Origin of the sequence: Burkholderia sp. A2 (assembly GCF_001729305.1) — a bacterium.
GTDB lineage: Bacteria > Pseudomonadota > Gammaproteobacteria > Burkholderiales > Burkholderiaceae > Burkholderia > Burkholderia sola.
In genome coordinates, this window is the sequence record NZ_LZXX01000100.1 from 1 (window position 1) to 57,671 (window position 57,671).

36 protein-coding genes are annotated in these 57,671 nt (G+C 68.8%); 27 read left to right on the forward strand and 9 right to left on the reverse strand.

Annotated features, from left to right (window positions below):
* Positions 1–96: 96 nt before the first annotated feature.
* Positions 97–897 carry a hypothetical protein gene (locus tag A9Z05_RS19380; protein ID WP_069619564.1) on the forward strand — a complete coding sequence of 267 codons (801 nt, stop codon included), beginning with the start codon at positions 97–99 and terminating at the stop codon, positions 895–897.
* A 155-nt stretch (positions 898–1,052) separates the two neighbouring features.
* On the opposite strand, the gene A9Z05_RS19385 is transcribed toward A9Z05_RS19380, so the two are convergent.
* Positions 1,053–1,997, reverse strand: coding sequence for a LysR family transcriptional regulator (locus A9Z05_RS19385; RefSeq protein WP_069619510.1), 945 nt, complete (start codon positions 1,995–1,997; stop codon positions 1,053–1,055).
* A gap of 180 nt (positions 1,998–2,177) precedes the next feature.
* Here A9Z05_RS19385 and A9Z05_RS19390 point away from each other — a divergent pair, with 180 nt between their 5' ends.
* From A9Z05_RS19390 to A9Z05_RS19405, 4 genes are all read left to right on the forward strand, one after another.
* Entirely contained in the window at positions 2,178–3,101 is a 924-nt protein-coding gene (locus A9Z05_RS19390; RefSeq protein ID WP_069619511.1) for a dihydrodipicolinate synthase family protein, read from the forward strand.
* A gap of 233 nt (positions 3,102–3,334) precedes the next feature.
* A complete protein-coding gene (locus tag A9Z05_RS19395) occupies positions 3,335–4,777 on the forward strand; it encodes an MFS transporter (protein ID WP_069619512.1) in 1,443 nt (480 codons plus the stop codon).
* A gap of 189 nt (positions 4,778–4,966) precedes the next feature.
* The gene (locus A9Z05_RS19400) at positions 4,967–6,040 is read left to right on the forward strand and encodes a porin (RefSeq protein ID WP_069619513.1); all 1,074 of its coding nucleotides are present in this window, start codon (positions 4,967–4,969) and stop codon (positions 6,038–6,040) included.
* 237 nt (positions 6,041–6,277) lie between these two features.
* A complete protein-coding gene (locus A9Z05_RS19405; RefSeq protein WP_069619514.1) occupies positions 6,278–8,359 on the forward strand; it encodes a bifunctional diguanylate cyclase/phosphodiesterase in 2,082 nt (693 codons plus the stop codon).
* Positions 8,360–8,453: 94 nt separating this feature from the next.
* Here A9Z05_RS19405 and A9Z05_RS19410 read toward each other — a convergent pair whose 3' ends face one another.
* On the reverse strand, positions 8,454–9,245 hold the full coding sequence (locus A9Z05_RS19410) for a thioesterase II family protein (protein WP_069619515.1): 792 nt from the start codon (positions 9,243–9,245) through the stop codon (positions 8,454–8,456).
* A 329-nt stretch (positions 9,246–9,574) separates the two neighbouring features.
* Here A9Z05_RS19410 and A9Z05_RS19415 point away from each other — a divergent pair, with 329 nt between their 5' ends.
* The 13 genes from A9Z05_RS19415 to A9Z05_RS19475 all read left to right on the forward strand — a co-directional run bounded on the left by A9Z05_RS19415 (position 9,575) and on the right by A9Z05_RS19475 (position 39,437).
* Entirely contained in the window at positions 9,575–9,784 is a 210-nt protein-coding gene (locus tag A9Z05_RS19415) for an MbtH family NRPS accessory protein (RefSeq protein ID WP_069619516.1), read from the forward strand.
* 226 nt (positions 9,785–10,010) lie between these two features.
* Positions 10,011–11,339, forward strand: a complete 1,329-nt coding sequence (locus tag A9Z05_RS19420) for an MBL fold metallo-hydrolase (protein ID WP_249190631.1) — start codon at positions 10,011–10,013, stop codon at positions 11,337–11,339.
* A gap of 25 nt (positions 11,340–11,364) precedes the next feature.
* A complete protein-coding gene (locus A9Z05_RS19425) occupies positions 11,365–12,255 on the forward strand; it encodes a cupin-like domain-containing protein (protein ID WP_069619518.1) in 891 nt (296 codons plus the stop codon).
* A 70-nt stretch (positions 12,256–12,325) separates the two neighbouring features.
* The gene (locus A9Z05_RS19430) at positions 12,326–13,735 is read left to right on the forward strand and encodes a hypothetical protein (protein ID WP_069619565.1); all 1,410 of its coding nucleotides are present in this window, start codon (positions 12,326–12,328) and stop codon (positions 13,733–13,735) included.
* Positions 13,736–13,805: 70 nt separating this feature from the next.
* Complete coding sequence (locus tag A9Z05_RS19435; protein ID WP_069619519.1) at positions 13,806–17,054, forward strand: non-ribosomal peptide synthetase; 3,249 nt, start codon at positions 13,806–13,808, stop codon at positions 17,052–17,054.
* Positions 17,054–31,081 carry a hybrid non-ribosomal peptide synthetase/type I polyketide synthase gene (locus A9Z05_RS19440; protein ID WP_069619520.1) on the forward strand — a complete coding sequence of 4,676 codons (14,028 nt, stop codon included), beginning with the start codon at positions 17,054–17,056 and terminating at the stop codon, positions 31,079–31,081. Before A9Z05_RS19435 ends, A9Z05_RS19440 begins: the two co-directional genes overlap by 1 nt.
* 1 nt (position 31,082) lies before the next feature.
* Positions 31,083–32,678: an MBL fold metallo-hydrolase gene (locus A9Z05_RS19445; RefSeq protein WP_256122029.1), complete on the forward strand. Its 1,596-nt coding sequence runs from the start codon at positions 31,083–31,085 to the stop codon at positions 32,676–32,678.
* Positions 32,679–32,743: 65 nt separating this feature from the next.
* A complete protein-coding gene (locus A9Z05_RS19450) occupies positions 32,744–34,207 on the forward strand; it encodes a serine hydrolase (protein WP_069619522.1) in 1,464 nt (487 codons plus the stop codon).
* Entirely contained in the window at positions 34,188–34,631 is a 444-nt protein-coding gene (locus tag A9Z05_RS19455; protein WP_069619523.1) for a GNAT family N-acetyltransferase, read from the forward strand. The genes A9Z05_RS19450 and A9Z05_RS19455 overlap by 20 nt, the downstream gene beginning before the upstream one ends.
* Positions 34,628–35,875 (forward strand): MFS transporter, encoded by a 1,248-nt coding sequence (locus A9Z05_RS19460; RefSeq protein ID WP_069619524.1) that lies wholly within the window; start codon positions 34,628–34,630, stop codon positions 35,873–35,875. Before A9Z05_RS19455 ends, A9Z05_RS19460 begins: the two co-directional genes overlap by 4 nt.
* Before the next feature lie 95 nt (positions 35,876–35,970).
* Complete coding sequence (locus A9Z05_RS19465) at positions 35,971–36,789, forward strand: aspartyl/asparaginyl beta-hydroxylase domain-containing protein (RefSeq protein WP_084044335.1); 819 nt, start codon at positions 35,971–35,973, stop codon at positions 36,787–36,789.
* A 405-nt stretch (positions 36,790–37,194) separates the two neighbouring features.
* Entirely contained in the window at positions 37,195–37,914 is a 720-nt protein-coding gene (locus A9Z05_RS19470; protein WP_050016036.1) for a response regulator transcription factor, read from the forward strand.
* Positions 37,914–39,437, forward strand: a complete 1,524-nt coding sequence (locus A9Z05_RS19475) for a HAMP domain-containing sensor histidine kinase (protein ID WP_069619526.1) — start codon at positions 37,914–37,916, stop codon at positions 39,435–39,437. Before A9Z05_RS19470 ends, A9Z05_RS19475 begins: the two co-directional genes overlap by 1 nt.
* A gap of 16 nt (positions 39,438–39,453) precedes the next feature.
* On the opposite strand, the gene A9Z05_RS19480 is transcribed toward A9Z05_RS19475, so the two are convergent.
* Positions 39,454–40,554, reverse strand: coding sequence for an AraC family transcriptional regulator (locus A9Z05_RS19480; protein ID WP_069619527.1), 1,101 nt, complete (start codon positions 40,552–40,554; stop codon positions 39,454–39,456).
* Positions 40,555–40,863: 309 nt separating this feature from the next.
* Between A9Z05_RS19480 and A9Z05_RS19485 the strand changes: the two genes are divergently transcribed.
* The 6 genes from A9Z05_RS19485 (at position 40,864) to A9Z05_RS19510 (ending at position 49,707) form a co-directional block, all read left to right on the forward strand.
* Positions 40,864–42,498 carry an AMP-binding protein gene (locus tag A9Z05_RS19485; protein WP_069619528.1) on the forward strand — a complete coding sequence of 545 codons (1,635 nt, stop codon included), beginning with the start codon at positions 40,864–40,866 and terminating at the stop codon, positions 42,496–42,498.
* Entirely contained in the window at positions 42,498–43,658 is a 1,161-nt protein-coding gene (locus A9Z05_RS19490; protein WP_069619529.1) for an AraC family transcriptional regulator, read from the forward strand. Before A9Z05_RS19485 ends, A9Z05_RS19490 begins: the two co-directional genes overlap by 1 nt.
* A 414-nt stretch (positions 43,659–44,072) precedes the next feature.
* On the forward strand, positions 44,073–45,863 hold the full coding sequence (locus A9Z05_RS19495) for an acyl-CoA dehydrogenase (protein WP_069619530.1): 1,791 nt from the start codon (positions 44,073–44,075) through the stop codon (positions 45,861–45,863).
* Positions 45,864–45,943: 80 nt separating this feature from the next.
* Positions 45,944–47,572, forward strand: coding sequence for an electron transfer flavoprotein-ubiquinone oxidoreductase (locus A9Z05_RS19500; RefSeq protein WP_371090904.1), 1,629 nt, complete (start codon positions 45,944–45,946; stop codon positions 47,570–47,572).
* A 48-nt stretch (positions 47,573–47,620) separates the two neighbouring features.
* Complete coding sequence (gene bktB / locus A9Z05_RS19505; protein WP_069619532.1) at positions 47,621–48,814, forward strand: beta-ketothiolase BktB; 1,194 nt, start codon at positions 47,621–47,623, stop codon at positions 48,812–48,814.
* Positions 48,815–48,852: 38 nt separating this feature from the next.
* Entirely contained in the window at positions 48,853–49,707 is an 855-nt protein-coding gene (locus tag A9Z05_RS19510) for a 3-hydroxybutyryl-CoA dehydrogenase (RefSeq protein WP_069619533.1), read from the forward strand.
* A gap of 102 nt (positions 49,708–49,809) precedes the next feature.
* Here the strand turns inward: A9Z05_RS19510 and A9Z05_RS19515 are convergent, their stop codons facing one another.
* Both A9Z05_RS19515 and deoC read right to left on the reverse strand, forming a co-directional pair.
* The gene (locus tag A9Z05_RS19515) at positions 49,810–50,673 is read right to left on the reverse strand and encodes a DUF2071 domain-containing protein (RefSeq protein WP_069619566.1); all 864 of its coding nucleotides are present in this window, start codon (positions 50,671–50,673) and stop codon (positions 49,810–49,812) included.
* Between the two features lie 162 nt (positions 50,674–50,835).
* Entirely contained in the window at positions 50,836–51,516 is a 681-nt protein-coding gene (gene deoC, locus A9Z05_RS19520) for a deoxyribose-phosphate aldolase (RefSeq protein ID WP_069619534.1), read from the reverse strand.
* Between the two features lie 146 nt (positions 51,517–51,662).
* On the opposite strand from deoC, the gene deoR reads away from it, so the two are divergent.
* Positions 51,663–52,433: a DNA-binding transcriptional repressor DeoR gene (deoR, locus tag A9Z05_RS19525; protein WP_012337409.1), complete on the forward strand. Its 771-nt coding sequence runs from the start codon at positions 51,663–51,665 to the stop codon at positions 52,431–52,433.
* Between the two features lie 19 nt (positions 52,434–52,452).
* On the opposite strand, the gene A9Z05_RS19530 is transcribed toward deoR, so the two are convergent.
* From A9Z05_RS19530 to rbsK, 3 genes are read right to left on the reverse strand one after another with little or no spacing between them, the layout of a single operon-like run.
* Positions 52,453–53,505: an aldose 1-epimerase family protein gene (locus A9Z05_RS19530; protein ID WP_069619535.1), complete on the reverse strand. Its 1,053-nt coding sequence runs from the start codon at positions 53,503–53,505 to the stop codon at positions 52,453–52,455.
* 2 nt (positions 53,506–53,507) lie between these two features.
* On the reverse strand, positions 53,508–54,881 hold the full coding sequence (gene fucP, locus A9Z05_RS19535) for an L-fucose:H+ symporter permease (RefSeq protein WP_069619536.1): 1,374 nt from the start codon (positions 54,879–54,881) through the stop codon (positions 53,508–53,510).
* A 40-nt stretch (positions 54,882–54,921) separates the two neighbouring features.
* Positions 54,922–55,848 carry a ribokinase gene (gene rbsK / locus A9Z05_RS19540; protein ID WP_069619537.1) on the reverse strand — a complete coding sequence of 309 codons (927 nt, stop codon included), beginning with the start codon at positions 55,846–55,848 and terminating at the stop codon, positions 54,922–54,924.
* 255 nt (positions 55,849–56,103) lie between these two features.
* Here rbsK and A9Z05_RS19545 point away from each other — a divergent pair, with 255 nt between their 5' ends.
* Both A9Z05_RS19545 and A9Z05_RS19550 read left to right on the forward strand, forming a co-directional pair.
* Positions 56,104–56,358, forward strand: coding sequence for a type II toxin-antitoxin system Phd/YefM family antitoxin (locus A9Z05_RS19545; RefSeq protein WP_069619538.1), 255 nt, complete (start codon positions 56,104–56,106; stop codon positions 56,356–56,358).
* Positions 56,349–56,771, forward strand: coding sequence for a type II toxin-antitoxin system VapC family toxin (locus A9Z05_RS19550; protein WP_069619539.1), 423 nt, complete (start codon positions 56,349–56,351; stop codon positions 56,769–56,771). Before A9Z05_RS19545 ends, A9Z05_RS19550 begins: the two co-directional genes overlap by 10 nt.
* Positions 56,772–56,946: 175 nt before the next feature.
* Here A9Z05_RS19550 and A9Z05_RS19555 read toward each other — a convergent pair whose 3' ends face one another.
* Positions 56,947–57,549, reverse strand: coding sequence for a LysE family translocator (locus A9Z05_RS19555; RefSeq protein WP_034175540.1), 603 nt, complete (start codon positions 57,547–57,549; stop codon positions 56,947–56,949).
* Positions 57,550–57,671 lie beyond the last annotated feature (122 nt).

Genomic DNA, 57,671 nt, shown 5'->3' on the forward strand with positions numbered 1-57,671 from the left:
GGCCGATCCTGATTCGTGATTCGTGATGGTCGGTGCGTGCGGCGTGATCCGCGCGTACGGGCTTCGTTCGTCCTGTTCGTTTGGAAGGTGATCCCGATGAAAGCCGCTGCACTGATTGCATTGACCTGCCTCGCGCTGACCGCTTGCGGCGGCGACGACAATCCCTCGCCCGCTTCGTCGGGCGGCTCGGGCACGAGCAACAACGGCGGCAGCGGCGGAAGCGGCGGAACGCCGACCACCGGCACATCCGGCGGCAATCCGGGCTCGCCGACCGCGTCGAACGTCGAGTGCGACCCGGTTTACCAGCAAGGCGATACCGTGCAGTTGCACATGTACACGCAAGCGACGTCGCAGAGCCCGTCGGTCGACAACGGCGTGTACACGCGGACTTACGCGCCGGCGACGTTCAACGGCGTGGCGCTCACGCAGCAGGCCGAAACGACGCCCGGTTCGCCGATCCAGACCCATCACTACTACCTCGTCGGAAACGGTGTGCGCACGAACTACGGCAGCGAGGTTTACAGCGGCAGCACGCTCGTGGTGCGGGACGTGAACTCGCCGCCCTATGTCGAGACGATCGGGCTCGCGGGAAGCGAGACCGTGAATTACGTGAATACGCCCGTCGTTCCGTCAGGCGGCGCGCAAACGTCCGTCTCGATCCAGCGGACGTACGTCGCGCGCGAAACGGTCAGTCTCCGGAACGGCAAGGTCTTCGCCAACGCTTGCCACTATCAGACCACGGAGACCGCCGCCAACCCGGCGGTAACGACCAAGACGAGTGCAGACGACTGGCTCGCGCCCGGTGTCGGCCTGGTCAAGTCGGTCGCCGACGTGGGCGGCACGCAGATCATCACGCGCGAACTGGAAGCGGCGACGGTAGGCGGTAGGTCGTACTAAACGTCTGTGCGGATGGGCGGCGCGGATGGACAAGTTGCGCCGCCCGCCGCCCGCCGAGCCGTTCGCCGCGCAAGCCGGCGCCCGACAACACGACGCGCATGGCCGAGATCGATATCCCGCCCGATCAGGGCTGCGAACGCACTGTGCCGAGCCGCTCAAATGGAGCGCAGGAACGCGGCGGACATACCCAACCGAAGATCCGACGAGAGCGTGCGCGACCGTGCGATTTCCTTCGTGAGCTGCATGACCGTGCGGCAAGCCAGCGTCAGTTCGCCGTGCGGCGACATGGCGAGCGCAATGAAGCGCGGCACGGACGGATCGACCACCATCGACGCTTGCAACCGGCATTCCCGTTCCAGATTGGCGATCGCGTAAGGGCCCAGCAACGCATGAATGCCGCCGTCGGCGACGATGTGCCCCTGCAGGCTGAGAGAATCGGCTTCCGCCGCGAAATTCAGTGACACCTGATGTTCGCCCGCGACTTGTTCGAGCCGCTCGCGCCAGCTATTGGGGCGGCAGAAAGAGACCAGCGGAATGCCATCGAGCCTGGAAAAAGCGATCGTGGGCTGACTGGTCAACGGATCGCCTTCCGCCCCCACCAGATAAGTCGCGGCCTCGACCAGATATTCGTCGCCGTTTCTCGGCGTCGGACTATTTCGAAACAGGATGGCGAGATCGACGCTGCCGTTCTCGAGCCAGGTTTCCAGTAACGCTCCTTGACCCTCGCGCACCTGTAACTGCACCAGCGGATAGCGCTCTCGAAGCCGATGGTAAACGGTGCTGACCAGGGGATGGGCGGTGGAGGGCAGGATCCCGAGCCTGACCACGCCGATCGGCTCACCCGCCGTGCTGCGGATGTCGTTGGCCAACTGCTCCGTGCTGGCCAACCACGTTCTCACGCGCGGCGCGATACGCGCGCCCAGCTCGGTCAAGACCACACCCCGGCCTGTCCGTTGAAACAGGCGGCCCCCGCAGTACTGCTCGAGCTCGACGATCTGCCGGCTGATGTGCGGCTGACTGGTCCCGTAAGCAACGGCCGTCTTGCTCAGGCTCCCAAGTTCCGCCGCGTCGATGAATAGCTTCCAGGCCGCATAGTCCACCGCGAAGCCTCCCGCAGATATGTCAAATCAGTATAGCTGAAATGCGAAATTTGGCCGTTCTCGCATGGGTCGTGCGTCCCTACACTGCAACGCATGCACCGTCGTTCCGGTTCGATGCGAAACGGGCGGCGGGCTCTCCTCCCGGAAAGAGGAGCGGAAAAGCTCACATTTGGAGACGTCATGAAAGCGATCGATCTGCGCGGTTTGGTCCCGGCACCCGTCACCCCTTTCACCCGCGAGGGCGCGGTGGACCATGCGGCAATTCAACGGCTGGGCGCGTGGCTTGGCGGCATCGAAGGCGTCAAAGGTCTGACGGTGCTCGGACATGCCGGCGAAGGCACGTTCCTCTCGCAGAAAGAACAGGCTCAAGTCATCGAAAGCTTCGTGAAGTCCGTCGACGGCAAGATTCCGGTAATTGCCGGTATCACGCTCGAAGGCACGGAAGTGGCGGTGGAAGAAGCGAAGCGCGCGGTCGACGCCGGCGCGTCGGCCGGCCTGGTGTATCCGTCGCACGGCTGGCTGCGCTTCGGCTATCAGAACGGTGCGCCGCAGGATCGCTACCGCGCCATCCACGAGGGCAGCGGCTTGCCGCTCATCCTGTTCCAATACCCGGACGCCACCAAGGCGACCTACAACCTCGACACGCAACTGGAGATCGCCGCGCAACCGGGCGTCTTCGCGATGAAAAACGGCGTGCGCAACATGCGTCGCTGGGACGTCGAGATTCCGATCATCCGACGCGAGCGTCCGGAACTGCAAATCCTCACCTGCCACGACGAGTATCTGCTCCACACGATGTTCGACGTCGACGGGGCGCTCGTCGGCTACGGCAGTCTGGCTCCCGAGCCGCTCATCGAGCTGATCAAGGCGGGCAAGGCGAAAGACTACGCGGCCGCCCGCGCGATTCACGATCGCCTGCTGCCGGTGACGCGTAACGTGTATCACCGCGGGTCGCACATGGAAGGCACCGTCGCGCTCAAGCACGGTCTGGTGGCCCGCGGCATCCTCGAGCACGCCACTGTGCGCTCGCCGCTGTTGCCGCTCGCGCCAGGCGCGGACGTCGAAATCGCGCACGCGCTTCGTTCGGCCGGCCTCGTCGACTGACTCGGGCGCGGCACGTCCATAGTCGGATGACGACGGCGCAGCGCCACTCGCGTGCCGTCGGCGTCGAGCGTCGGGGCGGCGCGCGACACCGCATCGCACGCACCGCCGCCGACAGGCTCGGCAAACGATAAAAAGGGCGCCGATATCGCGGAAAACCATCAAGAAACGCGACCGGTGCCGCACAACAAGAAGCAAGCCGAAGGTTCATAAAATGCAGCTTTTCAGGAGACAGCATGAACACCCCTTCGACCGCCTGCGGCGTCGACCTTGGTCGATCCGCGAGCGAAACGCGTCCCATGAGCGAGCAACTGCGGGCGGCGAACCTGCTCTTCCGCATCGAGAACGTGCCGTTTTGCAAGTGGCACACCCAGGCACGGATCGTCATGGGCAGCGCGACCCTGTTCGATGCGTTCGACGCACTGTCGCTTGCTTTCGTGCTGCCCGTACTGGTGGGGCTCTGGCATCTTTCTCCCGGCCAGATCGGCGTGCTGATCGCTGCCGGCTATCTTGGGCAGGTCGTCGGCGCGTTGGTGTTCGGCTGGCTGGCGGAGCGCCTGGGGCGCGTGCCGAGCGCCACCGTCGCGGTGGGCGTCATGTCGGCCATGAGCGTCGTATGCGCGTTCACCGGCAGCTTTCACATGCTGTTTCTGATGCGTTTCCTGCAAGGCATCGGTGTGGGCGGAGAAGTGCCCGTGGCTGCCACGTACATCAACGAGCTATCTCAAGCGCACGGCCGCGGACGCTTCTTCATCCTGTACGAGCTCATTTTCCCGTTGGGCCTGCTCGCGGCCGCGCAGCTCGGTGCGTTCGTCGTCCCGCGCTTCGGTTGGGAATATATGTTCCTGATCGGCGGGATTCCCGGCATCGTCGTCGCGATCCTGATCGCACGCCTGCCGGAATCGCCGCGCTGGCTCGTATCACGCGGGCGTTTCGATAAGGCCGAACGCATCATCGAGCGGCTGGAGGCAAGCACGATGAAGCGCAACCTCGACACGCATGCGCAACGGGCCGAAGTGGACGCGCGCGTGGCGGGCCTTCTGATCGGACGACAGTCGAAGCAGAAGGGAACGTGGAAGGAACTGTTCTCGCCGTTCTACCGGGGCCGCACCGTCGTCGTGTGGCTGCTTTGGGCGAGCGCTTATTTCGTGGCCAATGGCATCAACAACTGGCTGCCGAGCCTCTACAAGACGGTTTACCACCTGCCGCTGCAAGCGTCGCTTCAGATGGCGTCGATCTCGAACGTCCTGAGTACGTGCGGCGTGCTTGCCTGTGCGCTGCTGATCGATCGGGTCGGACGCCGCCGGTGGGCAATGGCCTGTTTCATCATCAGCGCGGCCCTGCTCGCCGCACTGGGCATTCATGGCGCAGGCAGCGCGTGGTCCGTGATGCTGCTCGGATCGTCGGCCTACGCGGTGATGGCGACGACCACGGTTCTTCTGTACCTGTACACCCCTGAAATCTACCCCACCCGGATGCGCGCGATCGGCACCGGTCTCGCGACTTCGTGGCTACGCGCGGCGTCTGCCGCCGCGCCGGCGATCGTCGGCGTCGTATTGACCGGGAGAGGCATCGCCGCGGTATTCGTCATGTTTGCCGTGGTCAGTGCGGTGGGCTTCTTCGTCGCCGCGCGAATGGTGGAGACGACCAATCGTTCGCTCGAAGAGATTTCCCCGTAGTCACGCGCGTTCCTGACGGCGCCTTTCCCTGAGAAGCCCCGAGGGGGGAGGCGTTTCGTCGCTCGTCACGCCAGTGGCTTCAGCGACATGCTCGCGACAAGCTCCTCGTCATAGAGTAATCCATCAGTACTGCTGAAAGGATTGCCGCGGAAAAGGACGCTCACAAAAATATGAATGGAGACAACCGAAATGAAAAAGACACGACAGGTCGTGGTGCGCGTGGTCACCCGGCGCGTTGTCGGTACGCTCGGCGCGACGGCGATATTCAGCGCCGGTCTGGTATGGACTTCCGACGGCGCACGCGCAGATAGCGGCTCCCAGGTTCAGCTTTATGGCCTCATCGGCACCTACGTCGGGAGTATCAAACGCACTGACATGCCGCGGTCCACGGTGCTGATGGGAAGCGGCGGGCTCACCACGTCGTTCTGGGGAATCCGCGGCAAGGAAGACCTTGGCGGCGGCGTCGGCGCCATTTTCGTCCTCGAAAGCTTCTTTCAACCCGCCAACGGCGCGCTGGGGCGCAGTGCGGCGGACCCGTTCTGGTCACGCAATGCGTACGTGGGCTTTCAAGGTGGCTTCGGCCAGTTGACCTTCGGCCGCCAGAGAAACCCGGCCTATACGGCCGAATCCATCGTCAATCCGTTCGGATCCTCGACAGTCTTCTCTCCACTCGTCCTGCAGACGTTCGTGACGAACTATGGCGGGACGATCCTCGGCGATACGGTGTGGAACAACACCGTCAAGTACACGACGCCGGACTTCAACGGGTTCGGCGCCACCGTCATCTATGGTCTTGGCGGCGTTGCGGGTTCGCCTGGCGTCGGTAACCTCGGCGTTCACTTGAACTATCGAGCGCACGGTCTCACGGCCGTGTTGTCGGGCCAGCGCGTGCGCTATACCGCGGCAGGGCCGGTCGGCGCGCAGTACGCCTATCTGGCGGGCGCGGCATACGACTTCAGGATCGTCACGCTCTACGGCGCCTGGGCGATGACGAGCGACGCGCGTACGCCGACCGGCAGCCATACTTACGAGGCGGGTGTGTCGATCCCGTTGTCGCCGGCCGACTTCCTGCTTGCAGAGTGGGCGCGCACGAAGCGGTCCGGCCCGACCGAAGCGGCCCGCAGCCTGCGGAATACCGCGTCTGTCGGCTACAACCACCTGCTGTCGAAACGCACGGACCTCTACGCGATTTACTCTTACGACAAGCTGAGCGCTCACCCCACCGGCAATACGTTCGCGGCGGGCATTCGCCACACGTTCTGATTCCTTCCAGCGTCCTCCCCCGCCCCCGCTGCGGTAAATCCTTTCCTGAACGGGAGCGCGCGTTTATGATCCGCCGCTGCAAGCGGTCGTCGTCGGAATCGCCTGACGCGTCACACCACCGGTCCATTCCTTCGGACACCGCTTTCCGTTTGTGCCCAACTTTCACGCGAATCCGCGAAGCCCCCGGCTATCCGGGGGGCTCGTTACCGCCAAATCGAAAGCGATCTGTAAATAACAATGCTGCCGACAAGTTATAACGCGTTGCTCGTTCTTCTTTCGCTCCTGATCGCCATCTTGGCGTCCTACACCGTGCTGGACATGGCCGGGCGTATCAAGACGGCCAACGGGCGCGCCGCACATGGGTGGCTCGTAGGCGCGGCCAGCGTGATGGGAGCGGGCATCTGGTCGATGCATTTCGTCGGCATGCTTGCCTTCGCGTTGCCGATTCCGCTGGGATACGATCCGGCCATGACCGTGCTTTCGTTGCTGATCGCCATTGGCTGCTCCACGGTTGCGCTGTGGCTCGTCTGTCGGGGCACGCTCAGGTGGCACCGGCTTGGCGGCGGAGCGATGTTGATGGGGGCTGGCGTCGCGGGCATGCATTACACGGGCATGGCTTCGATGCACATGTCGCCGGGCATCCAGTACGACCCGTTGCTCGTCTGCCTGTCGGTCGCGATTGCCGTCGTCGCATCGGGCGCCGTGCTATGGATCGTATTCATTCGGCGAACCGGTTCGTCTCGCGTGCGCCTGCTCAACCTGGGGGCAGCGGTCCTGATGGGGGCCGCCATCGCCGGCATGCACTATACGGGGATGGCGGCCGCCCGGTTCCCGCTGGGCAGCATCTGCGGGGCCGCCCGCTCCAGCATGGACCCCGGCGGGCTTGCGCTCGTCATCGTCGTGGCCACGCTGGCGATACTCGCCATCGCGCTGATCGTTTCGGTCCTCGACCTGCGTCTGGAATCCCGCACGGCGGTGCTGGCGACGTCGCTGGCCGAAGCGAACCAGGAGCTGACGTATCTGGCGCTGCACGACACCCTCACCAAGCTCCCCAACCGCGTGCTCCTCGAAGACCGGATCGACCAGGCGATCCAGAGCACCGATCGCGAGCACGGATGTTTCGCGCTGATGTTCATGGACCTCGACGGATTCAAGGCCGTCAACGACGCCTATGGTCATCATGTCGGCGATCTGTTGCTGGTTGACGTGGCCCGGCGCATCGGCGCGAACCTGCGCTCGCAGGACACGATTGCCCGTCTGGGCGGCGACGAGTTCGTGCTGGTCGTGGCCGTGAACGAGCCCGCCGACGCGGCCGACGTGGCGGACAAGGTATTGGCGGTGATTCGGGCGCCGTTCCACGTGTCCGAACACGAATTGCGCGTGTCGGCCAGCATCGGTATCGCGCTCTATCCCGGCAACGGCAGCGATTTCCGGGAGCTGATGGCCAATGCCGATGCAGCCATGTATCACGCCAAGGCGCTCGGCCGAGACGCGTACTGCTTCTTCGAGGCATCGATGAACGCGAATGTCCGCGAGCACTTGAAAATCGTGCAGGAACTCCGTCTGGCGCTGGAGCGGCGCGAACTGGTCCTGCATTACCAGCCGAAGTTCGAAGTCCCTGATGGACCGATCATGGGCGTCGAGGCGCTGTTGCGATGGCAGCACCCGACGCGCGGCCTCATGTCGCCCGATCAGTTCATCTCGATTGCGGAAAAGACCGGATTGATCGTGCCGATCGGCGAATGGGTACTGGACGAGGCCTGCCGGCAGATGCGCGCGTGGCGGGATGCGGGTCGAACCGACTGGACGATGGCAGTGAACCTTTCACCGTTGCAGTTCGGTCACGCGAGCCTGATCCGGGTCGTGGAGGCCGCATTGCAGCGGCATGCGCTGGAGCCGCACTGCCTGACGCTGGAGATCACCGAATCGACCGCGATGCGCGATGCCGACGCCAGCCTGAGAATCCTCCAGCAGCTTCACGACATGGGGGTGCGAATTTCGATCGACGACTTCGGAACGGGTTATTCGAGCTTGCTGTATCTCAAGCGCTTGCCGGCCAGCGAGCTCAAGATCGATCGGGGATTCATCCGGGATCTCGAACACGATACCGAAGATGCCGCGATCATTTCCGCGATCGTCGCGCTCGGCCGGGCACTCGACCTGAAGATCGTCGCGGAGGGCGTGGAAACGACCGCGCAGCAGCAGTTCCTGACCCGGCTCGGCTGCAATTCGCTGCAGGGCTTCTTGCTCGGGCGTCCGATGCCGGCGGATCACTTCGTCGAAGTGACCGCGCAACGCACGGCGATCAAGAATACGTGATCGCGATCCGGCGCGCGTCGTGGCCGCCCAAGCGCGATCGCCCGGCGCATCTCCGCAGCGGTCGATGACGACAGCGGGTCGCCCACGCGATCGGCTACGGTATCGCGCAATCATCGGTGTCGCGCTGCCCCGCCTGCGCCAACGCCTGGCCGATTGCGTGCTGAACCGCGGCCGGATTGTCCAAAAGAAAGAAGTGCCCGCCATCGAATTCGCGGAAATCGACCGTGTGGTGCGACGCACGCAACCAGTCACGTTGCCCGGCCGGGCTCAGCAACGTGTCGTCGCGGCCCGAGAAAACCGTGACGGGGCAGGGTAGCGCGGTCGCGGACGGCAGCGGGAAGAACCGCTCGACGACGCGGAAATCCGCCTTGGCCAGCTTCAGCAGCATGGCCCGTAGCGCGTCGTGTTCCACCACTTCGCGCGGCGTCCCGCCGAGCGACACGACATAGTCGACGATCTGGGCGTCGGTGCGCGAATGGACCGGCATGCCATCGCGGTGCGCGTGGCGATGCGGGTAGAACGGCGCATCGGCGCCGGAGGCGCCGAGCCAGACGGGCGGATGCCCCTGTTGCGCCATGTCGCACGCGAAACAGTATGCGATCAAGGCCCCCATGCTGTGGCCGAACACCGAATAGGTGCGCGGCAACAGCGGACGCAGCGCGCGCAGGAAGTCGATCAGTTCGGGCAACGTATCGATCGCGCGAGCGCCCAGACTCCGGCCGCGGCCGGGCAGTTCGATCAGCCACACCTCGACGTCGTCCGGGAACGACGCCCCCCATCGATAGTAATTGGCCGCCGCGCCGCACGCGTGATGGAACACCAGCAGCCGATGCCGCGCCGTCGGGCGCTCGAGCGGAATGGTGACAGTACTGGCCAGCAAGACCATGCTTCTGAACTCCGGTTAAAAACGAACCAAACAAAATCCAAAACAATTGGATCGATTATCGATTTATTTGCAAAGGCATATTTTGCGTATCTATTCGCATATTTATGAAACAATGGGCTGGATTATTGGTTGCAGAAGATTATGATTTATCCTGTTTTCATGCAATAGAAATGTAATTGATTTAAGATGGGTTATGGTAAAGTCTGTTCGCTTCGATTTTTAGCGTGCTTGCATCGTCACTCGATGCTGTCGGGCGTGCTGTTCTTATCGAAATATCGAATTATGTGATGCGTGTGACACGCGTGATCGATTATTGAAACGAGAGAGACATGGAAGCCGAAACGCCGCAAAACGATACCGTTTTCAAAGTGGTCGTCAATCACGAGGAACAATATGCGATCTGGCCGGACGACAAGCTTGTGCCGGAAGGCTGGCGGGCGGCGGGCCCGTCGGGAAACCGGGAAGCCTGTCTCGAATGGATCGGCGCCAACTGGACCGACATGCGTCCATTGAGCGTGCGGGCCGCGCTGTCGAGATAATTATCGACGCTTCGCATCACGAGCACGCAATAAAAGATAAAGGAGCGATGCGGCATTTCGCGGTCCGGTGACGGCGCGCGGGAGCACGTTTGCGTTTCGCCGAGAGAATCCGAGGGTAAAACACACCATGTCAGTCGATGATCGCCTGGGGGTCTTCCTCAATACAGGCATTCTGGCTTCGCGCGCGCATGATCTGGGCTTGTTGATCGAGCGGCAGGACGCGCTCATGCAGCAATTCATGGAAGCGAAATTCGAACCGGCCGCCTGCGCCGCACTGTTGCGCGATGCGATTGCGCGCTATCCGTTTCTGGCCGAACTGTTCGATCCGGATTCGGTGGCGGCCGGCGGCTGCATCGCGAGCCGCGCGCTGCTCTACGATCTGCATCAGCGCCGCGACCGCTGGACGCTCGCGCTGGCGCCGCGGGGCGGCGAGCCGATCGTGCTCGACACCGCCGCCGGCGACGTGCCGCAGCTCGCGAATGCGCTGCGCGACGCGCTGCAGCGCAACCGCTGGCAGCCGCTGTCCGATCTGTACGCGGACCCGCGCCTGCTCGGCTGTGAACGGCCGAAGGGCGACGCGGCGCTGGCATGGCCGGCGTTCGACGGCCCCGGCATCCAGCGGCTCGAACACGCGTCGCTGCTGATCGCATCCGAAACCACCCGTCTGCTGACCGACCCGATCAGCCTCGCGATCGGCGGCAACGTCGGCCTGCCCGATCTCGATCGCGCGCCGTCCAACCTGGGCCAGCAGATCGACGGCATGCTCGTGACGCACGGGCATCTCGACCATTGGCACATCCCGACCATCCTGCGGCACGGCGGCGACGGATCGGTGCCGGTCATCGTGCCGCACATCCCGGTCGCATCGCTGCTGGCGCAGGACGACATGCAGCAGTCGCTGCGCGACGTCGGGCAGACGGTGCTCGCGCCCGGCTGGGGCGAGACGGTGCGGATCGGCGACATCGAGATCGACATCCTGCCGTTCTACGGCGAGCAACCGACCATCGGCGCGGCCGTGCCGCCGCACGACGTGCGCAACTGGGGCAATTGCTACCGGGTCACGACGCCGCAGTTCTCGGTGATTCTGCTCGTCGACAGCGGCGAGGACGCGAAGGGCTCGGTGATGGACGTGATCGACCGGTCCGTCGCCCGGCGCGGCCGGCCCGACCTGGTCCTGAGCTGCTGCCGCGAGATGCGCAAGGCGCCGTTCTGGCAGGGCCTGTTCACGTTCTGGATGGTGCTGCCGATGACCGACCTGCAGCGCCTGCCGCGCATCGCGGAAGCGGGCGACGGCCCGTCCATCACGCTCGGGCCGTCCGGTATCGGCGAGCTCTGCGCGCGCGCCGGCGCCCATGCGTTCGCGCCGTATGCGAACGGGTTCTGCGGCATCGCCACCGAGATCGACGACATCGGCTGGATCAACGGCGAGCCGGCGGAAGCCGACACGCTCGACCAGATCGACGCGCGCCTCGACACGCTCGGCGCGACCACCCGCGTGATCCGCTGGCTGCCAGGCGACGTGCTTCGGCATAACGGCGATTGGCAGGTGTCCTGATTTTCCTGTCGACAGGAGCCCCACGATGACTGGCAGCAAGATTGTGCCGATGCCGCGGATTCGCTACGACGGCAGCCGGAGCATGCGCGACGTTCTGGCCGGACTGAAGCATCCGGCCGTGCTGGAAGGATTCATCGACGCGTGGCCCGCGCGCACGCGCTGGACGCCGGATTTCTTCGTCGAGCGCTACGGCGAACACGAGATCACGGTGGAGACGTCGCAGCTGTCGCCGACGCCGACCCGGCCGGACCTCTACCTGGGCGCGCGCCGCTACGAAACCGCGCGCCTCGGCGCGACGATCCGCGCGATGCAGGCGCAGGGCAGCGCCCGCACCGCGTACATCACCTACGCGGCGATCTATTCGACGGCGCCGGAGCTGAAGGACGACATTGTGCCGCTGCACGAGCAGCACGGCTTTCCCGGCTGGATGCCGCGGTGGCTGAGGCGCAGGCTGGTGTTGCGGCCGGGCTTCTGGCTCGGCCCCGAAGGGATTTCGTCGCCGATGCATTTCGACCGGCACGAGAACCTGAACGTGCAGGTGTACGGCCGCAAACGCTGGGTGCTGTTCGCGCCCGAGCAGTCCGCCAACGTGTATTACCGGCAGCGCCGCGATCTGCCGGTGATCTTCAGCCCGGTGGACATGAGCGACCCGGACCCGGTGCTGTTTCCGCGCGTGCAGTCGGCGCCGCGCCACGACTTCGTGCTGGAGGCGGGCGACGTGCTGTACCTGCCGCCCGGCTGGTGGCACTACGTGGAATCGCTGAGCGATTCGATCAACGTGAACTACTGGTGGTGGTCGCCCCGCGCCGTGCGGACCTTCTGCCGGGTCGAGCTCGCGAGCCTGTGGCAGGCGCTCGCGCGCCGGTGGCGCCGCGCGGCCGACACGGCCGGCAAGCCGATGTCGATGCCGCGCTGACGCGCCGTTCCCACGCCGTTCGTTCTATCGGGCCGCCGTGCCGGCGGCCGTGTCTCTTCAGGAAGCCATGATGCAGAACGAGTTTGATTTCACCGTCATCGATGCGCTGTACGCGACCGGCTATCACGGGCCGCGCGCGCTCGACAAACCGGAGTTCTACTGGCGCTCGATGCTGGGCTCGATGGTCGCCTATCGCGACAGCTTCTTTCGTCCGCTCGGCGAGGAGATCGCGCCGGCCGAATCGCGCGACGGCATCGAGATCGAGGCCGCGCGCTGCGAGTACGAGGGCAGCCGGTTTCATCACGCGCTGCCGATGAACATCTCGTCGCTGCGTCAGTTCGGAAACCACTGGCACCTGGTGCTGCCGACCATCTCGACGCTGCGCGACGGGTATTGCCGTCTGCGCAGCCACGCCGGCGCGGTGTCGATGCTCGACCTGTGGTTCATCAGCAAGCTGTGCCAATTGCTGCCCGCCTACCTGATCCGTCGGCGCGAGCAGCCGGCCGACCCGGACAGCATTCCCGTCGTGCCGTCGATCATCTACCGGATCTCGCTCGGCATGCACCGGATCGTGCATATCGCGCTGATCAAGCGGATGGCATCGGGCGGCGATCCGGCCGCGCCGTGCCTTGCCAGCGACGCGTATTACGTGATCGCCGAGGCGGCGGGCCTGCTCGTCGGCCGCAACTCGGTGTGCGCGGGGCCGCAGACGATGGTCGAGCAGGCCTACCGCGCGATGATCGAGCCGGCGTCGCCGGCGGGCGCCGACGCGAGCGCGGCCGAGCCCGGCTTCTACCGCTACGCGGCGGCGTTCCTGAAGCTCGAAGCGGAAAAATACCTGTTCGCGGTGCGTGCGGCGCAGCAGTTGCGCGCGCTGATCGTCGCGCTCGACGCGGTGCCCGGTCAGGCGCGCACGCAAGCGTTTCGCGACGCGCTGGCGCGTTTCGAGGATTGGTCCACCGAACACACGAGCCCGCTTGCGCACGAGATTGCGCGCGAGGATCTCGCGATGCTGCTGCAGGGGGACGAGGCCGAGATCGCGCGGGCGCGCCAATGCCCGGCGGGCACGGTGCTGCGCCGGATGACGGCCGGCCTGAATCAGCTCGTCGCCGCGGCGGACCGGATGTGCGTGGCGACGCTCGGCGCCGACGGGCCCGCCCTGCTGGCCGAAATCGACGCGATGCGCGACGCGCCGCGCGACGCGGACGAATGGTCGGCCGACGCGTTCGCGGCGCACGGGCTCGACGCGGCGGCGGCGCAGGCGACGGCGGCCGCGCTCAATACGTACCTGCACGACGAGCGCGCCGCGCAGCGAATCTTCACGCGACTCCAGCAGGAAGTGGACCGCGCGCTCGGCATCGACGACGTCGTTGCGCCGTACTCGGCCGACGACATCGCCGCCGTGTTCGGCCCGCGGCTGCGCCATTGCATCGCCGAACACTTCGCGGAAACGGACGTCGCGCACCACGCGGCCCGTTGACGCGCGGTGCGCCGGGATCGACTCGCCGCGCCGTCCTTCACGTCCTTCACGTATCCAGACAGGGGCTACCATGCGTACCACTTCGCTTTCAGCCTATCAGTACCGCTTCTGGCTCGAGTGGCAGCTCAATCCGCACTCGTCGGCCTACACGACCGCGCTCGTCTACCGCCTGTCGGGGCCGCTGGATCGCGATGCGCTGCGGCGCGCACTGGACGCGTTCGTCCATGAGCACGACGAAGGATGCCGCAGCACGTTCCGGATGGACGGCACTCGCGTGGTGCGGGACGTGCACGACCGGGTGACGGTCGCGCTCGACTATCGCGACGCGCGGGCGGCGCCGTCGCTGGACGCCGCCGAGGCCGACGCATGGATCGCCGCGCGCGCGGCGCACGTGTTCGCGCTCGACGACGCGCCGCTGTTCCGCTTCGGCCTGCTGCGCGAGGATGCCGATGCGCACCGGCTCGTGCTCAGCTTTCCGCACATCATCTCCGATGCGTTTTCGGCGGTGTACATCAACAAGCGGCTGACGGCGCTGTACAACCACGCGCTCGGCGCGGGTCCGGCGCCCGCGTGCACGTTGCGGGATCTCGGCGAGCAGCTCGCGTTCGAAGCCGCGTACCGCGCGTCGCCGCGCTACGACGAAGATCTGGCCTATTGGCTCGGCGCGCTCGCGCATGCGCCGCTCGGGGTCGAGTTCGACACGGCGGCATCGGCGGGGCCGCGCGACGCGCGCATCCACCCGATGCGTTTCGACGCGGACACGACTCGCCGACTGCGCGCACGGGCCCGCGCGAGCCGCTCGACGCCGTTTCTCGTGCTGTCGAGCCTGTTCGCGATCGCGCTGGCCCGTTGGCAGGACGTGCGCGAACTGGTCGTGACCTATCCCGTCAACATGCGCTCGCCGGGGTTTCACGACGCCAGCGGATGCTTCGTCAACAACCTGCCGATGCGCTTTTCTCTACGGCCGGGCGACACGTTCCGCGACATCGTCGCGCGGACTACCGCCCGGCGCGCGGAAACCAAGCGCCATCAGCAGCTGTCGCTGACCGACCTCGTGACGGCGCTGCGGCGCTCGCGTTCGCTGGCCGACACGCCCGTCTTCAACGTCGGCGTGACGGAAGCATTCTTCGTGCAGGATGCGCCGCTCGCCTTCCACGGCGTGCACGCGGAATTGCTGCCGGTGGTCGCTGCCGAGCGGCCGTTCGACCTGAACTTCGCGTATCAGCTGACGCACGACGGCCTGCACGTGAATCTCGAATACGACACCGGCTGCCTGCCACCGGCGCGGGCCGGCGAATTCGCCGCGCGCTTCGGCCGGCTGCTGCGCGCGTATCTGGACGACGAGGCGCAGCCGGCGCTCGCGGTCGACCTGCTGGCGCCCGAGCAGCGCGCACGGCTCGCGCAATACTGGCACGGGCCCGCGCGCCCGATCGACGCGACGGACTGGCCGGCCCGCTTCGCCGCGCAGTGCGCCGCGACGCCGGATGCGCCGGCCGTGCGGTTCGGCGCGGAGCAACTGACCTATCGCGAACTCGATGCGATGTCGGCCCGGCTCGCGGGCTTTCTCGCGGCGCGCGGCGTGACGCCGGGAGCACTCGTCGGGCTGTGCTGCGAGCGCTCGACGGAGATGGTGCTGGCGATCCTTGCGGTGATGCGCGCGGGCGCTGCCTACGTGCCGCTCGATCCCGCCGCGCCACCGGACCGGTTGCGGCGCATCGTCGATGATGCGGGCCTCGCGCTGCTGCTCACGCAGCGGCACCTGCTGACGAACCTGCCCGCCGGGCCGGTCGCACGGCATGCGCTCGACGAGCGCGCGATCTGGCTCGCCGCCGAACCGCTGCCGCCGCAACGCATTCACCCCGACGGGATCGCGTACGTGATCTACACGTCCGGCTCCACCGGCACGCCGAAGGGCGTCGCCAACACCCATCGCGCGCTGGTCAACCGGCTCGACTGGCACGGTTCGCTGCTGCCCGACACCGCGCCGGTGCGCGTGCTGCAGAAGACGCCGTACTTTTTCGACGTGTCGGTCTGGGAATTCCTGTGGACGTTGCAGCGCGGCCATGCGCTGGTGATCGCACCGCCCGGGCTGCACAAGGACCCGGCCGGGCTCGCGGTGCTGCTGCGCGATGCGCGCATCGCGGTCGCCCACTTCGTGCCGTCGATGCTGAACGCGTTCCTGGATACGGCGCCCGGGCAGGTCTTCCCGGATCTCGCACTGGTCGTCTGCAGTGGTGAGGCATTGTTCGCCGAGCAGGCCGAGCGCTTCCACCGGCTGCTGCCGGGGGTACGACTCGTCAACCTGTACGGGCCGACCGAGGCCGCGATCGACGTGACCGTGTGGCATTGCACGCCGGGCGACGCTCATGCGCGCGCCGGCGTGCCGATCGGCCGGCCCATCGACAACGTGTCGCTGTACGTGCTGGACGCGGGCCTCGAGCCGTGCGCGCCCGGCAGCGCGGGCGAGCTGTACATCGGCGGCGCGGGCCTCGCGCAAGGGTACGTCGGCCGCCCGGATCTCACCGCGGCGAGCTTCGTGCCCGATCCGTACGCGGGCCGTCCGGGTGCACGCATGTACCGCACCGGCGACATCGCGATGTTCGGCGAGCACGGCGAGCTGCATTACCTCGGCCGGCGCGACGAGCAGGTCAAGCTCAACGGTAACCGGATCGAGTTGCGCGAGATCGAGGCGTGCCTGCTGGCGCTGCCGGGCATCGCGCAGTGCGCGGTGGTGCCGGTGCGGGTGCAGGGGCGCGTGCGGCTGCTGCACGCATTCGTCGAGCCGGCCGCGGGGTGGGACAACTGGCCGGTCGACGCGTTGCACGCGGAGCTGGCCGCACGGCTGCCCGACGCGATGCGTCCGGCGCGCATCGACGTGGTGGAGCGCATCGCGCTGCTGCCGGCCGGCAAGATCGACCGCAAGCGCCTGGCCCAGCTCGCCGACGCGGCGCTCGAGACGCGCGCGCACGGCGCCGACGTGCGCACGAAGACGCCGTTCCAGGCCGAGGTCGCCGCGGAGTGGTCGGCCGTGCTGGACATCGCCGATATCGGACCGGACGACCATTTTTTCATGCTCGGCGGCAGTTCCGTGCAAGCGATCCAGTTGATCGGGCGCCTCAATGGCCGCTACGGGTTGCTGCTGTCGCCGCCGCTGCTGTTCGGCGCGCCGCAGCTCGACCGGTTCAGCGCGCAAGTGCTGGTGGCGCTCGGCCAGAAGGCCCAGCAGGAGGACCGCCTCGACGCGCTGCTCGATCGTCTCGCGCCGGACGACATGGACGAACTACTTACAGTGTTTTCATCGTCGGGAGAGCTGGTTTGATGTCGCATAACGATTCCACCGAAAACAAGCGTCGCCAATTGCTCGAAGCATTCGGCAGGCAACGTGGCGCGGGCAGCCGCGACGCGATCACCCGCCAGGCACGGCCGGCCGACCTGCCCGCGTCGGCGGAGCAGTTGCGGATGTGGGTGCAGATGGCGATCAGCGGCGGCGCCGGCCATTTCCACGTGCCGCACGTGCTGGAGATCGCGGGCACGCTCGACGAAACGGCGTTGCACGCGGCGCTGCGCGACGTGGTGGCGCGGCACGAGGCGCTGCGCACGACGTTCGACGAGCGCGACGGCCGCCTGTACCAGCGCGTGCATTCCGAGCTGGCCCCGTCGCTGCCGGTGCATCGGCACGCGGCGGATGTGACCGACGCTGAGATCGCCCGCGCGATCACGGCCGAAATCGCGCAGCCGTTCGACCTCGCGCACGGGCCGCTGCTGCGCGTGTCGCTGCATCGTCCCGGCGACGCCCGGCAGATTCTCGTGCTGACCGCCCATCACCTGATCGTCGACGGATGGTCGCTGGAACTGATGCTGGCCGACTGGTGGTCGGCCTATGCGGCGCGGCTGGCGGGCCGCGCGCCTGAGCCGCCCGCCAGCGACGCGCCGCAGTATGCGGACTATGCGCTGTGGCAGCAGGCGCGCAGCGCCGCGGACAGCGCGCCGAGCCTCGCCTACTGGCAGGGCCGGCTGACGGGCGCGACGACGCTCGAATTGCCGTTCGCGCTGCCGCGCCCGGCACGGCGTGCGCACGACGGCGAACTGGTGTTCTTTGCGATTCCCGCCGCCGTGCGCGCGCGGGCCGAGGCGCTGGCGCGGCGGCAGGGCGGCACGCTGTTCACGGTGATGCTGGCCGCGTGGCGCTGCCTGCTCGGCGACTACGCCGGCCAGGACGACTTCTGCATCGGCACGACCGCATCGAACCGCGTGCATCCGGGCAGCGAGCGTATCGTCGGCTTCTTCGCGAACCTGCTCGCGTTGCGCACCGCGCGGCAAGGTTGCGCGACGTTCGCCGCGCTGGTCGAGCGCGAGCGCGACACCGTCGCCGACGCGCTGCGGCATCAGGCGGTGTCGTTCGACCAGGTGGTCGAGCAGGTCGGCGTCGCGCGCGATTCCGCGCGCAGCCCGCTGTTCCAGGTCAACTTCGTGCTGCAGGACACGAAAGGCGCGGTGCCCGGCGCCGTCGAGCCGGCGATGGCGGCCGGGATGCCGGCGATGACGGTGCGCGACGACCTGTACCGCTACGCCCAGTTCGACCTGACGCTGTTCGCCGAACTGACGTCCGATGGCGTACGCTGCTGCACGGTGTTCCGCACCGACCTGTTCGAGGCCGCCGATATCGAGCGGCTGTCGCGCACCTACGTGCAGTACCTCGACGCGCTGACCGCGCAGCCGGACGTGCCGTTCGGCACGCTCGCGCGCGGCGACGCGGCGACGCTCGACGCGCTGCGCGGCTGGCAGAGCCGGCCGCTCGGGCAGCCGCTGCCCGACTCGATCGGCGCGGTGATCGACGCGCTTGCGCGGCAGCATCCGGGGCGCCCGGCGATTAGCCACGACGACGCGACGCTCGACTACCACGCGCTGAACACCCGCGCGAACCGGCTGGCGGATCACCTGCGCGATCTCGGCGTGTCGCCGGGCTCGACCGTCGGCCTGTGTCTCGAGCCGGGCGCGGAACTGATCGTCGCGATGCTGGCGGTGCTCAACGCGGGCTGCGCGTATGTGCCGCTCGACAGCCGCTATCCGGCGGACCGGCTGCGATTCCTGCTCGACGACAGCCAGGCGAGCGTGATCGTCACGCGCGAGGACGTGGTGGCGCGCACCGATGCGCTGCGTGACGGTTATCTGAACCTGATCGTCCTCGAGGACCACGACGACGAGATCGCCGCGCGCGACGGCGCGTTCGTCGCGAGCGGGCTGCCGGCGCAGATGCCGGCGTACCTGATGTACACGTCGGGCACCACCGACCGTCCGAAGGGCGTGATCGTGCCGCAACGGGCGATCCTGCGGCTCGCGTACCGCCCGACCTATCTCGACGTGACGCCGGACGACGTGTTCCTGCAGTTCGCGCCGACCGCGTTCGACGCGTCGACCTTCGAGATCTGGACCGCGCTGCTGAACGGTGCGTCGCTCGTGGTGCCGGCCGGACGCGACGCGTCGCTGGACCAGCTCGGGCCGTTGCTGGTCGACGCGCGCGTGACGATTCTGTGGCTGACGAGCGGCCTGTTCGCGGCGATGGTCGATCACGCGCCGGACGCGCTGCGGCGGCTGCGCTACCTCGTCTGCGGCGGCGACGTGCTGTCGCTGCCGCATGTGGAGCGCGCCCGCGCGCTGCTCGAACACGGGCAGGTCGTCAACGGCTACGGGCCGACCGAGACCACGACGTTCGCGACAGCGTACCCGGTGCGCGGCGCGCCGGCGGCGGGGCGCACGGTGCCGATCGGCATGCCGATCCAGGGCACGTCGGTGTACGTGCTCGACGCCGCGCTGAATCCGCTGCCTCCCGGCGCGGCGGGCGACATCTACATCGGGGGGCTCGGCGTCGCGCACGGCTACGCGAACCGGCCGGACCTGACCGCGGCCGCGTTCGTGCCCGATCCTTACGGCGGCGAGCCGGGCGCCCGCATGTACCGCAGCGGCGACGTCGGCTACTGGGCGCATGACGGCGCGTTGCATTACCTCGGCCGGCGCGACCGCCAGGTGAAGCTGCGCGGCTACCGGATCGAGCCTGCGGAAATCGAGGCGGCGCTGGCCGCATGCCGCGGCGTGCAGGCCGCCGTCGTGACGGTCGACGCGACGCCGCAGGGCGACAAGCAACTCGTCGCGTACTGGACCGCCAGCCCCGGCGCGGGCGCGGACGTGCCGGACGAAGCCGGCCTGCGCGCGCAGTTGCGGGCATCGCTGCCGGATCACCTGGTGCCGGCGCGTTTCCACGCGGTGCCGCACATTCCGCTGACGGCGAACGGCAAGGTGGACCGGGCTGCGCTCGCGCGGCTCGCGCCTGCGCAGGAGGCGGCCGCGGAAACGGCGCCCGAGACGCTGACCGACACGCAGCGCATCCTGCGCGCGTTGTGGGAAGACGTGCTGGGCCGCAGCGGGTTCGGCCTCGACGACGGTTTCTTCGATCTCGGCGGCGATTCGCTGCTGGCGATCCGGCTGAAGGCGCAGGCGCAGCGCCACGGGCTCGAATTCGAGATCCAGGACCTGTTCGTCCACCAGAGCGTGCGTACGCTGGGCGAGCACATCGAGCGGCAGCGCCGCGCCGGCGCGGGTGCAGGTGCGGATGCTAGCGCGGGCGCGCCGGCCGAGGCCGCCGCACCGCGGGCGCCGCTGACGAGCGACGCGGACCGCGCGCGGCTGCCGGCCGGCGTCGTCGACGCGTATCCGCTCAGCCGCCTGCAACTGGGGATGCTGTATCACAGCCTGCGGCACGAGCGCTCGAGCCTGTACCACGACGTGATCGGCTACGAGGTCGCGTATGCGTGCGACGAAGCCTGCGTCGCGCATGCGCTCGACCGGCTGTCGGCGCGTCATCCGGCGTTGCGCACCGCGCTGCGGATGGAAGGGTTCAGCGTGCCGCTGCAACTCGTGTTCGACGCGGCGCGCATTCCGCTGGCGATCACCGACCTGACTGCGCTCGATGCGGCGGCGCAGGCCGCCCGGATCGCCGCGTTCATGGACGGCGAGCGGTTCGCCGCGTTCGACGTCGCCGCCGCGCCGCTATTCCGCTGCTTCGTGTTCAAGCTGGCGGCGCAGCGCTTCAAGCTGGTATGGAGCTTCCATCACGCGATACTCGACGGCTGGAGCGAGGCCGCGCTGACCGCCGAATTCATCCGGCTCTACACGGCGGGCCTGGCGGGCGCGCAGAACGGGCAAGACGGGCAGAGCGACGAGCCGGTGCAGGCCGGTTACCGCGATTTCATCGAGCGCGAACAAGCCGCGCTCGCCGATCCGGCCGAGCGCGATTTCTGGCGCGGCCAGCTCGACGGCGCACAGGCGCTGTCGCTGCGCCGCGCGCCTCTGGCGGCCGACGCGGCAGACGAGCGTGTGGATTATCTGGAGGTCGAGATCCCCGTCGAACTGGAGGCGGCGCTGCGTGCGCTTGCGCGCGACGCGAACGTGCCGCTCAAGAGCGTGCTGCTCGCCGCCCATCTGCGCGCGCTGCAGGCGCTTAGCGGGCGGCGCGACGTGCTGACGTCGATGGTGACGCACGTGCGGCCCGAGACCGAGCATGCGGAGCGCGCGGTCGGGCTGTTCCTGAATTCGGTGCCGGTGCGCGCGGCGCTCGACGGCGACGCATCGCCGGTCGCGCAGGTGCGGCAGGTATTCGAGATCGAGTCGGGCATTTTCCGGCATCGTTTTTATCCGTCGCAGCAGATCCGGCAGGACAACAGCGGGATCGAACTCGGCGAGGTGCTGTTCAATTTCACGAGCTTCCACGTGCTGCGCGAGCTGGACGACGCGGACGTGCGGATGCTGGCGGGCCGCGACGGCCACGCGGTCAACAGCTTTCCGGTGCAGGTCGATTTCTCCGTCTCCGCGAGCGACCAGCGGCTGCGCTGCATCGTCGGCTATCGGGCTGACAGCCTGCGGCGTGCCGACGCGCAAGACATCGTGCACGCCGAGCACGAGGCGCTGCGGCGGCTCGCCGGTGCGCCCGCGGCGACCTGGCTGCCGCCGGCCACGCTCGCGCGGCTGGACGAGTGGGCGACGCCGAAGCCGGGGCTGCCGGTGGGCGCGAGCGTCGGCGAGCGTCTCGCCGCGTGCGCGGCTGCCGCGCCGGACGCCGTCGCGCTGATCGACGACGCGGGCGAGACGACCTATGCGGCGCTGCTCGAGCAGTGCGACGGGCGCGCGGCGGCGCTCGCCGCGCTGGGCGTGCGGCAGGGCGACGTCGTGGCGGTCTGCGCGGGCCGCTCGGCGGCGACGCTGCAGACGGTGCTCGCGCTGTTCCGGATCGGCGCCGTGTATCTGCCGCTCGATCCCGCGTTGCCGGAAGCGCGCCATCGCTTCATGGTGGACGACGCGCGCCCGGCGGCGATCGTCGGCGATGCCGCCGCGCCCGCCTGCCTGCGTGCGTGCGGCGTGCGTTTCGTCGAGCTGGCGGCGCTGGCGCAAGCGAGCCACGCCACCTTGGCCGCCGCGCCGCGCGTTAGCCCCGGCGAGCCCGCCTACATCCTCTATACGTCCGGCTCGACCGGCACGCCGAAGGGCGTGCTGTGCCGCCAGGAAGGCATCCTCGCGTTGTTCGATGCGCTTGCCGACACCTATCCGCTCGCCGCGGGCGACCGCGTGCTGTGGAAGACCGCGCAATCGTTCGACGTGTCGCTCACCGAAATGCTGTGGCCGTTGATGAAGGGCGCCGCGATCGTGATCGCGCGGCCGGACGGCCAGTACGATCCGCGCTACCTGCAGCGCGCGATCGAGCAGCATCGCGTGACGGTGGTCAATTTCGTGCCGTCGATGCTGCACCTGTTCCTGCAATCGCTCGACGCCGGCGCGGCGAACCCGCTGCGCGCGGTGTTCGCCGCCGGCGAGCCGCTGCTGCCCGCGACCGTCGAGCTGGCGGCGCGCGTGCTGCCGCACGCACCGCTGTTCAACGCATACGGCCCGACCGAGGCCAGCATCTACGCAACCGTGTGGCGTTGCACGAGCGGCCCGGTGCTGATCGGTCGCGCGGTGGGCGACGTCGGCACGCATATCCTGTCGCCCGAGCTCGCCCGGTTGCCGATCGGCGTGACGGGCGAGCTGTACCTCTCCGGGCGCGCGCTGGCGTCGGGCTACCTGAACCGGCCCGAACTGAGCGCGGAGCGTTTCGTGCCGAACCCGTATGCGACGGGCGACGCGGATCGCGTGCTGTATCGCACCGGCGACCTGGCCCGCTTCGATCGCCACGGCGACATCGAATTCGTGGGCCGCGACGACCAGCAGGTCAAGGTGCGCGGCTTCCGCATCGAGACGGGCGAAGTCGAATCGGTGCTGGGCCGCCATCCCGGCGTCGCCAAGGTCGCGGTGCTGGCGCGTTCGGGTAGCGCGGGCGCCGTGCTCTGTGCGTTCGTGCAGGCGGCGGGCACGCTGCCGGACGGCGCGCTGAAGGCGCATGCGCAACAGGCGCTGCCGCCGTACATGGTGCCCGACCGGATCGTCGTGCTCGACGCGATGCCGATGACCGGCAGCGGCAAGATCGATCGCCTCAGGCTGGCCGACTGGCCGCTCGATGCGGCGAGCGTCGCCGATCGTGCCGTCCCCGCCAACGCCGCGCGCCGCGCACCCGGCGATGCGCAGGCCGCGGTCGCGGCGATCTGGCGCGACGTGCTCGGCCTCGCCGAGATCGATCCGGACACCAACTTCTTCGACGCCGGCGGCCACTCGCTCGCGCTGATCCAGTGCCAGGCGCGGCTGCGCGGCGAATTCGGCCGCGACGTCGACATCGATCACCTGTTCCGCTACACGACGATTCGCACGCTGGCCGGTTGGCTGTCCGCGTCCGGCGAGCCGGCGGCCGATGCCGGCGGCACGGCCGAGGCCGCACGCGCGTCGCAGGTCGACAGCCGCGACGTCGCGATCATCGGGATGAGCGCGACCGTCTCGGGCGCGGACGACGTCGAGCAGTTCTGGCGCATGTTGCTCGCGGGCGAGGACGGCATCACCCGGCTCGACGACGCGCGGCTGCGCGCGCTCGGCGTGCCGGACGAGCTGCTCGGCAATCCGCGCTTCGTCGCCGCGCGCGGGTTGATTCGCGATCCGGACTGTTTCGACGCCGCGTTCTTCGGCTATACGCCGCGCGAAGCCGAAATCATGGATCCGCAGCAGCGCAAGCTGATGGAGGAAAGCTATCGCGCGCTCGAGGACGCCGGTTACGCCGGGCCCGGCCCCGCGCGCGACGTGGGCGTCTACGTCGGCGTCGGCGCGAGCCAGTACCTCGCGAACCACGTGCTTGGCAACCGCGACGCGGTCGACGCGCTCGGGTTGTACCAGATCAACGTGCTGAACCAGGCCGCGACGCAGATCGCCTACCGGCTGAATCTCACCGGCCCCGCGGTCACGCTGAACACCGCGTGCTCGACGTCGCTGGTCGCGCTGCACATGGCCGCGCGCGCAGTCGCGCAGGGCGACTGCGAACTCGCGCTCGCGGGCGCGGCGTCGATCGGCGTCGACGGCGTGCCGGGCTATCTGCACCGTACCGGCGGGATCTTTTCCGCGGACGGCTATTGCCGCGCGTTCGACGCGGCCGCGAGCGGCACCGTGGAGGGCAGCGGCGCGGGGGCGGTCGTGCTGAAGCGGCTCGATCTCGCGCGCCGCGACGGCGATCACGTGTATGCGATCGTCAAGGGCTCCGCGATCAACAACGACGGTCACGACAAGGCCGGCTACACCGCGCCGAGCCCTGCTGGCCAGGCACGGGTGATTCGCGCCGCGCTGGCGGACGCGGGCGTGGATGCCGCGTCGGTCGGCTATGTCGAGACGCACGGCACCGGCACGCTGCTCGGCGACCCGATCGAAATGGCCGCGCTGAAGGCGACCTACGGCCAGCATCCGGCACGTGCGCCGCGCGTGCTCGGCGCGGTCAAGACGAGCGTCGGGCATCTGGACAGCGCGGCGGGGCTCGCGGGCGTGATCAAGGCGGCGCTCGCGCTCGAGCGCGGCAAGGTGCCGGGCACGCTGCACTTCGATACGCCCAACCCGCTGCTCGAACTCGATGACGCGTCCTTCCGCATCACCGCGCAAGCGACCGACTGGCCGGACGGCGGCGCGCCGCGCCGCGCGGCCGTCAGTTCGTTCGGCATCGGCGGGACCAACGCGCACGTGATCCTGGAAGCCGCGCCGCCCGAGGCGGACGCGCCGACGGCCGCCGCCGCGCATTGCCTGCGGCTGTCGGCCGCCACGCCGGACGGACTGCGGCGCGCGGCGGACGGCCTCGCCGCCGCGCTGCGCCGCCACCCGGAATGGGCGCTGGCCGACGTCGCGTACACGTTGCAGGCCGCCCGGCAGGACCACGCATGCCGCGCGTTCGTGGTCGCCGAGTCGCGCGACACGGCGCTCGACGCGCTGGCGGCGGGCGTGTCGCCGGCCGCCGACGACGCGCCGTCCGCGCGTCCGGTGATCTTCCTGTTCACCGGGCAGGGCGCGCAGGCCGCCGGGATGGCGCGCGACCTGCATCGCGAGAATCCGGTGTTCCGCGCGGCGCTCGATCAGGTGTGCGGGCGGTTCGCGAGCACGGCCGGGCTCGCGCTCGAACCTTACCTGCTGGGCGACGCGAGCACCACCGACACCGCGCTGGTGCAGCCGCTGCTGTTCGCGTACGAGTACGCGCTGTATCAGGCGTGGGCAGCGCTGGGCGTGACGCCGGATTACCTGATCGGCCACAGCCTCGGCGAATTGGTCGCCGCGTGCTGCGCGGGCGTGTTCTCGCTCGACGACGCGGTCGGCTTCGTGGCGGCGCGCGCGGCGGCGATGCAGGCGCAACCGGCCGGCGCGATGCTGTCGATATCGATCGCGGAAGACGAGCTGGCCGCGCAATTGCCGCCGACGCTCGCCATCGCGGCGGTCAATGGGCCGCTGCAATGCGTGGTGTCCGGCCCGGTGGATGCGGTCGACGCGTTCGCGGCGCACCTGCGCGACGTGGGTGTCGCGCATGCGCGGCTCGCGTCGTCGCATGCGTTCCACTCGCCGATGATGACGGACGCGGCGGCGCGCGTGCACGCGCATGCCGCGACGATGACGCTGCATGCGCCGCGCATCCCGTTGATCTCCAACCTCGACGGCACGTTGCTGGACGCGCCGCGCGCCACCGATCCGGCGTACTGGGCCGCGCACGTGCTCGGCACGGTGCGCTTCTCGGCAGGCGTGCGAACGCTGGCGGCGCTGGGCGATGCGCTGTGGGTCGAGATCGGCCCGCGCGACGTGCTGGCGGCGCTGGTGCGCGCGCATCGCTGCGCGCCGGCCGACGCGGTGCTGGCGACCTTCACGGAACGCACGCCGCGCACGATGGTTACGTTGCTCGCCGGCTACGGGCGGCTGTGGGCGAAGGGCGCGCGGCTGACACGGCGCGACGCCTACGCGGGCGAGCGCCGCAAGCGCCTGCCGTTGCCGGGCTATCCGTTCGAGCGGACGCGTCACTGGCTGCCGGCACAGCACATCGCGCGCGTGCAGCCGGAGGCGTTGCCCCCGTCGATCGCAGCGGTTGCTGCGCCGGCCGCGGTCGACACCGCGCCCGCTGCGTCGGCCGAAACCGACGACGTGCGGCATGCATTGACGCGTATCTGGACCGAGTGCCTCGGCCATGAGCGGATCGCGCCGACCGACGATTTCTTCGAGTTGGGCGGCGATTCGCTGCTGGCCGGGCGCGTGCTCACGCGAATTCACGAGCGCCTGAAGGCGGAGCTGACGCTCGACGCGTTCTTCGGTGCGCCGACGATCGACGGGCTGGCTCGCGCGATTCGCGTGCAGTCCGAACCGACGCCGCCTGCCATGCAGGCGGCAACGACACCGGACGGCCTGCCGGGCGCGGGGCCGCGCCGCGCGCCGATGTCGTTCCAGCAGCGCCGGCTGTGGACGCTCGAACGGCTCGGCATGGGCGGTTCGGTCTTCCATCTGCCGCAATGCCTGCACCTGCACGGCGAGCTCGACCGCGCCGCGCTGCACGCGGCGCTCGAGGGGCTGGTCGCGCGCCATCCGGCGCTGCGCACGTCGTTCCACGAAGGACCGGACGGTGACGGCGAGCAGCACGTGCATGCCGACGCGACGGTCGCGCTGTCGATCCATGCGTACGCCGGCGGCACGGAGGACGCACTGCGCGCGTTCATCGCGCAGCATCGCGACGCGCTGCGGGCGGAGCCGTTCGATCTCGCGCGGCCGCCGCTGTTTCGCGCGCGGCTGCTCGAACTCGGGCCGCGCCGCGCGTGCCTGCTGATGTCGTTCCATCACATCGTCGTCGATGGCTGGTCGTTCCGGCTGATCGCGCAGGATCTCGCGTCGCTGTACGGCGCGGCGAGCCAGGGCGGCGCGCCGGATACCGAACCGCCCGCATGGGATTACGCGGACTACAGCGAGGAGCAGGCGACGCGGTTCGCCGCCGGACACTACGCGGCGCACGAGGCGTTCTGGGCGCACCTGGACGGCACGCCGGTGCTCGACCTCGGCGGCGATCGACGTCGCGCGCGCACGCCGGGGCGTCTCGCGCACAGCGGCCGCGTCGCGGTGGATGCCGAGCGTGCGCGGCAGGTCGACGCGCTGGCGCGGCGCTTGCGGACGACGCCGTACGTCGTGTTCCTGTCCGCGTTCCTGCTGATGCTGTCGCGGCGCACCGGGCAGCGCGACCTGGTGGTCGGCTCGCCGGTCGCCAACCGCGCGTCGAGCCGCACCGAAGGGCTCGTCGGCTTTTTCGTCAACCTGCTCGCGCTGCGCGTGGCGTTTCCGGCAGCCAGCTGCGCGCGGGCGTGGATCGAGCGGGTGCGCGACTGCGTGATGGCCGCGCACGCGCACCAGGACTATCCGTTCGAAAAGCTGGTCGAGCGCTTCGCGGGCCCGCGCGACACGTCGCTGACGCCGCTGTTCCAGGTGGTGTTCTCGATGCAGGAGGCGCCGGTTCGCCATGTGCGGATCGGCGGGCTGGACGTCGCGTTCGAGGACACGCCGGAAACGGAAACCGAATACGACCTGACGATGAACCTGCATCGCGACGGCGCGGGCTACGGCGGCGTGCTGCTGACGCGCGACGGCGCGCTGGAGCGTGGCGAGGCCGACGAGGTGATCGAACAGTTCCAGGCCGCGCTGGACCTGCTGCTGACGCTGCCGGACGATGCGCCGCTCGGCGACGCGGGCGTGCTGTCGGCCGCGCAGCGGCAGGCCTGGCAGGCGGCGTCCGGGGTGGCCGACGTGTCGTCGTGGGCGGCGTCCGACCTCGTGTCGCTGCTGTCGGGCACGCTGACGGACGGCAACGCCGCGCCGGCGGTCGCCACCGCGCACGAAACACTCAGTTACGCGGCGCTGCGGGCGCGGGTTGAGCAGGTCGCGGGCGCGCTGCACGCGCGCGGTGTCCGCGCCGGCGATCGCGTCGCGCTGTGCTTGCCGATGGGGCTCGACGCACTGGTGGCGCTGCTCGGCGTGCTGCGCATCGGGGCGACCTACCTGCCGCTCGATCCTGCCGCGCCGGCCGCGCGGCAGCACGCGATCCTGTCGCAAGCGGCGCCGGTGCTGCTCGTGCACGACGCGACGGCGGCGCCGCCGACGTGGCCCGGCTGCGCGACGATCGCGTTCGCCGCGCTTGGCGACGCGTCCGCCGGCGCGCCGCCCGCACGTATCGATCCGCAACAGGCCGCGTATACGCTGTTCACGTCCGGTTCGACCGGCGTGCCGAAGGGCGTCGACGTCAGCCATCGGGCGGTCGCGCACAAGATCCAGGCGCTGTGCGCCGCGTATCGCATGACGGCCGACGACCGGGTGGTGCAGTTCTCGTCGCTCGCGTTCGACGTGTCGATCGAGGAAATCTTCACGACGCTGTCCGCCGGCGCCTGCCTGCTGCTGCTCGAGCGCGCGGCGTGGCCGACGCTCGGCGCGTTCAGCGGCCTGCTCGACCTGCAGCGCGCGACCGTGCTCAACCTGCCCGCGTCGTTCTGGCGCGAATGGGTGCGTGCGATCGGGCTCGGCGAGGCCGCGCTGCCTGCGCGGCTGCGGCTGGTCGTGACGGGCAGCGAGACGGTGCCGCTCGCGGCCGTGCAGACATGGCGCGCCGTGACGGGCGGCCGTGTGGCGCTGATGAACGCGTACGGGCTGACGGAAAGCGTGATCACGTCCGTCGTGCACGACGTGCCGGCCGACGCGCGCCCGGATGAACGCGACGTGCCGATCGGCGCGCCGCTGCCCGGCACCACGGCCTATGTGCTCGACGCGCACCTGCAACCGGTGCCGCCGCTGTGCCGCGGCGAACTCTACCTCGGCGGCAGCGCACTTGCGAGCGGCTACCCGGGCCGGCCCGGCCAGACGGCCGCCGCGTTCCTGCCCGATCCGTTCGCCGGGCAACCGGGCGCGCGCATGTATCGCACCGGCGACCTCGTGCGTTGCGACGGCGAGGGCGCGCTGATCTACCTTGGCCGCAGCGATCGCCAGATCAAGGTGCGCGGCGTTCGTGTCGATCTGGCCGAAGTGGAAGCGCTGCTGCTCGAACAGGACGGCGTGCGCGAGGCCGCGGTGCGGCTGTCGGGCGGACCCGACGCGCCGGCGCCGCGGCTGGAGGCGTTCATCGTGGTCGGCTCAGACGCATCGGGCGCGGCGGACACGTCGCGCGAGGCGGCGCGCGAGCGGCTGCGCGCGTTGCGCCGCGTCGCGCCCGCGCATCTGGTGCCGCATGCGCTGGCAATCGTGCCGTCGCTGCCCAAGACGTCCGGCGACAAGATCGATCGCCAGTGGGTATCGACGGCGGTGCTGCCGGACGCGGCCGCGGACGGCGACGACACGCCGCCGCTGCGCGCGCTGCTGACGGTGCTGCGCGACGTGCTGCGGCTGGATCGGATCGGCCGCGACGACAACTACTTCGGGCTGGGCGGCGATTCCATCCTGGTGCTGCGGGCCGTCGCGCAGCTGAACCGGGCCGGCTGGACGGTCGACCCGCAGGATTTCTTCGCGAGCCCGACCCTCGCGGACCTGGCCGATTGCCTGCGGCCGCTGGCGGCGCGACCGGACGCGCACGATGTGTCCGCGTTCCCGCTGACGCCGTATCAAAGGCGCGTGCTGCAACGCCCGCATGCGCACCACTGGAACCGCGCGTTGCTCGTTCAGGCGGCGCAGCCGCTCGACGCCGACGCGCTGCGGGCCGCGCTCCGCTCGCTGCTCGACGCGCATCCGGGGCTGCGCTGCGTATTCGATCGCGGCGCGCTGGCGGGCCGCGTCGCGCCCGCGGACACGGACGCCGTGCAGCGCTGCTTCAGCAGCCACGACCTCGCGGCGGACGATGCGGCGCGCTTCATCGTCGCGCACAGCACGACGCTGCAGCAGGGCTTCGATCTCGCGCAAGGGCCGCTGGTGCGGATCGCGCACTACCGATGCGGCGCGGCCGGCGACCGGCTGCTGCTCGTCGTGCACGGTCTCGTCGCGGACAGCCATGGCTGGGCGGTGCTGCTGGACGACCTGGCCAATGCGTATGCGGCGCATGCGAACGGCCGGACGCCGGCAGTGGCCGCGCCGACGCTGGCGTACCCGGCCTATCTGCGCGCGCTCGACGCACGCATGGCGGCCGCGCGGCAGGCGGGCGAAACCGCCGCGTACTTTGCGCCGATGGCGGCCAACGTCGCGCTGCCGCGGGATCGGCACGCGGAAGCCGGCGCGAACGCCGAGGCAAGCCAGCAGGTCGTGCGCGACCGGCTGACGGGCGAGGCGGCGCGACGGTTGCTGGCCGTCGTGCCGCAGCGCCTGCGCGTGAAAGCCGCCACCGTCGCGATCGCGGCGGCGGCGCGCGCGCTCACCGACTGGGCGGGCGGCGCGATCGTCGCCGATCTTGGCCGGCACGGCCGCGACTGGCTCGACGACGGGCCGGCGGTCGAGCGCGCGGTCGGCTGCTTCGTCTGCGACGTGCCGCTGCTGTTGCCGCATCACGCCGGCGTGCCGGGCGTCGCCGCGCTGCGCGAATGGGAGACGACGCTCGCCGCGCTGCCGCTGGCGGCGCTGGGCGGTGCAGACCTGCCGCCGCCCGCCGGCGTCGATCCCGACGCGTGGCGGCGCTGCGTGCAGCCGCAGGTCAGCGTCGATTTCGTGTCGGCGGCCGCCGCGCGTCCGTCCGCGTGGTTCTCCGCCGCCACCGAGGCGGTGGGCGCGGACCGCGCGGCGAGCGACGAACGTTCCCATCTGCTGAACCTCGTCTGCGTCGCGGGCGACGGCGAACTCGCGTTCGAGTGCCGCTACAGCGACGCCGTCCACACGCGCGCCACCGCCGAACAGTTGCTGCGTCGGTGGCGCGAACACATGGAGGCCGCGCTCGCGCATGTCGCCGACGCAGCCGTTCCCGTAGTCGAACACGATCATTCCTGACATGACCCAGATCTACCTGAAACCCAACGTCGTCTTCGAACCGCTGATCAATCAATGGTATGCGTGGACTTTCCTGCTGCAGCCCGCGACCTGCGCGCTGGTGATGAAGCAGGTGCATCTGCGCATCATGGAATCCTTCATCCGCGCGCCGGAGCTGCATCGGCGCTCCGCCGCGAAGATGGCCGGCGGCCCGTTTCTCAATGGCGGCCGTGAGCTCGTGCCGGCGGTCGACGCGCTGATCCGCGAGACCCGCACGCGCGCCGCGCCGCTGCTGGCGCTGGCGGACGCGCTGCGCGAGCTCGACGAACTGCTCGCGCGGGAAGGGGGCGGCGATACGCTGTCGCCGCTGTATGCGCGGGTGCCCGAGCCGTTGAAGGGATTCGTCGAGCTGGGCTACGACCTGCGCGGCCACGCGTCGTACCGGCTGTTCGAGCGGCTGCTGTACGACAGCGCCGGCTATCTCGACGCGCTGCAGAGCGTGAACGGCTTCCTCGCGACCAGCGACGACCGGAGCTTCATGCTGAGCACGCCGCGCTTTCCGGACGAGCACATGGTGCAGATCCGCCTGCCGTTCCGCGACGCGCTGTACGACGAGCTGTTCGCGGCCCGCCACACGGGCGCCGCGCCGGACCTGATCGACCGCCTGCTCGCGCACGCGGAGGGCGGCGCCGCGCGGCGCACGGCCCTCGAAACCTGGTTCACCGACGCACCGCCGCCGCGCCCACCGTCGGCGCCGGCGCGCGCGGGGCAGCCGGTGCGGGTGCGCTACTTCAACCATGCGACGGTCCTGGTCGAAACCGCGGAATTCTCGTTGCTGACCGATCCGATCGTCGGCTATCCGCTCGGCCAGGGCGACGATCCGTTCACGTTCGCGGATCTGCCCGAGCGCATCGATTACGTGCTGCTGACCCACAACCACCAGGATCACATCGTGCTCGAGAGCCTGCTCCAGCTACGGCACCGGATCGGCACGCTGGTGGTGCCGCGCAGCCACGGCGGGTTCCTGCAGGACCCGTCGATCCGGCTCGCGCTCGAAGCGTGCGGGTTCGAGCGGGTGATCGAGGTCGGCGAGCTGGACAGCGTGCCCGTGCCGGGCGGCGAGATCGTCGCGCTGCCGTTCCTCGGCGAGCACGGCGATCTGCATATCGCCGCGAAGATGGCGTTCGCGCTGAAGGTGGACGGCAAGAGCCTGCTGTTCGCGGCCGACTCGAACAACCTGCAGCCGGAGCTGTACCAGCGCATCGCGCAGCGCATCGGCCGGATCGGCACGCTGTTCATCGGCATGGAATGCGAAGGCGCGCCGATGTCCTGGCTGTACGGCGCGCTCCTGAACGAGCCGCTCGGGCGCCAGTTCGACCAGAACCGCCGCCTGAACGGCTCCGACTGCGAGCGCGCGTGGCCGCTGGTCGAGTGCTTCGCGCCGCGCCAGGTGTTCGTCTATGCGATGGGCGCGGAGCCGTGGCTCAAGTTCATCTCCAGCATCGAATACGCGCCGACCTCGCTGCCGATCGTCGAATCGGACAAGCTGATCGCCCGCTGCCACGCACACGACATCCAGTCCGAGCGGCTGTACCTGAAGAAGGAAATCGTCCTTTGAGCGCGCGCGACCGCGGGGCCGCCCGCATCGTCTCGTCGAATCGTCGAACCAGGAAAACATCGCCCATGCCGGATCGTCCTTCGTCCCGTGTCGCTACCGCCGTCAGGATTCTCGCCGTCACCGTCATGCTGTTGCTGGCCGTTGCGGTGGGCCTGCTGTATTGGGCGCTGCCCGCCGCGACCGGCTATGCGTCGCATTACCTGTGCGTGCGCGTGCTCGCCGGCGGCGACGGTCGCGACGACGGTGCGCGCGCCGTGTTCGCGCGCGAGGTGCAGCCGATCAATCCGTTGTTCGACTTCGTCACGTACCGGATCGACCGTGCGCGACAGACCGTCGAGGCCGCCGGGCTCGGCGTGCTGCGCGCGACGGTCGCGTTGTACCGGCCGGGCCTCGGCTGCACGATCGCGCCGGCCGACGCGCTCGACGCGTTGCGCGTGGAGGGCGATGGCCTCGCGTTGCCGGGCGCGGCGGCCGAGACCGACCACCTCGACGATGCCGCACCGTCCGATCCGCCGCCGGCGCTGGGCGCCGTGCTGGATCGCGCGGTGGCGGAGCCGGCGCCCGGATCGCTGCGCAACACGCTGGCGGTGGTCGTGCGGCAGGACGGCAAGCTCGTCGGCGAGCGGTACGCGCCGGGCGTCACGGCCGACACCCCGTTGCTCGGCTGGTCGATGACGAAGACCGTCACCGCATTGCTGGCGGGCATATTGGCCCGCGACGGCAAACTGACGCTCGCGCAGGATCGCCTGCTGGACGACTGGGCGTCGTCCGGCGACCCGCGCCAGGCGATCCGGTTGCGCGACCTGCTGCAATGGACGAGCGGACTGGACTACCAGGAAGGCTATCTGCCCGGCTCGGACACGACGAAGATGCTCTACCAGTCGACCGACATGGCGCGCTTCGTCGCGAGCCGGCCGCTGAAGGTCGCGCCCGGCCGCGAGGTGGACTACCAGAGCGGCGGGAGCGTGCTGATCGCGAAGATCATCGCGCGCGCGGTCTCGCCGCGGCCGCTCGACATCGTGCCGTTTGCACGGGCGCGGCTGTTCGAGCCGCTCGGCATCCGCACCGCGATGATGGAGCCCGACGCGTCGGGCACGCTGGTCGGCAGCAGCTACATGCTGGCATCGGCGCGGGACTGGTCGAAGCTCGGCCAGCTGATCCTGCAGCACGGCGTGTGGCGCGGCGCGCGCATCGTCGATGAGGACTGGGTGCGTTTCATGGCGACGCCCGAGGCGACCCGGCACGACGGCCGGCTCGGCGCGCATCTGTGGCTGAATGCCGGCGCCGGCGGCGCGCGCCGGTTTCCGTCGCTGCCGGAGGACCTGATGATGATGGACGGCTTCAATCACCAGCTGGTGGTGATCGTGCCGTCGTGCCGCGCGGTCATCACGCGGCTGGGCGCGACGGTGGACCACAGCTGGGACACCGAACGCTTCGTCGCCGACGTGATGGCGAGCCTGCCAGGCTGCGCCGATCCGGCAACCACGACCGCTGCAAGGGAAGCGAATCATGAAGATCACCGTGCGTGACGCCGTGGCCGCCGATATGCCGGCCCTGCGCGAGCTGTTCCTGTACTCGCGCCGCGAGACCTTCGTCTGGCAGCCGGCCGGCGCGTTCGAGCCGGCCGATTTCGACGCCCAGACGGAAGGCGAGCGGCTGAGGGTCGCCGAGGACGGAAGCGGGCGACTCGCCGGCTTCGTGTCGGTCTGGGAGCCCGACCATTTCATCCATCACCTGCACGTGTCCCGGCCGCACCACCGGAGCGGCGTCGGCCGTGCGCTGCTGCGTGCGCTGCCGGGCTGGCCGGCCACCCGCTATCGGCTCAAGTGCCTGCGCGCCAACGCGCCGGCGCTGGCGTTCTATGCGGCGTGCGGCTTCGTCGAGATCGGCGCCGGCAGCGCGGAAGACGGCGAGTACCTGCTGCTCGAGTCCGGCGACAAGGACCGCCGATGACCGTTCACCTGCGGTACTGCCTGCAGCAGGCGGCGTTGTGGGGCACCTTCGGCCTCGTGCTGCCGGTCGTCACGCTGTTCCTGCTGCACAACCATTTCACGCTGTTCGAGATCGGGCTTTACGCGGCGCTGTTCAGCCTGTCGACCATCGCGCTGGAGCTGCCGTTCGGCGCGATGGCCGACCGCGTCGGCCGTATCCGGACCTATCGCGTATCGCTGCTGATGAACAGCGTCGGCTGCGCGCTGATGCTGTGCTTCAGCCAGAAGCCGATGCTGTACCTCGCGGCGGCGAGCTTCGGCATCGCGCGCGCGATGAGTTCCGGGACCGTCGACGCGTGGTATGTCGGCCTGCTGCGCGAGCACGGCGAAACGAAGCGGATTCCGTATTTTCTCGGCCGCGCGGAACTGGCCTCCGCGCTCGGGCTGGCAAGCATGTCGCTGGTCGGCGGCGTGCTCCCGGACCTGATCGGCAGCCGGCTGTTCGACAACCCGTACAAGATCGGCCTGGCTCTCGCATGCGGCCTGTTCGTCGTGCTGCTGGGCCTCACGTCGTGGTTTTTCGCCGAGGCGGAGCAGGCGCCGCGCGAGGCGGTGCCGGCCGGCAGGATGCTCGACGATCTTCGCGAACTGGTCCGGTTCACGTGGCACGGCGGCGCGGTGCGGCCGCTGATCCTGCTCTGCATGCTGCTCGGCGGCGTCGTGTCGGTGCTGGAGAGCTACTGGCCGGTCGTGTTGAAGACGCTCGTGCCGATGCATGGCGCGACCTGGGCGTTCGGCCTGTTCCTCACGCTGATGCTGGTCGTGAAGGGCGCGGGCGGATGGGTGTCGTATCGCGTGATGAAGCAATGCGCCGCGCGGCCGGCGCTCGCCGTGACGCTGCCGTTCGCCGGGCTCGCCGTGAGCCTCGTGCTGACGCGCTGGGCGAATCACGTCGTCGCGTTCGGCGTCGTGCTGAGCGGGGTCGCGCTGTGCCTCGGCATCGCCGGCGCGGTGGTCAACGCGGTGCTGCATCACCGGACGCCCGATGCGCTGCGATCGCGCGCCGTCTCGTTCTTTTCGCTGGTGTTCCAGCTCGGCAGCATGATCGCGTCGGTCCTGCTCGGCTACCTGGTCAGCCAGTGGGGCGTGCAGGCGGTGTGGTGCGGCGTCGGCGTGCTGGTCGCGGCGGCGTCCGGATACGGCGCCACGATCGGCGGCTGGGCCGCCGACCCGGTGGAAGAGGCGAAGGCGACGGCGCGCGTGTAGGGATGGGCGCGCCGGATCGATTCAGGTGCGATGCGTCATGCGGTAGCGGCAATCTTTTTCGTTTGTCACCCCCACGATAGCCAAGGAGAGCGACTTTGAAACAGGAGATGCGCAATGCGATTCACGACACGCTGGATGCGCTCGTGTCCCAGTACGGGATGGCGGAGCTCGAACGCGTGATCGAGTTCGTCGACATCAATACGGGGCGGGTTCCGTTGCCCGTGTTGCCGAAACATCAGCGGCCGTTGCTGTTTTATTTCCCGGGGCTCGACGGGAAGCCGTGGTACGAGGCGTCCGATTATCCGGAACTCGAGGCGTTCACGTCGACGCTCGAGGCGTCGGTCGACGTGCTGCGCGAGGAGTTTCTCGCGCAGGTGACCACGCCGATGCTGCTGCCGTACGAAGAGCAGGTGGCGGGACGGTTCGAGTCGATCCGGCGCAACGACTGGGGGTCGTTCTATTTCAGGCGCAAGGGCGAGCCCGAGGTCGAGGAGAATTGTCGCCGCTGCCCGCGCACCGCGGCGCTGATGCGGGAGGTGCAGGATTTCCTCAGCCCGAGCGGCGCGTTCATCTTTTCGGTGATCCAGGGCGGCACGCGGATTCCGCCGCATTCGGACACGACGAATCTCAAGCTGACCTGCCAGCTTCCGCTGATCGTGCCGCACGGCTCGCGACTGCGCGTCGGCGACGAGACCCGCGAGTGGCCGGATCGGCGCGCGATCATTTTCGACGATACGTTCGAGCATGAGAGCTGGAACGACAGCGACGAGCCGCGGGTTTGCCTGCTGGTCGATATCTGGCATCCGGGCATCACGCGGATCGAGCGGGACGCGCTCGAGCGGCTCGATGCGGCGATCAGCCAGCATCTCGGCCTGGATTTCCGGCCGCCCTGGGCCGAAGCGGCCGCGGCGTAACGCGGGGAAGGGCGGCCGGCGGTCGCCTTTCGATCATCGACCGCTAGCGGCTGGGTCAGGCTGGTATTCGGCACCGCGCTCGTTTTTACACCGGCGCGCGCGGGTGCCGGCCGCGCGCCGCGCCGAGGGAAAGGGCGGCACAGGGCATCTCGCGCCCGTTTTTTCGTGTCTGTCGGGTGGTCGCGCGGGCGCGTGGGATCGAGTTTGAAGGGCCGGAGCGGGAAGCCTTGCGGATATTGGCTGACATCGCGAGCACGATCCAAACTTAAACGAAATGTGATCCCTCGCCGCCGCAAAATTTTGCACAATGACGGCAGCGCGGTTTTCCTCCGCGCTTCGACGCGGGCCGACCGCCCGCCGACCACCGTCATTGAGCTCCGCGCCGACGTGCCGCCGCCCACCGCCATGGACCAACCGAAACGCATCCTGATCGTCGAGGACGACGCCGACATCGCCGACGTGCTGAGCCTGCACCTGCGCGACGAGCGCTACGAGGTCGTGCACAGCGCGGACGGTGCCGAAGGGCTGCGCCTGCTCGAACAGGGCAACTGGGACGCGCTGATCCTCGACCTGATGCTGCCGGGTGTCGACGGCCTCGAGATCTGCCGGCGCGCGCGGGCGATGACGCGCTATACGCCGATCATCATCACGAGCGCGCGGTCGAGCGAGGTGCACCGGATCCTCGGCCTCGAACTCGGCGCCGACGACTACCTCGCGAAGCCGTTCTCGGTGCTCGAACTCGTCGCGCGCGTGAAGGCGCTGCTGCGGCGCGTCGATGCGCTCGCGCGCGATTCGCGGATCGATGCGGGCACGCTCGACGTCGCGGGGCTCGCGATCGACCCGATCGCGCGCGAGGCGAGCGTCGACGGCGCACGCATCGACCTCACGCCGCGCGAATTCGACCTGCTGTATTTCTTCGCGCGCCATCCGGGCAAGGTGTTCTCGCGGATGGACCTGCTGAACGCCGTGTGGGGCTACCAGCACGAAGGCTACGAACACACGGTCAATACCCACATCAACCGTCTGCGCGCGAAGATCGAGGCCGATCCGGCCGAGCCCGTGCGGATCCTGACCGTGTGGGGACGCGGCTACAAGCTCGCCGCGCCGGGCCAGCGGGACGCATGATGAAGCTCACGCTCACCCGGCGGCTGTCGCTCGTGTTCTCGATCCTGCTGCTCGCGTGCTCGGGCGCGTCGGCGTGGCTGCAGATCCGCGCGAACGACATGCGCGAGAAGGAAGTCGTGCAGGCGCTGTCGCGCGACCTGGCCGCCAACATCGCCGGCAGCGCGCCGCTGATGGACGCGAACGGGCTGCGCCCCGACGCCGTGCGCACGCTGTTCGGACAGTTGATGGGCGTGAACCCGAGCGTCGAGGTGTACCTGCTCGACAACACGGGGCGCATCAAGGGCGACGATGCGCCGCCCGGCCACGTGAAGCGCGACCGCGTCGATCTCGCGCCGGTGCAGCGCTTCATCGCGGGCCAGCCGCTGCCGATCCTCGGCGACGATCCGCGCAGCCCGGACGCGCGCAAGGTGTTCAGCGCCGCGCCGCTGCAGCGCGCGGGGCAGCCGCCGTCGGGCTACATCTACGTGGTGCTGCTCGGCGAGGCGCATGACCGGCTCGCCGCGCGCGTCGACGCCGGCAACGTGCTGCGCACGACGCTGTGGTCGATGGCGATCGTCGCGCTGCTCGGCCTGCTCGCGGGCCTCGTTGCCTTCGGCTTCATCACGCGCCCGCTGCGCCGGCTGACGGCCGCGATGCGCGACTTCGACGCGAACGGTGCGCCCCGCGCGCCGGGTGGGCCCGACACGCCCGACACGCCGCCGCCGGTGCTGCGCTTGCCGCCGGGCCGCCGCGGCGACGATATCGCGGTGCTCGAATCCGCGTTCGCGCAGATGGCCGACCGGATCGGCGACCAGTGGCGCGCGCTGACGCGCCAGGACCAGCAGCGGCGCGAACTGATCACGAACATCTCGCACGACCTGCGCACGCCGCTCACGTCGCTGCACGGCTATCTGGAGACGCTGTCGCTGAAGGCCGACACGCTGCCCGAGCCCGAGCGGCGGCGCTACCTGTCGATTGCACTCGCGCAGAGCGCGAAGGTCGGGCGGCTTGCGCAGGCGCTGTTCGAACTCGCACGGCTCGAATCGGGCGGCGTGCAGGCCGAGCGCGAGCCGTTCTCGCTCATCGATCTCGTGCAGGACGTGTTCCAGAAATTCGAGCTGGCCGCGCAATCGCGTGGGGTCGCGCTGCATGCGCGGATTCCGCCGCGCGTGCCGGTCGTGTCGGCCGACCTCGGGATGATCGAGCGCGTGCTGACCAACCTGCTCGACAACGCGCTGCGGCACACGCCTTCGCACGGCGAGGTCGAGATCGCGCTGGCGCCGCAGGGCGACCGCGTGATCGTGACCGTATCGGATACCGGGGAAGGGATTCCGGCGGCGCGGCGCGAAGGGCTGTTCCAGCGGCCGCAGCGGCCGATGAGCGGCGGCACGGCGACGAGCGGCGGGCTCGGCCTGTTGATCGTGCACCGGATGCTGGCGCTCAACGGCAGCGGCATCCGGCTCGTCGATCGGCCCGGGCGCGGCGCGGTGTTCGAGTTCGCGCTGGCAGTCGCGTCGCCGGCGGCGGGCGACGGCACGCACTGACCGCGCCCGGCAGGCGCTACTTGCCGCGCTTGCGTCGCACGTCGCTCGGCGTCGTGCCGGTCCAGCGCTTGAATGCGTGGCGGAATCCCACTGCATCGCTGAAGCCGAGTGTCAGCGCGATGTCCTCGGTGCTGAGCGTGGTCGTGCCGAGATAGTCGATCGCGAGCGCCTTGCGCACGCTCGTCAGCAGTTCGCTGTACGACGTGCCTTCGGCTTCGAGCTTGCGGCGCAGCGTGCGCGACGTCATGCACAGGCTCTCGGCGATCGCGTCGATGTCCGGGAATTGTCCCGGCGTGCGGGTGAGCTCCTCGTAGACGCGTCGCGTGATGCCCGATCGGCTGCGCAATTCGTCGAGCAATTGCGCGCAGTGCGACGACATCTGCGCGGCGGTGATCGGATTCGCGAGCTGCGGCGCACGCGCGAGCCACGCCGCCGGATAGCTGAGCACGTGATGCGGCTGGTCGAATGCGATCGGGCATTCGAGCGCGTCGGCCAGCAACGCCCCGTGCGGCGGCCGCGGCTGCGCGAACTGCGCGCGCGCGGGCACGCACCATCCGCCCATCACGTCCTTGATGATCGTCACGTGCAGCGCGAACTGCATGTCGATCAGGAAACGGTACAGCGACTCGTCGAGGCAGGGCAGCGCGACGTCGTGCCGGTCCGGAAACAGCCATGACGCGGTGTCCCCCTGTTCGACCCAGCGGATCGGCAGCATGCCGTTCGCGAGCCGGTGATATTTGACGGCCGAATCGAACGCGCGCGCGAGCGATTCCGAGCACAGCATCGCGTAGCCGTACATGCCGTAGCTCGACGCACGCAGCAGGCGGCCGACGCGCACGCCAAGGTCGGTGCCGTCGTACCGGCCGACCGCATTGCGTGCGGCCGTCAGGAACTGCAGCGGCGACGTGAGCGTGAACGGGTCCGCGACGTCGGCCGGCGCGAGGCCGGTGCCGGCGAGCACCGTCGCCGGGTCGAGGCCGGCTTGCGCGGCCACGTCGACGAGCACGGCCAGCTTGGCCGGCGTGAAGCGCTGCTCGCGCAACGCGTGGGCGGCCGCGGCATCCGGCAGCCGGATGGGGCGGGCGTCGGTCGGTTTGAAGAGCGCACTGCGCGGCATGACGGAATCCTGCGTCCGAATCGATATCGTTGACGGCACGCAATTCTGCTCGGGAACGGTCCCATTCGCCACCGGGTTCACCCTGATGCGCCGACGGAGCTGCCCGGGCGGACAGGTGTTCGCCGTGTGATGTTGCGCAGCACGCGCTTCGCCTGTCCGTTTCGATCATGTTTCGGCCGCCCGGATCATTTGCAAAGCGCGTCGTGCGCGCGATAGTCGCCGATCAGGCGGCGGCCCGCGTCCTTCCGGCGTGCAGGCTGCCGTGCGAACGGCACGCAGGCTGGCGTGCCGTCCCCAGAGGAGTGAGACATGACGAACAGACACTGGCTCGGGTCGTATGGCCCGATCCCCGCCGAGATCGACGCCGATCGCCATCCTTCCGTCAGCGCGCTGCTGGACGACGCGATGCACCGCTTCGCCGACCGTCCGGCGTTCCATGCGTTCGGCCGCACACTTGCCTATGCCGACGTCGAACGCCTGTCGAGCGCGCTGGCCGCGTATCTGCAGCAGGTCGTCGGCGTGCGCAAGGGCGACCGCGTGGCCGTGATGCTGCCCAACGTGCTCGCGTTTCCGGTCGTGTTCGTCGCCGTCGCGAAGATCGGGGCGGTCCAGGTCAACGTGAATCCGCACTACACCGCGCGCGAGCTCGAGCATCAGCTCAACGACGCGGGGGTCGAGGTGGCGATCGTCTGCGGCGGGTCGATGGGCACGTTCGCGGAGGTGATCGGCGGCACGCGCGTGCGCACCGTGCTGAGCGTGGGGCGCGACGATCTCGGCGTCGTCGATGCGCCGGCCGGCGCGTGCGACGCACTGCCGCCCGGTTCGATCGCGCTCGCGCAAGCCATCGCCGCCGGCGAATCGCTCGCGTGCGAGCCGGTTGCGCTGAGCGGCGCGGACCTGTTGCTGCTGCAGTACACGGGCGGCACGACCGGCCTGTCGAAGGGCGCGGCGCTGTCGCATCGCAACCTCGTCGCGAACGTCGCGCAGTTCGCGGCGATCGTGCCGGATGCGCGCCAGCCGGGCGAGGAGGTCGTCGTCACGGCGATCCCGCTGTATCACATCTTCGCGCTGACGGTGAACTTCCTGTCCTACTTCGCGATCGGCGCGCAGAACTGGCTCGTCGCGAACCCGCGCGACATGGACGGGTTCGTCGACGTGCTGAAGGCCGCGCGGCCGACGGTGTTCGTCGGCGTGAACACGCTGTACGCGGGGCTCGCCGGCCATCCGCGGCTGAAGGAAGTCGACTGGTCGCGGCTGAAGCTGTCGGCCGGCGGCGGCGCGGCGGTGATCGACGTGATCTCGTCGCGCTGGAAGGCGGTGACGGGCAATTTCATCCGCGAAGGCTACGGGCTGTCGGAAACGTCGCCGGTCGTGTCGTTCAACCCGCAGTCGATCGACCGGTTCACCGGCACCACGGGCGTGCCGCTGCCGTCGACCGACGTGAAGCTGCTCGACGACCAGGATCGCGAGGTGGCGATCGGCGACGCGGGCGAGATCTGCGTGAAGGGGCCGCAGGTGATGAGCGGCTACTGGCAGAAGCCGGACGCGAACGCGGCCGCGTTCACCGCGGACGGCTATTTCCGCACCGGCGACGTCGGCGTGTTCGACGCGGCCGGCTTCCTGCGGATTGTCGACCGCAAGAAGGACATGATCATCGTGTCCGGCTTCAACGTGTACCCGAACGAGGTGGAAGCGGTCGCGACCGCGCTGCCGGGCGTCGCCGAATGCGCGTGCATCGGCGTGCCGGACCCGCGCACGGGCGAGGCCGTCAAGCTGTTCGTGGTGCTCGCGCCGGACGCCGACGTGACGGAGGCGCAGCTCGTCGCGCATTGCCGCGCGAGCCTGGCCGCGTACAAGGTGCCGAAGCTCGTGCGCTTCGTCGACCGGCTGCCGAAGTCGACGGTCGGCAAGATCCTGCGCCGGGAACTCAGCCGCGCCGACTGATGACGGCGCCGCGCCGCGCGGCCCAGGCTGCGCGGCCCGGTGCGCGGAAAGCCCCGAAGGTGGCGCGCGGGCCGCTCAAGTACAATGCGGTCGGTTCGATCGACGGGGACGCGATGACCGGCTCAGATTCACTTTCCGCCCGGCCCGGGCGTGCGCTGCCGTCGCCGAGCGCGACGGTGCCGATCTCGCTCGTCAACGGCTTTCTCGCGAGCGCGGGCGTGCAGCGCGACGTGGTCGAGCGCTACCTGCGCGGCGCCGGCATTCCGATCGAGCTGCTCGGCGAGCCGCATGCGCGCGTGACGGAGGAGCAGTTCTCGACGCTGTATCGCACGCTCGCGATCGACCTCGACGACGAGATGCCCGGCATCTTCTCGCGCCCGTTGCGCGGCGGCACGCTGAAGTACCTGTGCCTGAGCCTGCTCGATGCGCGCAACCTCGAAACGGCGCTGCATCGTTTCGGGCAATTCTTCCATATCCTGCTCGACGACTTCTTCGTCGAATCGAAGCGCGACGAGCTCGTCGCGCAGGTGCTGCTGCGCCCGAACGACGCCATCGGGCCGATCGGCGCGCTCGGCCAGGAGTTGATGCTCAAGCTCGTGCACGGCGTGTGCTCCTGGCTGATCGGCCAGAAAATTCCGCTGCTGCAGATCGAGTTCGCGTGCCCGCGGCCGCGCCATGCGGTCGACCACCTGTACTTCTTCACCGGCGCCGTGCAGTTCGACCGCGAGCGCACGCTGATGCGCTTCAGTGCCGATTACCTCGACGCGCCGATCCGGCAGAGCAAGCGCAACCTGCGCAAGTTCCTCGCGCGCGCGCCGGGCGACTGGATCTTCGAATCGTTCAGCGAGCAGCTCGTGTGCCATCGCGTGCGGCAGTACCTGTCGGCGGCGCTGCCGGATCTGCCCGTGATCGATCAGGCGGCCGAGCACCTGCATTGCTCGGTGCGCACGCTGAGCCGCCATCTCGCCGCCGAAGGGACGACGTTCCAGGTGCTGAAGGACGAGCTGCGGCGCGATATCGCGATCCAGCGGCTGACCGATACGCCCGACACGATCGCGGCGATCGGCGCCGATATCGGCTTCGACGACCCGAGCGCGTTTCATCGCGCGTTCAGGCACTGGACGGGCAGCACGCCGGGGACGTATCGGCGCCGCGCGTGACGCCGGAGTGGGGCCGGGTATCGCGGGTTCGCCGGTTCGAGGATCGCATCCCATAACCGGCTCCTTTGCGGTGTTCACGGCCGGTTTTTCAGAGGACACTCCCATAACCGGCTCCCTTTGCCGCACCGAGCCGGGGAGCCGCGCGTGCGCCCGGTCGCTTTTTTGGCGCGCGTTGCCGCCATTGTCGAGACGGACGGACCGGGCGCCGACGCCCGCCCGACGGGCTTCACCGCCAGGCGCAAGGGTCGCGGGCGGCGTGCGCCGTGGCCGGTTTTGTCACCATGTGGGCCGGATATGACAATGGGAATCGGGATCCCCGGCGTTAGGATGGCCCATCGCGTCGCCCGGCACTGGCCGGTTTTGCCGTACCGGCCCCCGTGGCGCCCTATTCACCGCCTGAATGGAACATCGACCATGAGCTATAACGCCCCCGTCAAGGACATGCTGTTCGTGCTGAAGGAACTCGCAGGCATCGACGCCGTTGCGCAGTTGCCGGGCTTCGAGGATGCGGGTTACGACACGGCGCAGGCCGTGCTCGACGAATCCGCGAAATTCTGCGGCGAGGTGCTGGCGCCGCTGAACGTCGAAGGCGACCGCAACCCGAGCAGCTGGAAGGACGGCGTCGTGACCGCGACGCCGGGCTTCGGCGCAGCGTTCCGCCAGTTCGTCGAAGGCGGCTGGCAGGGGCTGCAGCATCCGGCCGAATACGACGGCCAGGGCCTGCCGAAGCTGATCGCGACGCCGTGCATCGAGATGCTGAACGCATCGAACCTGTCGTTCGCGCTGTGTCCGCTGCTGACCGACGGCGCGATCGAGGCGCTGCTGACGGCCGGCACCGACGCGCAGAAGCAGCGCTACGTGCCGAAACTGATCTCGGGCGAGTGGACCGGCACGATGAACCTGACCGAGCCGCAAGCCGGTTCGGATCTCGCGCTGGTGCGCTCGCGCGCGGAGCCGCAGGGCGACGGCACGTACAAGGTGTTCGGCACGAAGATCTTCATCACGTGGGGCGAGCACGACATGGCGGACAACATCGTCCACCTGGTGCTGGCGCGCACGCCGAACGCACCGGAAGGCGTGAAGGGCATCTCGCTGTTCATCGTGCCGAAGTTCATGGTCAACGAAGACGGCTCGCTCGGCGCGCGCAACGACGTGCACTGCGTGTCGATCGAGCACAAGCTCGGGATCAAGGCGAGCCCGACCGCGGTGCTGCAATACGGCGATCACGGCGGCGCGACCGGTTACCTGGTCGGCGAAGAGAATCGCGGCCTCGAATACATGTTCATCATGATGAACGCGGCGCGCTTCGGCGTCGGGATGCAGGGGATCGGCGTGGCCGACCGCGCGTACCAGAAGGCCGCCGCATTCGCGAAGGAACGCGTGCAGAGCCGCCCGGTGGACGGCTCGGCGAAGCAGTCGGTGACGATCATCCATCACCCGGACGTGCGCCGGATGCTCGGCACGATGCGTGCGTTGACCGAAGGCGCGCGGGCGCTGGCCTACGTGGCCGCCGCGCACAGCGACATTGCCCACCGCCATGCGGACGACGCGACGCGCGCGCGTCATCAGGCCATCTACGAATATCTGGTGCCGGTCGTGAAGGGCTGGAGCACCGAGATGGTGAACGACGTGGCGAGCCTCGGCGTGCAGGTGCACGGCGGGATGGGCTTCATCGAGGAGACGGGCGCCGCGCAGTACTACCGCGACGCGCGGATCCTCGCGATCTACGAAGGCACGACCGCGATCCAGGCGAACGACCTCGTCGGCCGCAAGACGCTGCGCGACGGCGGCGCGGTCGCAAAGGCGCTGATCGCCGAGATCGGCGACACGGTCGCGGCGCTCGGCAAGCTCGACGGCGCGGCGGCCGCATCGATGAAGGCGCAACTGGAGAAGGGTGCGCGCGCGTTGTCGGCGGTGGTCGACTACGTGCTGGCGAACGCGAAGCAGGACCCGAACGCGGTGTTCGCGGGCAGCGTGCCGTACCTGAAGCTCGCGGGCGTCGTGCTGTGCGGATGGCAGATGGCGCGCGCGCTGCTGGCCGCGCACGCGAATCGCGCGAGCGACGTCGCGTTCTTCGATGCGAAGATCGCGATCGCCCAATGCTATGCGGAGCACGTGCTGGTGCAGGCGAGTGCGCTCGAAGCGTCGATCGTCGGCGCGAAGGGCAACGAGAGCGTGCTCGCGTTGACGGAAGACCAGTTCTGACCGCTGACGGTCGGGACGCAGCAGGAGACAGGATTTTGACCACACAGGACTTGCTCGCGCAATACGGCCCGCGCGAATCGATGGAATACGACGTCGTGATCGTCGGCGGCGGCCCCGCCGGGCTGTCGGCGGCGATCCGGCTCAAACAGCTGGCCGCCGAGAAAGGCACCGAGATCGGCGTGTGCGTGCTCGAGAAGGGTTCCGAGATCGGCGCGCACATCCTGTCGGGCGCGGTGATGGACCCGCGCGCGATCACCGAGCTGTTTCCCGACTGGAAGGAGCGCGGCGCGCCGCTCGACGTCGAGGTGAGCGAAGACCGCTTCCTGTTCCTGTCCGAGAAGAGCGCGGTGACCACGCCGAACTGGGCGCTGCCCGACAACTTCAAGAATCACGGCAACTACGTGATTTCGCTGGGCAACGTGACCCGCTGGCTTGGCCAGCAGGCCGAGGCGCTCGGCGTGGAAATCTTCCCCGGCTTCCCGGCCGCGGAGATTCTCTACAACGACGACGGCTCCGTGAAAGGCGTCGCCACCGGCAACATGGGCGTGGGCAAGGACGGCGAGCCGACCGAGAACTTCCAGCTCGGCATGGAGCTGCACGCGAAGTACACGCTGTTCGCCGAAGGCTGCCGCGGCCATCTGGGGCGGCAACTGATCGCGAAGTACAAGCTCGACGCGAACGCCGATCCGCAGGCGTACGGGATCGGCATCAAGGAACTGTGGGAAATCGATCCCGCGAAGCACAAGCCGGGCCTGGTGATCCACACGGCCGGCTGGCCGCTGAAGCCGGATACGTACGGCGGCTCGTTCCTGTATCACATGGACAACAACCAGGTCGTGGTCGGCTTCGTGGTGGGCCTGGGCTACACGAACCCGTACCTGTCGCCGTTCGAGGAGTTCCAGCGCTACAAGACGCATCCGTCGATCCGCGCGTTCCTCGAAGGCGGCAAGCGCGTGTCGTACGGCGCGCGCGCGATCACGGCCGGCGGCCTGCTGTCGCTGCCGAAGACGGTGTTCCCGGGCGGCGCGCTGATCGGCGACGACGCGGGTTTCCTGAACGCATCGCGGATCAAGGGCAGCCATGCGGCGATCAAGACCGGCATGCTGGCGGCCGACGCCGCGTTCGACGCGGTGCAGGCCGGCCGCCAGTCGGACGAGCTGAATGCGTACCCCGATGCGTTCAAGCAATCGTGGCTGTACACGGAGCTGTACCGCGCGCGCAACTTCAAGCAGTGGATGGCCAAGGGCCTGTACCTGGGCACGCTGATGGTCGGGCTGGAGCAGAAGGTGATGGGCGGCAACGTGCCGTGGACGCTGCATCACCAGCATGCGGACCACGAGATGCTGAAGCCGGCGTCGCAGTGCGAGCCGATCGCGTATCCGAAGCCGGACGGCAAGCTGACGTTCGACCGGTTGTCGTCGGTGTTCATCTCGAATACGAACCATGAGGAGAACCAGCCGGCGCACCTGACGCTGAAGGATGCGAACGTGCCGGTGAACGTGAACCTGCGCACGTACGCGGGGCCGGAGGCGCGCTTCTGCCCGGCGGCGGTGTACGAGTTCGTGAAGAACGACGACGGCGGCGATCGCCTCGTGATCAACGCGCAGAACTGCGTGCACTGCAAGACCTGCGACATCAAGGACCCGACGCAGAACATCGTGTGGGTCACGCCCGAAGGCGGCGGCGGGCCGAATTACCCGAACATGTAACGCAACGTATCCCCGCGCCCGCGGGCGCGAACGAACCGGAGTGAGACGATGAGCAATGCAGCGAAGGAAGTCGTGGTGGTGAGCGGTGTCCGTACCGCGATCGGTGATTTCGGCGGCAGCCTGAAGGATTTCTCGCCGACCGACCTCGGCGCGAAGGTGGTCGCCGAAGTGCTGTCGCGCGCGAACGTGCCGGGCGATGCGGTCGGGCATGTCGTGTTCGGCCACGTCGTGAACACCGAGCCGAAGGACATGTACCTCGCGCGCGTCGCGGCGATCAACGGCGGCGTCGCGCAGCACACGCCGGCGCTGACCGTGAACCGCCTGTGCGGCTCGGGCCTGCAGGCGATCGTGTCGGCCGCGCAGACGATCATGCTCGGCGACGCCGACGTCGCGATCGGCGGCGGGTCGGAAAGCATGAGCCGTGCGCCGTACACCGTGCCGGCCGCGCGCTTCGGCCAGCGCATGGGTGACGCGAAGCTCGTCGACATGATGCTCGGCGCGCTGCACGACCCGTTCCAGACGATCCACATGGGCGTGACGGCCGAGAACGTCGCGAAGAAATACGACATCTCGCGTGACGCGCAGGATGCGCTGGCGCTCGAATCGCATCGCCGCGCGGCGCGCGCGATCGCCGAAGGGCGCTTCAAGGACCAGATCCTGCCGATCTCGATCCGCACGAAGAAGGGCGAGGTCGCGTTCGACACCGACGAGCATGTGCGGCACGACGCGAGCGCGGACGATTTCACGAAGCTCAAGCCCGTGTTCGCGAAGGAGAACGGCACCGTGACGGCCGGCAACGCATCGGGCATCAACGATGCCGCTGCCGCCGTGCTGATGATGAGCGCGGACGCCGCACGCGCGCAGGGCGTGAAGCCGCTCGCGCGCCTCGTCGCGTATGCGCATGCGGGCGTCGATCCGGCGTACATGGGCATCGGCCCGGTGCCGGCCACGCAGAAGGCGCTCGAACGCGCCGGCCTGAAGATCGCCGATCTCGACGTGATCGAAGCGAACGAGGCGTTCGCCGCGCAGGCGTGCGCGGTCACGCAAGAGCTCGGCCTCGATCCCGCGAAGGTCAACCCGAACGGCTCGGGCATCTCGCTCGGTCACCCGATCGGCGCGACCGGCGCGCTGATCACGGTGAAGGCGCTGTACGAGCTGAAGCGCATCGGCGGGCGTTACGCGCTCGTCACGATGTGTATCGGCGGCGGCCAGGGGATTGCCGCAATCTTCGAGAACATCTGATAATCGACCGCTCAGCATCCGAATACACAGGAATCGTCATGGCCATCGAAACCGTCGGCGTCGTGGGCGCCGGAACCATGGGTAACGGCATTGCGCAAACCGCTGCCGTCGCCGGACTGAACGTCGTGATGATCGACGTCAGCGACGCCGCGCTCGACAAGGGCCTCGCGACGCTGAAGGGCAGCCTCGAGCGGCTCGTGTCGAAGGACAAGCTCGCGGCCGACGCACGCGATGCGGCGCTCGCGCGCATCACGACGTCGACCGACTACGCGACGCTCGCCTCGGTCGACATCGTGATCGAGGCCGCGACCGAGAACGTCGAGCTGAAGGGCCGCATCCTGAAGCAGATCGAGGCCGTCGCGCGCCCGGACGCGATCATCGCGACCAACACGTCGTCGATCTCGATCACCGCGCTTGCGGCGCCGCTCGCCGATCCGTCGCGTTTTCTCGGCATGCACTTCTTCAACCCGGTGCCGCTGATGCCGCTCGTCGAGATCATCCGCGGGCTGCAGACGAGCGACGCGACCGCGTCGGCCGTGCGCGCGCTGACCGAGCGTTTCGACAAGTCGCCGATCGGCGTGCGCAATTCGCCGGGGTTCGTCGTGAACCGGATCCTGGTGCCGATGATCAACGAGGCGTTCTTCGTGCTGGCCGAAGGGATCGCGTCGGCCGAGGAAATCGACGCGGGGATGAAGCTCGGCGCGAACCACCCGATCGGGCCGCTCGCGCTGGCCGACCTCGTGGGCCTCGACGTGTGCCTCGCGGTGATGGACGTGTTCCTGAAGGACTTCGGCGATCCGAAGTATCGCGCGTGTCCGCTGCTGCGCGAGATGGTGTCGGCGGGCAGGCTCGGGCGCAAGACCGGGCGTGGGGTGTACGACTACAGCAAGTAAGCGGCACTTCATCCCACTTCGCGCGGCCGCCTTCGGGCGGCCGCGTGCTTTGTATGGCGCTCCGGCCGCCGCGATTTAGGCGCGGACCGCCCGAGCAGCGCGTTACAACAGCCGCTCGGACAGCACGCGGAACGCGACGTCGGGCACGACGAAGCACAGCGGTTCGCCGATCGCGCCGATGCGGGCAAGGAAGTCGCCGCCGGCGGGCCCGACCGTTTTCAGCGGTTGCACCGCGTCGACGTCGATCGGCAGGTCGATCGACGCATACGCGAGGCGGTCGCAGTCCTCGACATGGGCGACGGCCGCGTGCTGCAGCGACAGCGCTGCGACGGCCGCGCGCCAGTCGTCGAAGAACGGGGCGAATGCATCGGGCAACGTCCGGTCGTGCGACGCTTCGGCCGTGCAGCGGAAGTCGGGCGCGCTGCCGCCGCTGCCTGCCAGCCGCGTGTCGTAGCGTCCGTCGCGTGCCTCATGCGTGAAGGGCCGCGCGAGATGCGACGGTAGCGCATCGCTGAACAGCCGGCTGCCGAGCGCATAGAGCGGGTGATCGAACACGTTCTTCACGAACAGCACGGTGCGCTCGGCCGGCGCGCCGTTCGGCAGCGCGTCGACGTAGAGCCGCCAGTTGCTCTGCAGCGGCGACGGAAATACGCGCCGCAGCGGGCCGGCGACACGCGGGCCGAAATGCCGATGCCGGTAGGTGAGCGTCGTGAACAGCGTGCGGCCGCCGCGGCTCGCGAGCGTGACGCCGCGCGGCACGAGGTGCGCGACGGCCGCGACATCGACGACCCACGTGCAATACACGACATGCTCGACGTCGCTCGCGAGCTGCAGGAACGGCAGCCGCGACAGCAGCGCGCGGCGGGCGCGCAGCAGCGGGCCGCTCGCGACGATCCGGTTGGCGAGCCGGCCGGCGAAGCCGGGGGACGGGTAGACGAAGGCGTTGTCGTGGCGCATGGGCGGCATTGTGCCGAGGTTGTCGCATGCGGGGAAGCCGTCGGGCACGTGTCCTGGGCCGAGCGCGCGCCTGTCCGCCGGGGCGATGCCGCACGGTGCTGCTCGCGCGATACATTGCCACGGCCGGTCCTGATGCGTGATGCATGCACGCGAAGGCCGGCCATTCGCGTGTCAATACCCCGAACCGCCGCCGCCTAGATCGCTGACGATCGCCACCCCCGAACTCGTCCCGAGCCGCGTCGCGCCGGCTTCGAGCATCGCGAGCGCGGCCGCGCGGTCGCGCACGCCGCCCGACGCCTTCACGCCGAGCGTCGGCCCGACCGTGCGGCGCATCAGCGCGACGTCGGCGAGTGTCGCGCCGCCGTGGCCGAACCCGGTCGACGTCTTCACGAACGCGACGCCGAGATCGCGGCACATCTCGCACACGCGCACCTTCTCGTCGTCGGTCAGCAACCCCGTTTCGAGGATCACCTTGAGCGGCACCGTGCCGCACGCGCGATGCACGGCGTCGATGTCGGCCTTCACGTCGTCGGCGCGGCCGCTTTTCAGCGCGCCGATGTTGATCACCATGTCGATCTCGCCGGCGCCCGCCGCGATCGCGGCGGTGGCCTCGAACGCCTTCGCGGCGGACAGCCCCGCGCCGAGCGGAAAGCCGACCACGGCGCAGACGAGCACGCCGGTATCGGCCAACTCGCGCGCGGCGAGCGGCACGTTCGCCGAATTCACGCAGACCGAGTAAAAGCGATGCTCGGCCGCCTGGCGGCAGAGTTCGCGGATCTGCGCGTCGCTCGCGTCGGGCGCGAGCAGCGTGTGATCGATGGTTTGGGCGAGTTGGGCGTTGGAAAGCGGCATGTGTCAGGACTCCACGGATCGTGTGCGGAAAGGGCACACGGAAAGTTGATGTTTTCACATCGGTTTGTTACAAATACGACATTCCGGCCGGGCCCGCGCGCCCGGCACGACGAGCGACTCACGCGGCGGGCACGCAGGATACAGGCATGGAAACAAAGAAGGGCGAACGGATCAAGACATTGATGAACGTGCTGCAAGGGCAGAACGCGATTCATCTGAGGGAAGTCGCCGAGCTGTTCGGCGTGTCCGAAATGACGATCCGCCGCGATCTCGCGGACAACCCGCACGGCCTCAGCCTGATCGGCGGCTACGTGACGCGCCATTTCGCCGCGCAGCGCAGCGACATCGGCGAGTACCTGATCAGCGCCGAGAACAACCGGCAGACCGAGGAAAAGCGCCGCATCGGCAAGCTGGCCGCGCAGTTCGTGACGACCGGCGACACGATCTTCGTCGACTGCGGGTCGACCACGCCGTTCATCGTCGATTTCATTCCGGACGACCTCGAGTTCACGGCGGTCTGCAATTCGCTGAACGTGTTCGCGAAGCTGCAGCAGAAGCCGCATTGCAACGTGATCCTGTGCGGCGGCGCGTATCACCGGCAGAACATGGTGTTCGAATCGGTCGCCGAAACGGGCATTCTCGATTCGGTGCGCGTGTCGAAGGCGTTCATCTCGGCGGCCGGCGTGAGCGAGCGCTGCGGCGTCACGTGCTTCAACTTCCACGAAGTCGATGCGAAGAAGAAGGTGATGGCGCGCGCGCAGAACCGCTTCCTGCTGGTCGACCACACGAAGTTCGACGAAGTGCGCGCGGCCTATTTCGCCGAACTGACCGATTTCAACTACGTGATCTCCGACGGGCAACTGAGCCGCCGCTACGAAACGGCGATCCGCGAGCACGGAATCGCGCTCGTGACCTGACGCGGCGCCGTGCATCGGGTCACGCATCGCGCGCTTCCGCCGCGCTGAGGTAGCCGGTGAGCACCTCGAAGCGGCGCGATGCGCCGGGCGCCAGCGCCGCGACGTGGCCCTTGCGGCGCTCAGCTTCGTAACCCTCCGGCTCGCAGGTCGACGGCAGCGCGAACGCGGCCACCTGCTGATCGGCGTTGTGCAGGATCCAGCGCGTCGCATGCGGGAATTGCGCGGGGCGGTATGCGGTGTGGAACGCGCCGCCGTCCGGATGCGCGAGCCGGAAATGCGCGACACCGTCGGCGTCCGTTGCCACGTCGTTCATGAAGAACACGATCTCCGGGTCGTACAGCGCGGGCGCATCGAGTGTCGCGAGCCGCACCGGATCGCGCGCCAGCGTGGCCGTGTAGTCGCGCCACGCGGCGGTCGGCTTCACGTGCGCGGGCACGCTGTCGCGCAGCCGCATGCCGCCGCGCGGCAGCGACTGCACGAAGCGGCCGCCGGGCACGTATGCGTAGTTCAGGTGCGCCATGTACATCAGGTCCATCGGCGCGCCGCCGAGGTTCGTCACGTCCATCGCGATCGTCATCCGCGCGTCGTGTTCGGCCAGCCGCACCGACGGACGCGCGACGTAGTGGCTGCCGAAGCCCTGCACGTATTCGTATTCGCCGGTCACTTCGACCGTCGCGCCGCGCGCATCCATGCCGACGACGAGGCTCGCGCGGTCCATCGGCGCGCACGGCATCTCGCCGTGCAGCGCGTGCGTGTCGTCCGGCCCCGGGCAGCCGTTGCGCAGCAGCCCGCTATGGAACATGAAGCAGCCGTAGGTATCGATGATCGACACCGCGCGCTTCGGCTGCCGGAACATGTGCTTCATCGTCAGGTCGCGGCCGTCGAATTCGGCGGCCCAGATCATCTGGCCGAGATACGGCAGCACGACCAGATGACCGCGTCGGTTCTCGAGCTTCAGCGCCTCGACGCCGGACGGATACGCGAACGCGGTGACGGTGAGGCCGTCGGTACGGTACAGCGTGCGCGGCGCTTCGCGGAAGTCGTCGCGCCGCAATTCGATCTCGCCGCGCATGGTCAGGCGCCCGACGTGTTGCGCGTCGCGGCGTAGCGTGCGGACGCATGGTCGCCGGCCGCCGCGTCGGGCGTCGCCGCCGGCAGGTGGCGCAGGCAGTAGAAGCCGTAGTACACGATCACGACGAAGCACAGGAGCGGCACGACGAACGCAAGCTGCATGTTGCCGCCGGTGTGATCGGAGATCAGCCCCTGGATCAGCGGCACGACCGCGCCGCCGACGATGCTCATCACGAGGATCGAGCCGCCGTATTCGGTGTCCTTGCCGAGGCCGTCGATCGTCAGCCCGTAGATCGTCGGCCAGCACGGGCCGAGGAAGATGCTCACGCACACGGCCGCATAGACTGCCGTGATGTTGTGCACGCTGATCGTGTACGCGAGCAGCGCGATGCACAGGATGCCGTAGACGATCAGCACCTTGGCCGGGCCGACGCGTTTCATCACGAGCGTCGCGACCAGCTTGCCGACGAAGAACGCGAAGAACGTCGCGAGCAGATAGCGCGATGCGCCGCGCTCGGTGAGGCCGCCGATCTGCATCGCGAGCCGGATCGTGAAGCTCCACACGCCGACCTGCGCGCCTACATACAGGAATTGCGCGACGATGCCCGCGACGAAGCGCCGGTTGCCGAACAGTCTTGCGAGCGTGCCGCGCGCGTCGATCCGGTGCGTGACCGCGCTCGCGCCGTTGCCCTTGCAGGCCGGGTACGGCGTGAGCGCGAACACGATGAAGACGGCGACGAGCACGACGATCAGCCACTTGTACGGTTCGAGCGTGGCCTGGATCATCGCGAGCTGGTGCGTGTGCGCATCGGCGGCCGACATCGCCGCGAGCTGGGCATGCGACGCGTCGCCTTCCTTGAAGATCAGGAAGCTGCCCATGTAGACGCCGGCCATCGCGCCGAACGGATAGAACGTCTGCGAGATGTTCAGCCGCCGCGTGCTGGTGTCGCGCGGGCCCATCAGCGTCGAATACGAGTTCGACGCCGTTTCGAGAAACGACAGGCCCGCGGCGATCACGAACAGCGCGACGAGGAACATCCCGTACTTCGCCATCGACGCGGCCGGGAAGAACAGCAGGCAGCCGGTCGTGTAGAGCAGCAGGCCGACGAGGATCGTCGTCTTGTAGCTGAACTTCTTCACGACGGTCGCGGCCGGAATCGCGAGGAAGAAGTAGCCGAGATAGAACGCGGACTGCACGAACGCCGATTCGAAATCGGACAGGAAGAACGATTTCTTGAACTGCGCGATCAACACGTCGTTCAGGTTCGCGGCGGTGCCCCACAGCGCGAACAGGCAGCACAGCAGCGTGAACGCGAAGAGCGGCGTGCGATTCAGGTAATAGCCGTCGGGTGTGTGTTCGATCGGGGTCCGGCTCATGGGTGTCTCCTTCCCAATGTCTCGTCGATGAAGGCGCCGATCAGAAGCCGGCGTCGCGGAGAAAGCGTTCGAACGTCGCGGCGTCGGCATACGATTTCTGCGTGCCGAGGCCCGTGACCGAATGCGCGGCGTACGCGGACGCGTAGCGCATCGCATCGATGGCGTCGCGCGACGCCGCATAGCAGCGCGCGAAGCAGCCGATATACGCGTCGCCGGCGCCCGTCGTGTCGCGCGCGTCGACGGGCACGCCCGGCACGTGGTGCGCGCCGTGACGCGACACGAGCAGCGAACCGTTGCTGCCGAGCGTGACGAGCACGTGCTTGAGCCCGCGTGCGACCAGCGCTTCGGCGGCGCGGGCGGCGCTTTCGCGCGAATCGACCGGCATGCCCGACACGATCGCGAGCTCGGTTTCGTTCGGCACGAAGAATTCGACGGAACGGATGCGTTCGAAATCGAGGTCGGCCACGGCGGGGGCCGGGTTCAGCAACACGGGAATGCCGTGCCGCGCGCCGAATTCGATCGCGTGATAGACGGTGTCGAGCTCGATTTCGAGTTGCAGCACGATCAGCGCGCATTCGGCGAGCATCGGCGCGGCCGCGTCGATGTCGGCCGGCCGCAGATGGCGGTTCGCACCCTTGACGATCAGGATGCTGTTGCTCGAATCGGGCTCGACGAAGATCGGCGCGACGCCGCTCGGCACGCCGGGGACCTTGCGCACGTGCGTGGTATCGATGCCTTCGCGCTCGAAGTTGCGGATCGTGTTGTCGGCGAACACGTCGTCGCCGACCTTGGTGACCATCACGACGCGCGCGCCGAGGCGTGCGGCCGCGACGGCCTGGTTCGCGCCCTTGCCGCCGCAGCCGAGCTCGAAGTTCGGCGCCTCGAGCGTTTCGCCCCGGGCGGGCATGCGCGCGACGTAGGTCACGAGGTCGACCATGTTGCTGCCGATGACGGCGATTGTCTCCATCTGTGTCTCTTCCTTGGTATAGGGGCGGCCGTATGCGTGAGGGGCGGCGGGTCGCGACAGGTGATAATAAAATCACATGGAATGTGAAAATGCAATCCTATGATGTTATGAGGGTCACTTTTTTGGCCGCCGGAAAGGCAGAGGCGCTGGTATGTCGACCTTCCGATCGGGGATGAAGGCGTTGTGCAGGCCGGTCGTCGGATTGTGATGCGAAAAATACGTATAATACGTATTCATTGCTTCGCGGAGGCGACCATGCCCACTATCACCGCCACCGAACTGGCGCGTCACACCCGCCAAATCCTCGATCAGGTCGCCCAGCGCCGCGAGACCGTCGTGGTCGAGCGCAACCAAACCGTGATCGCGCGCCTGGTGCCCGCCGACCCTGTCATGAACGCCGCGCAGGCGCTCGAGGGCCTGCCGCAGAATCTCGGCGCGGACGGCGCGGCCCGCTGGTTGCGCGACAGCCGCGTCGGCTTCGACGACGGAGTGCGCGACCCGTGGGCGTGATCATCGACAGCTGCGTATGGGTCGGTCTCGCCGGCGGCACCGTCGACGCGCGCGCCGTGATCGACACCGCCGGCGACGCACCGGTGTTCATCTCGACGATCTCGCTGGGCGAACTGGCGTTCGGCGTGCAGTCCTGCGCCGACGCCGCCGAGCGCGCGCGGCGGGGGGCCCATCTGCGTCAGCTCGAGCTGCGCCCCGTGCTCGATGTCACACGCCACACCGCCGCCGCGTTCGGCGTGCTGGCCGCCGCGGTCAAGCAGGCCGGCCGCTCGCCGCGCCCGCGCTGCAACGATCTGTGGATCGCGGCGCAGGCGATCGAGCACGGCTACGCACTGATGACGCTGAACGTGGCGGATTTCGCGGACCTGCCGGGATTGAACGTGCGGGTGCCGACCACTGCCGACGGGAATTGAACGGCTCTCGAACAACGCACGGCCGCGACGGCCGGCGCTACAACGGTATCGCGAAAGAGTCGACACAGGTCGTCGCGACGCGGTGGATAGTGACAACCTTAATACGCAGCAAGCAAGCGCCTGAATAACTCGCTTGCGGAGCGAAATGCGTTTTCGCCGAGAAGCGCCGCGTCGGTCAGCGATTCACGACCGAGTACACGAGCGTGCCGGAGAACATCAACAGCACGAGCGACGCGCCGCGCAGCAGCGTCGACGTGCGGGCGGCCCACGCGCGTTGCGAAGTGAGGAGCCCGCCGAGGGACGACCAGCCCACACCGATCGGCGCGAGCACGACCAGAAATACGACGAGCGCCCACGCGAAATAGTGCGCCGACCTGAACGCCTCCAACGGAAACAGCGTGCTCGAGAACAGCAGCGCCTTCGGGTTCATCATCGTCGCGACGAACACGTCGCGAAAGCGCACCGGCGCGACCGACACGTCCTGCAGCACGCGGCTATGCGTCCACATCCGGAGCGCGAGGAAAAAGATATAGACGGAACTCGCGAGCTTGACCGCGTCGTAAAGCCAGGGCCGGCCTGCAGCGAACGCGGACAGGAAGAATCCCCATACGGCAATCGCGATCGCATAGCCGAGCGCCTCGGCGACGACCAGCGGCCACGTGCCGCGCAGGCCGACCTTCAGCCCGGACGACAGCAGCAGCGTATTGGTCGGCCCTGGCACGATCAGCACCAGCGAGACGTACATCGACATCTTCAGCAACGCTTCCTGGATGGGCACGCGGCCTCCTCGATTCGTCAGTGTCGCGGTTCGCGGCAGGCCGAAGCCGGCGCACCGCTGAAATGGCGGTTGACCTTCATGCACAGATCGTTCGATCTGCGCGTTCCGTGAACTTGCCCGTC

Coding starts and splice junctions, on each gene's coding strand:
- A9Z05_RS19380 (WP_069619564.1), top strand. CDS start 97: ATGAAAGCCGCTGCACTGATTGCATTGACCTGCCTCGCGCTGACCGCT.
- A9Z05_RS19390 (WP_069619511.1), top strand. CDS start 2,178: ATGAAAGCGATCGATCTGCGCGGTTTGGTCCCGGCACCCGTCACCCCT.
- A9Z05_RS19395 (WP_069619512.1), top strand. CDS start 3,335: ATGAACACCCCTTCGACCGCCTGCGGCGTCGACCTTGGTCGATCCGCG.
- A9Z05_RS19400 (WP_069619513.1), top strand. CDS start 4,967: ATGAAAAAGACACGACAGGTCGTGGTGCGCGTGGTCACCCGGCGCGTT.
- A9Z05_RS19405 (WP_069619514.1), top strand. CDS start 6,278: ATGCTGCCGACAAGTTATAACGCGTTGCTCGTTCTTCTTTCGCTCCTG.
- A9Z05_RS19410 (WP_069619515.1), bottom strand. CDS start 9,245: ATGGTCTTGCTGGCCAGTACTGTCACCATTCCGCTCGAGCGCCCGACG.
- A9Z05_RS19415 (WP_069619516.1), top strand. CDS start 9,575: ATGGAAGCCGAAACGCCGCAAAACGATACCGTTTTCAAAGTGGTCGTC.
- A9Z05_RS19420 (WP_249190631.1), top strand. CDS start 10,011: ATGCAGCAATTCATGGAAGCGAAATTCGAACCGGCCGCCTGCGCCGCA.
- A9Z05_RS19425 (WP_069619518.1), top strand. CDS start 11,365: ATGACTGGCAGCAAGATTGTGCCGATGCCGCGGATTCGCTACGACGGC.
- A9Z05_RS19430 (WP_069619565.1), top strand. CDS start 12,326: ATGCAGAACGAGTTTGATTTCACCGTCATCGATGCGCTGTACGCGACC.
- A9Z05_RS19435 (WP_069619519.1), top strand. CDS start 13,806: ATGCGTACCACTTCGCTTTCAGCCTATCAGTACCGCTTCTGGCTCGAG.
- A9Z05_RS19440 (WP_069619520.1), top strand. CDS start 17,054: ATGTCGCATAACGATTCCACCGAAAACAAGCGTCGCCAATTGCTCGAA.
- A9Z05_RS19445 (WP_256122029.1), top strand. CDS start 31,083: ATGACCCAGATCTACCTGAAACCCAACGTCGTCTTCGAACCGCTGATC.
- A9Z05_RS19450 (WP_069619522.1), top strand. CDS start 32,744: ATGCCGGATCGTCCTTCGTCCCGTGTCGCTACCGCCGTCAGGATTCTC.
- A9Z05_RS19455 (WP_069619523.1), top strand. CDS start 34,188: ATGAAGATCACCGTGCGTGACGCCGTGGCCGCCGATATGCCGGCCCTG.
- A9Z05_RS19460 (WP_069619524.1), top strand. CDS start 34,628: ATGACCGTTCACCTGCGGTACTGCCTGCAGCAGGCGGCGTTGTGGGGC.
- A9Z05_RS19470 (WP_050016036.1), top strand. CDS start 37,195: ATGGACCAACCGAAACGCATCCTGATCGTCGAGGACGACGCCGACATC.
- A9Z05_RS19475 (WP_069619526.1), top strand. CDS start 37,914: ATGAAGCTCACGCTCACCCGGCGGCTGTCGCTCGTGTTCTCGATCCTG.
- A9Z05_RS19480 (WP_069619527.1), bottom strand. CDS start 40,554: ATGCCGCGCAGTGCGCTCTTCAAACCGACCGACGCCCGCCCCATCCGG.
- A9Z05_RS19485 (WP_069619528.1), top strand. CDS start 40,864: ATGACGAACAGACACTGGCTCGGGTCGTATGGCCCGATCCCCGCCGAG.
- A9Z05_RS19490 (WP_069619529.1), top strand. CDS start 42,498: ATGACGGCGCCGCGCCGCGCGGCCCAGGCTGCGCGGCCCGGTGCGCGG.
- A9Z05_RS19495 (WP_069619530.1), top strand. CDS start 44,073: ATGAGCTATAACGCCCCCGTCAAGGACATGCTGTTCGTGCTGAAGGAA.
- A9Z05_RS19500 (WP_371090904.1), top strand. CDS start 45,944: ATGGAATACGACGTCGTGATCGTCGGCGGCGGCCCCGCCGGGCTGTCG.
- bktB (WP_069619532.1), top strand. CDS start 47,621: ATGAGCAATGCAGCGAAGGAAGTCGTGGTGGTGAGCGGTGTCCGTACC.
- A9Z05_RS19510 (WP_069619533.1), top strand. CDS start 48,853: ATGGCCATCGAAACCGTCGGCGTCGTGGGCGCCGGAACCATGGGTAAC.
- A9Z05_RS19515 (WP_069619566.1), bottom strand. CDS start 50,673: ATGCCGCCCATGCGCCACGACAACGCCTTCGTCTACCCGTCCCCCGGC.
- deoC (WP_069619534.1), bottom strand. CDS start 51,516: ATGCCGCTTTCCAACGCCCAACTCGCCCAAACCATCGATCACACGCTG.
- deoR (WP_012337409.1), top strand. CDS start 51,663: ATGGAAACAAAGAAGGGCGAACGGATCAAGACATTGATGAACGTGCTG.
- A9Z05_RS19530 (WP_069619535.1), bottom strand. CDS start 53,505: ATGCGCGGCGAGATCGAATTGCGGCGCGACGACTTCCGCGAAGCGCCG.
- fucP (WP_069619536.1), bottom strand. CDS start 54,881: ATGAGCCGGACCCCGATCGAACACACACCCGACGGCTATTACCTGAAT.
- rbsK (WP_069619537.1), bottom strand. CDS start 55,848: ATGGAGACAATCGCCGTCATCGGCAGCAACATGGTCGACCTCGTGACC.
- A9Z05_RS19545 (WP_069619538.1), top strand. CDS start 56,104: ATGCCCACTATCACCGCCACCGAACTGGCGCGTCACACCCGCCAAATC.